Raw genomic sequence first — 43,745 nt, 5'->3', positions numbered from 1 at the left:
TGCCAATTTACAGCCGGCACATTTTTATAATTTTGTAAAGTATCCCAGGTAGTACCATAGGTTTGTGCAAAGCTGCTGCTGTCTTGTGTAGCACCACGCGTTCTCTCCCACTGCCAGGTTACAAAATCATAAGGACTTAATACATCCTGGAAGTTGCTTAACTTACGAATACCATAAGAGCCATTGTAAGTTACCTGTGTTTTGCCGGCACGGCCACCTTTAGTGGTAATTATAACTACACCATTGGCGCCTCTTGCCCCATAAATAGCTGTAGTAGATGCATCTTTTAAAACATCCACGGTGGCAATATCCTGTGGAGATATTACCGATAATGCATTTTCCACCTGTACGCCATCAACAATATAAAGTGGTGAATTGTCCTGTGTAATAGAACCGCCACCCCTTACCCTAACAATGACTTCTGCCCCCGGCGCACCTTCTGTAGAAGTTAACTGCACACCGGCCAACTTACCCTGCAGGGCTTCGGCAGCCGAAGACAATGGAAAATCTTTAAGCTCTTTTGCATTAACAGAAGATACCGAGCCGGTGAGGTCTTTCCTTTTGATAGTGGCGTAACCTACCACCACCACATCTTCCTGTGTAACGGCTTCTTTGGTTAACTGAACTGTAACGGGATCGTTTCCTGTAACTGTTACAATTTTTGAACCGTAACCAACTGATGAAACAACAAGATCAACTGATGCTGTACCTGAAATGGTAATGGAAAAATTTCCACCGGCATCAGTTTGTGTTCCCTTTTTTGCATTTTTTGCAATTACGTTAACACCTGTTAACGGTGCCCCGTTTTCGTCTGTTACTTTGCCCTTAATAGTTTTGTTTTGGGCAGATGCAATAAAAGGAAAAATAAAAAAAATAGTGATAAGAAATAATAACTTATTCATATAGCAGTGTTTAGTTTGTATAAATAAAGCAGTGTTTTTTAGAAGGGGGAAAATAAAAACACTGCAGCAATCAATACCCAATGTTAAAACTTTTTTTACAGCATCTAATTACTGCAGCATACTATTTTTACGCAAACGTTCCCGATAACGATGGCACATTATTTTATACCCCTAAAATGCCTTAACTTCATTTTAAAAAGTGGTATTTTTTGCCACTAAAAATTTAATAATGAAGTTTGAACCGGTTACAATAAAAGATATTGGAAAAGCATTAGGATTATCCACATCAACTGTTAGCAGGGCTTTACGGGGCAGTTATGAAATAAGTTCGGAAACAAAAAAATTGGTGCTGGAGTATGCCGAAAAAATAAATTACCGCCCCAACCCGATTGCATTAAGTTTAAAAGAAAGGCGCAATCATTCGCTTGGAATTATTGTTTGCGAAATTGCCAACAACTTTTTTTCGCAGGCTATTAATGGTATCGAATCTATTGCCTACAACCGGGGTTACCATGTTATCATTTCGCAAAGTCACGAATCTTTTGAAAGAGAATGTGTAATTGTTGATCACCTTGCCTCCAGGTCGGTTGATGGATTATTAGTTTCTGTATCCAGCGAAACACAGGATTATACTCACTTTAAACAATTGTACGAAAAAGGTTTGCCCATTGTTTTTTTCGACCGTGTGGCCAACGAAATAATTACCCATAAAGTAATTGCCGATAATTTTAAAGGTGCTTACGATGCTACAGAGCATTTAATTAAAAATGGTTTTAAAAGAATTGCACACATTACCAGCGCACCTTATTTATCAATTTCGGAAGAACGTTTAAATGGCTACAAAGAAGCGTTGCTGAAAAATAATATTGAGTACGATGAAAAATTAGTGCACTACTGTTATCATGGCGGTATGATTTATGACGAGGTGGAAGAAGCATTAAAAAAGATATTTAAATTAAAACAAAAAGCAGATGGATTGTTTACCGCCGGCGACAGAATAACCACCACCTGCATGCAGGCACTGCAAAAGTTAGATAAAAAAATTCCGGATGATATTGCAGTAATTGGTTTTACCAATACCAATTTAGGCGAACTGTTTAATCCGTCACTTTCTGTTGTAAGGCAACCTGCTTTTGAAATTGGCCAGGTGGCAACAGAATTATTAATAAGTATGATTGAAAGTAAAAGGCCTGTTACAGAATTTGAGTCGAAGGCTTTGCAAACAGAATTGATCATAAGAGATTCCTCTGCTGCAATTGCGAAAGCAAAAAGTAATTCGTAATTTAATTCATTGACCATTCACTATTGACCATTCGCCATTCACAACTCACCATTCACCATTCACTAATGAAACTGCAATTTATTTCTGTTGGCAAAGCACATGAGCCTTATGTAAAAGATGGTGTGGAAATGTTTACCAAACGCATCTGTCATTATTACACTGCCGAATGGCATATTATTGCTCCACCAAAAAACAATGCGGTATTAAGCGAAACAGATCTAAAGAAAAAAGAAGGCGAAGCCATTTTAAATCTTTTACAAAAAGATGATTATGCCGTTTTATTGGATGAAAGGGGCAAACAAATGAAAAGTGCAGAGCTGGCAAAGTTTATTGAGCAACGGGCAAATGAAAGTATAAAGAAAATGGTATTTTTAATTGGCGGCGCTTTTGGCGTAAGTGATGAGGTTATGAAAAGGGCTAATTATAAATGGAGTTTATCTAATTTAGTTTTTCCGCACCAGATAGTAAGGTTAATTTTGGCAGAGCAGGTGTACAGGGCATGTACAATAATTAAAAACGAAAAATATCATCATCAATAAAATAATTTAATCTCTCTTATTTATGGATCAACTTTCTTTATTCCCTGTTACATTCGCAATTCTTGCAATAACAGTAGGTGTTTCTTTACTGGGTTTTACTAATAACGATTTAAAGAATAAAGCTTTATTTTATCCGTATGGCATGGGTTCTGCCAATGAATATTACAGGTTTATAAGCCATGGGTTAATTCATGCTGACTACGTTCACCTGTTTTTTAACATGTTTACTTTTTATTCTTTTGGAAGATTTGCTGAATTAGAATTGTTTACAAAAACAGAGTTCGTTATTTTATATGTAACCTCACTGGTGGCATCATCTCTTTTCGACTTTTTTAAAAACAGAAGCAATACAAGTTATGCTGCATTGGGTGCATCCGGTGCTGTATCTGCGGTTTTATTTTCTACGCTAATCTTCGATCCATGGACGAAGGGAGTGGCTTTATTTGGAGTAATAGCTTTACCCAATATTGTTTTTGGTGCATTGTACTTATTTTATTGCGCTTACATGGCTAAACGTGGTGGCGATAATATTGGCCACAATGCACATTTATGGGGTAGTGTTTATGGATTTGTTTTTACTGCAGTGTTAAGACCAGAATTGTTTAAAGGTTTTATTGAGAAGTTGATGCATCCGCATTTTTAAAATTGTTGCTGCTTTGCAAAAACTCTTGGATGCAAAACTCTTGGAGGGTTGAGTTTAATATTTTGAAAAGTTTTAGAAAACCCTCCAAGAGTTAGGTGAGATTGAATTGATTTAAGAAAAACTTATTTGCAACACCTCTTTTGTTTTATCAGTAATCTTAAACCGGTCGTCAATACGCATACCAATTACCCACAATATTTTTTTATTATTTTCTATTACCCACACTTTTTCTTTTTGTGTAAGCGATAATTTTTGATCGATAAAAAAACGGCTGAGTTTTTTCTTTTTCTGCATACCAAGCGGATAAAAATAATCGCCTTGTTTCCATTTGCGGAGGAGTAAAGGAAATTTAATTTCAGCAGCATCTAACTGTGCTGTTTGGTTGTTAGTTGACAGTTGATAGTTAACAGGCCGTAATAATTTTTCAATTTGCAAACTCCCCATTTCGAAAGTTATTTGCTTATCCTTTTCTTCAAATAAAATATTTTGTGCTGCTGCAGTTTGGTTGGGAGAAATGATCAGCCATTTTCTGTTTTTAATGATGCGGTGAGAAGTTGATTGAATATATTTACCCGATTCGCTTTGTAAGAGTGTAATAACTTCTTCAGCTTGATGAGATGTAAAATTATAGTCCTTAATAATTTCATAAATAACAGTTACCAAAGGTTTTATTTTCTGCAATTTTAAAACCGGGATATGAATTTCATTTCCTTTTGTTTCCAGCAATTTACTTTTATGCAGTTCAATTGCCTGGTTGTATAATTGCTCTGCTTCACCAAACCTTGCAATATTTTTTAAAATATTTTCATCCGCTTCTGGAAAAACTTTTTTAACAGCGGGTATTAATTCATTACGGAAATAATTACGGGTAAAATCATTTTGCTCATTGGTATAATCTGTAACAAACTCCAGGTTATTTGCACTTGCGAAACCGCTCAATTCATTTTTATTTGCAAAAAGTAAAGGCCTTACAATTTTACTTTGTTTGGGTAAAATGCCATGCAATCCTTTTATGCCAGTTCCCCGGAAAAAATTCATCAGCACCGTTTCAATATTATCATCTGAATGATGGGCCGTTAAAATATACTTGCTACCGTTTTCAATTCTTATTTCTTCAAACCATTTGTACCGTAAGTTTCTTGCGGTTTCTTCAATCGATTTTTTTTCTTGTTTTGCAATTGTATTAATATCAAATTTTTCTACAAAAATTTGCACCTTATATTTTTCAGCCAAAATCCTTACAAATTTTTCGTCCCTCTCACTCTCTTCTCCTCTCAATTGAAAATTACAATGTGCAATTGCAAAATCATAGCCTGCCTGTTTGCATAGTTCACAAAGCACAATACTATCTACGCCGCCACTTACAGCAAGCAATAATTTATCTTTTGATTGAAAAAGATGTTGCTGTTTGATGTACGCTTTAAATTTTTCCAGTAAGTTCATGCCCCTGTCCCCTAAAGGGGAACTTAGTTTGTTAGTTTAAAATTATTTTGAAAAAATAATGCTCTCATACGCTTCGGTAAAAGTTGAATAAAGTTATTCTGTAAAAGAGTGCGACGCCACCGAAGTTGAAAAAAGATTTTATGCCCGGCCAAAAAAAAACCTCCCGCCCCGATTTATCGGGACTCCAAAGGAGAGGGAACTCGAATGTGCTGCATTAACTTTAATGTTAGCTCAATTTTTTAATGCAGAAACAATCTTAGTTCCCCTTCAGGTACAGGGGTTCTACTCCTCCAAATCCTCCTTCGCTCCCATCAACTCATTATACGAATGATTATCGCTCACTCTTTTGGCTTCCCACATACCACGTTCATACACTTTTATGGCTTTTTCAAACTCCCCGGCACGCTCTAACAATTTGCCCAAATGATAATAAGAGCCGATGTACGTAGGTTCTCTCAGCAAAATTTCGTTAAACAATTTACGGGCTTCCTCATCCTTATCCACCTTAATGTATTCCAGTGCCAGCGCATGTTGCAGAAAACTATCCTTATCGGATGTTTTCATGTATTCCAGCAATTTTTCTATCCTGCTCAATTTTTTATTTTTAATTTTTTACTTTTTAATTCGCTTCTCTTATCTTTGCTTTTAGTTGCATAAACAACCATTTATGAAAATATTAGTTTGCATTTCAAAAACGCCGGATACCACGGCAAAAATAGCCTTCACAGATAACAATACGAAATTTGCTGCCGACGGCGTGCAATGGATCATTAATCCATACGACGAATGGTACGCATTGGTAAGAGCTATCGAATTAAAAGAAGCCGATGCTTCCACCGCTATTCATTTAATAACAGTTGGTGGTGCCGATACCGAGCCCATCATTCGCAAAGCATTAGCATTGGGCGGCGATGAAGCCATTAGAGTTAATGCCGACAGTCATGATAGTTTTTATATAGCCAGCCAAATTGCCGAAGTGGCAAAGGCAGGTGCATACGATTTAATTTTTACCGGCAAAGAAACGATTGATTACAATGGATCTTCCATTGGCGGTATGGTGGCAGAATTATTAAACATTCCTTACGTATCGCATGCCGCTAAATTTGATTTGGTGGATGGCGCTGCAGTTATTGTTCGTGAAATTGAAGGCGGCGAAGAAACGAATAAAGTTGGGCTGCCCGTTGCCGTTAGCTGCCAGAAAGGAATGGCCGAACAGCGCATCCCTAACATGAAAGGTATTATGGGTGCAAGAAGTAAACCACTAAAAGTGCAGGAGGCTGTTGCGGTGGAGGCTTTGACTTCGATTGTATCTTTTGATCTGCCTCCGGCAAAAGCTGGTGTTAAATTAGTGAGTGCCGAAACGCCGGAAGAATTGGTAAGGTTGCTGCATGAGGAAGCGAAGGTAATATAAATGGATAATGGATTAATTGACAATGGATAATGTTGTAAATTCAAATCATTATTCATTTTTCAACCATTAATTATGAAAGAAAATATTTTAAAAGACAAAAGTTTTTTGTTTGCTGTAAGAATAGTTAATCTGTATAAATTTTTAAAGAAACAACATGGCGAATACATCATTTCGCAACAGCTAATAAGATGTGGCACATCGGTTGGGGCAATAGTTAGAGAAGCGGAACATGCAGAAAGCCTAAAAGATTTTATACATAAATTGAGTATTGGGCTAAAGGAAGCAAACGAATCTAAATACTGGCTGGACCTGCTTTTTGCAACTGAGTTTATAACAAAGAAAATGTTCGAATCTTTAAATATCGATTGTGAAGAATTATTAAAATTACTTACTGCAAGTGTAAAAACCAGTAAGCTAAAAATTAAATAAATTATTAATTATCCATTATTAAATTATCCATTACTATTATGTCAGTATTAGTTTTTCTTGACCAATCAGAAGGAATAATAAAAAAGTCTTCTCTTGAAGCAGCAAACTACGGGGCAAAAGTTGCTGAGCAATTAGGTGTAGCCGCAGAAGGAATAGTTTTGGGCAATGTTACCGATGATTTAGCGGCATTAGGCAAATACGGATTAAAAAAAGTGCACACTGTAAAAAATGACACTCTCGATCATTTGGATGCACAGGTTTTTACCAATGTACTGGTTCAGGCTATTGCAGCAAGCGGGGCAACCATAGTTGTGTTTAGCAATAACATGAACGGCAAAGCTATTGCACCAAGGTTAAGTGCAAAATTAAAAGCTGGCCTTGTTAGCGGTGCAATTGCATTGCCCGATACCAGCAATGGGTTTGTAGTAAAGAAAAGTGTTTTCAGTGGTAAAGCTTTTGCAAACATTGCCGTAAACACACCGGTAAAAATAATTGCATTAAACCCTAACTCTTATAATATTGTAACTGCAGATGGCACTGCAGAAGTTGCAGCATTTGCCGCAACTGTTGATGCACCAAAAATTACCGTTACTGCAACAAATAAAATTGTAGGTGAAGTACCATTAAGCGAAGCTGAATTGGTTATCAGCGGTGGCCGTGGTTTAAAAGGCCCGGAAAATTGGGGACTGGTTACCGATCTTGCAAAATTATTAGGTGCAGCCACTGCATGCAGCCGTGCCGTAGCAGATGTACACTGGCGGCCGCATCACGAGCATGTGGGCCAAACCGGTTTAGCCATTGCGCCTAATTTATATTTTGCCATTGGTATTAGTGGTGCCATACAACATTTGGCAGGTGTTAACAGAAGTAAAGTAATTGTAGTTATTAATAAAGATCCCGAAGCGCCATTTTTTAAAGCCGCCGATTATGGTATTGTGGGTGATGCGTTTGAAGTGATGCCGAAGATAATTGAGGCGGTGAGAAAGTTAAAAGGAGCATAATTAATGTTATTTATAATAAAAGCCTTTCAATTAGTTTTGAGAGGCTTTTGTTTTTATATTTGCTTTTATTAATAATCCATAATCAATTCCCTTTTAGGGGCTAGGGGCAATGAAAAAAATAGAACTCGAAATAGTAGCACTCTCTCACAGCATTACGCAAACACACTCTTATGCCGTGGTATTGGGAGAAGTAAATGGTTTGCGCCGCTTACCCATTGTAATTGGTGGTTTTGAAGCTCAGGCAATTGCTGTGGCGCTGGAACGCATGAGCCCCAGCCGTCCGCTTACACACGACCTGATGAAAAATTTTATGATGGCTTTTAATGTGGAACTCCACGAAGTAGTAATAAACGATTTGCAGGAAGGAATTTTTTACAGCAAACTGGTGTGCAGTTCTGCCAACGATACGGTGGAAATTGATTCCCGAACATCTGATGCATTGGCACTGGCCGTAAGGTTTGGTTGCCCTGTTTATACTTACGATACTATTTTAGACCAGGCTGGTATATTAATGGAAGATGATGGCAAAAAGAAAAAAGTACAATCGGTAACTACCGAAACTGGCGGCAGCGACGATTTAAAATCGATGACACTGGAAGAATTGAATGCCCTGCTTGCTGATGTACTGGATCATGAAGATTATATACGTGCCATTGCAATACGGGATGAGATTAAAACCAGGAAGGACAAGTAATGGATAATTTATTAATGAATAATTGATACTGTTATTTTAAATTCGACACAACCTGCGTTTTAAAAGTTTCAAAAAAATATTTAAATACATCAGGCCTTAAAATATTATCCATTTTAAATTATTCCATTATCAATTACCCCCAACATGCTCGTTTTCCCCAATACAAAAATAAATCTCGGTTTACAAATTCTTAATAAAAGAGAAGATGGTTTTCATAATATAGAAACTGTTTTTTATCCTATTGGTTTAAAAGATGCACTGGAAATTATTCCATCAACAAATTCTGCTACTGATATTGAATTTACTTTAGGTGGCTTACCAATAGATGGCATTAGCCATGATAACATTTGCCCAAAGGCGTATCAACTTTTAAAGAATGACTTTCCTGAATTGCCATCTATTAAAATGCATTTACAAAAAGCCATTCCTATGGGTGCAGGTATGGGTGGCGGCTCGTCAGATGGTGCTTTTACTTTAATGCTGCTGAATCAAAAATTCAAACTCCAGCTTACAAAGCCTCAACTTATTACATACGCTTTAAAACTGGGCAGCGACTGTCCTTTTTTTATTATCAACAAACCCTGTTATGCAACAGGGCGTGGCGAAATTTTAGAAGAAATAAAACTTGATTTATCAGCCTACAAAATTGTAGTGGTTAACCCAAACATTCAGGTACATACCGGGGGCGCTTTTAGTCAACTCAAACTTGTGCCGCATAAAAAAACTGTAAAAAAAATCATCCGTCAACCCATCAACACCTGGAAAGACGATCTGCAAAATGATTTTGAAGAAAACATAGTTACAAAGTATCCTAAACTAAAAACTATAAAAAAAGCTTTGTACAGCGAAGGTGCGATATATGCTTCGATGACGGGTAGCGGCAGTACTTTTTTTGGCATTTTTGAAAACACTATACCGCTAAAAAGATTTACAGATAAAAATTATTTTGTAAAAATATTGCCTTAGTCTAATTCACTCAGTAAAGAATCGATATCTAATGGAGCTGTGCCCATCCACAATTTTCCTTCAGTATTGGTGGGCCATTGGTCTTTTGGCCGGTCCCAGTATAATTCCACACCATTGCCATCTAAATCGTTTAAATAAATTGCTTCTGATACACCATGATCGGATGCTCCCGTTAATAGATATTCAGCGTCTGTTAATCTTTTAAAAATAGTCGCCAGGTCTTTTCGTGTGGGATAAACAATGGCCAGGTGATATAAACCTGCAGCTCTTACCGGCGCCGGCCCTGCATTTTTACTATGCCAGGTATTTAAACCAATATGATGATGATATCCGCCTGCCGAAATAAAAACTGCACTGTCGCCATAGCGCTGGGTAATTTCAAACCCAAGCAAATCTTTATAAAAACTTAAGGCCCTGTCCAGATCGGCCACTTTTAAATGCACATGCCCTATATGGGTTTGTGCAGGAATTGTATAGCTCATAAAATAGTTTTATCTTGCATCAAATTTACAACTATCAGTAATTTATATAAAATAGAATCTTTCCTGGGCAATAATCTCGATTTGCTCAATCATCGAAGTATATAAGCCCCTATCTCCGCCACTGGTGGAGGAATTATCTGCATTTATTTTTTTACAATTTTACAATTTTATTTTATGCATTCTACCATTGCTTTATCGGCAACAGCACAGCAGTATCTTGATTTAGAAGAAAAATATGGCGCACACAATTATCATCCCTTGCCAGTTGTACTAAACCGTGGCGAAGGTGTTTTTTTATACGATGTTGATGGCAAACGTTACTACGATTTTTTAAGCGGTTACTCCGCAGTTAACCAGGGCCATTGCCACCCAAAAATTATTGCATCGCTAATAGAACAGGCGCAAAAATTAACGTTAACCTCAAGGGCTTTTCACAGTAATTTATTGGGAGAATATGAAAAATATATTACTGCCTATTTTGGTTACGATAAAGTGTTGCCCATGAATACCGGTGTAGAGGCTGTTGAAACTGCAATTAAACTCAGCCGCAAATGGGCTTATCAAATAAAAGGCATTGAAGAAAACAAAGCAAAGATAATTGTATGCGAAGGCAATTTTCATGGCAGAACAACAGGCGTAATTTCTTTTAGTAACGATACTGCTGCTGTAAAAAACTTTGGCCCTTACATGCCCGGTTATGTGGCGATACCATTTAATGATACAGCCGCTTTGGAAAAATCTTTTCAGGATAAAAACGTTGCAGCTTTTTTATTTGAACCCATACAGGGCGAAGCTGGTGTGGTAGTACCTGATGAAGGTTATTATAAAAAGATAAGAACATTATGTACTGAGTACAATGTATTAATGGTGGCTGATGAAATTCAAAGCGGCCTTGCAAGAACAGGCCATATGCTGGCATGCGATTATGAAGATGTACGTGCCGACATTTTAATTTTAGGCAAAGCATTAAGCGGTGGTGTGTTACCGGTAAGTGCTGTATTATGTGATGATGAAATTATGATGACCATTAAACCCGGTGAACACGGCAGTACTTATGGCGGCAACCCTTTATCATGTAAAGTTGCCATTACTGCACTGCAGGTTTTAAAAGATGAAAAGCTTACAGAAAATGCAGCAGCAATGGGAGAATTATTAAGAAGTGAACTGCGTAAATTAAATTCTCCTTTTATTGAAACTGTTAGAGGCAGAGGATTATTAAATGCTATTGTTATTAAACATACCAATACAGAAGCAGCCTGGGATTTATGTTTAGCTTTAAAAGAAAACGGACTTTTGGCTAAACCAACTCATGGCGATAAAATTCGCTTTGCCCCGCCATTGGTTATTAATAAAGAACAAATTTTAGACTGTGTGGATATTATTGCCAAAAGTTTAAAAACGCTTGAAGTTTGACAGGGTTTTATTCTTATTTTTAGTTATCCGCTCATTAAATAATATGAAATGAAAAAAATATTTTTTTTCTTATTGACTTTATTTGCCCTTACAAAATTTACATACGCACAAAAAGATACTTTAACAGGTGAAGCTGCACAACAAATTTTAAGTGCGATAAAAATTGATACTGCAAGATTTTTAAACAGTGTTTCTGCTGACGCATGCAAATGCATTGATTCAATAGCACTAAATAATAAAACCAGTAAAGAAATTTCAGCAGATATTTTTACCTGCATAGATAAACAGGTTAGTGTGTATCAACTATTAATAAAACTTTATCAATCAATGTTAGGTGGAGATAAAAATAATAAGATCTCTTTAAACACTAATAAAAATTCTCAGGAATACCAGAAATACTATTTTGAAATTGAGAGATGGCTAACTGATAGCTGTGCCTCTTTAAAAAATGCAATTAATTCAGATAACGGGGAGTCTGAATTTTCAAAATCAAAAGATGAAAAGGCACTTAAGTTATATTACAAAGGCACCGATGCTTTAAATGGAGAAAATTTTAAAAGACGCATTGCCCTGGTTTGAAAAAGCAGTAAAGCAGGATGAAAAATTTTCTTTTGCCTGGGATAATATTGGTGTATGCAGAAGAAAGTTAGGCGATTTGGATGGTGCGTTGGAAGCTTATACAAAATCGTTACAGCTTGATCCAAAAGGAAAGTTGCCCTTGCAAAATATACCTGTGGTGTATGAATTTAAAAAAGATTATGATAAAGCGTTAGAAGCTTACAAAAATCTTTATAAAATTTATCCTGATGACCCGGAAGCATATTATGGCGCCGGAAGAATGTATGAACTTAAAGGTGATTTAGAAAAAGCGCTGGATAATATGTGTAAGGCTTACAATGCTTATGTTGAAATCAATTCGCCTTACCGTGTAGATGCAGAAAATAATATATCCATATATTTTAAAAAAATGAAAGAACAGGGTAAAGAAGAATTATTTTATAAAATACTTAAAGAAAATAAATTAAATCCTTCAACAAAATAATTGTTGCTCAAAAAAATTACATGGATACACACTTGCATCACGACCACAAAGAAACACATTTAAAAAGTTCTCAGGCTTTATCGGATATTGTAATTGGAATGAGCGATGGGCTTACTGTTCCTTTTGCTTTAGCTGCAGGTTTAAGTGGTGTTGTTACCAGCAGCGGTATAATAGTTATTGCCGGCATAGCTGAAATATGTGCAGGAAGCATTGCAATGGGTTTGGGTGGATACCTGGCTGGTAAAACTGAACAGGACCATTATAAAAGTGAAAAAAGAAGGGAATATGATGAAGTGGAAAATTTACGTTATCGTGAAATTGAAGAGACAAAAGAATTTTTTGCCAACATTGGTTTAAGTCCGCAATTACAACAACAGGCTACAGAAGAAATTTCCCAGGATAAAGACCGGTGGGTAGATTTTATGATGAAGTATGAATTGGGTTTAGAAAAACCAGATCCTAAAAGAGCAACAAAGAGTGCATTGAACATTGGCTTGTCTTATGTAGCCGGTGGCATCATCCCGTTAAGCCCTTATTTTTTTATTAGCGATTCATCCGAAGCTTTAAAAATATCTGCAGTAGCTACATTAGCCTGCCTTTTTGTTTTTGGATTTTTCAAAAGTAAGATCACCGGTGTGAATCCTTTGTGGGGTGCATTAAGGGTTACATTAATTGGTGCCATGGCTGCTGCTGCTGCATTTGGAGTAGCAAAGCTTTTTGAGCATTAATTATTGCGACATTGTTATTTTGTATTTGTAGTAAAAAGCAATAAATACTTTCCGTAATTCCACTGCGTACTTTTCTTATACTTTTGGCTATAAAAGACTTTTTCTAACCGCAAAATACTTTAAAGCGGTAAAATTTATTTCTTTAAAAATAATTTTTAAATACCTGCGTTCAAAATAAGACGATCAATGTTCTTAATTATTTAATACCGCTAATTTTTCACGTTTTAAATCAAATTAAAAACATTGTTATAAGCAGAAAAACAAAACTATATTTTTTTATATTGATAATATTAATATTTAAAAACAAAAAAAATTGGTATAGTTTTTGAAAAGATTAACATGAAATCCTTTTTAAAATATCCTATGAAAATTAATTTTTACATCAATGGTGCTTACAATTATTTTTTATTTGCACCTAACTTTTCAAATCAATTAATTTATACAGGTTACTTATAACACCAGTCATTGAAGTAAAATTCATTCTGGTTCTGTAATTAATTTTTTATAAATACCCATCTAATCTCCCCTTCCATCAGCAAAGCAACACAAATTTAAAATTGTGGAACCAATTTTATTTACAGGTTAATTATATCCCTGCGGATTTTTTTACCACGCATAAAATAAATTCTACAAACAGTTAGTATAAAGGACTACATTTTTAAATTTTTGATTTAACTAAGTTTGCATCAGACTTTTATTGAGCAATCAAAAAAAGTATTAACCAATATCTAATTAAAAACTAAAAAGAATCCAAATGAAAACTATCCAATCCCCTGTGAGGAGATTTGTGTTTACAACACTCTCCATTATAACTTTTTTTTGCTGTTTTGCAATTTCAGGTTTTGCTACCACTTACTATATCAGCCCGGCAGGTAATGACGTAACTGGTACAGGCACACTATTAAATCCATGGAGAACATTAAAAAAAGCTACCTCAACAGTAAATACAACCGGCGATATTATCCATGTAAATACAGGTGTTTATACCGAAACACAACAATGTTTTTTAGCAACAGGTGTAAGTATTGAAGGTGATGGGGTTACTTCTGTTTTAAGAAGTACTGTTAACACAATTTATACTGCATTACTGGAGGTAAGAAGTAACGAAGGCACAAATGGTAACCAGCATATAAGTAATGTAAAATTTGATGGCACTAACCTTACAACACATTGGGCTGTATGGATTGCTGGCAGAAGTAATGTTAGCATGTACAATTGCACTGTGGTGGACTTTAAAGACAGGGGTGTAATTTTTAGCGGAAGAAATGATGGAATTGCACTTCCGCCAGCTTCGGCCTATGCAACCGGTAATAAATTTTATAATAATATAGTTAACAATTGTGCTGATTATAACGGCTATGGCAGAGGCTGCCTTGAAATGGGTGGACAGGAAGGTTTACTGGTTTACAACAACACCATTACACAAAACAGCAGGCCAAGCGGTCAAAACGGATGGCCCATTAAATACACCAACGAAGGTTGGTTAAAGGGTGTAAAAATATATAACAACACCATTACAAAAATACCTTACGCAAATGATGGATGGAGTTTTGCACTGGAATTATTTAATGCACAGGGCATGGAAATTTATGGTAACACCATACAGGGAAGTTTGGATTTTAATTACCAGGGAAACAAAGGAATTTACCCCTGGGCAATTTATATACATGATAATATTATTAAACAACCGGCTATAAGTACATACCAGGAAGAAGGAATAATTTTTGAATACTCTACAGATGGATGTATAATTGAAAATAATATTTTTGAAAATTTAAACCAGCAGATTGTTACCTACCCCAGGGCAAATACGTTAATGAAAGATATAATAGTACGTAAAAATCTTTTTAAAAACTGTGGTAAAACCAACAGCAATGATGGATATTTGATTGGAGGATTTGGTGGGGCATTAGGGCCCAACTGGTCGATAGATAACTGGGAAGTATATAACAATACATTTGTCGCTGCAACTACAGGCAATGCAAACCCTGATTTTGCTATTAATATTTCTTATGGTGGCGCATTTGCCGTTAACGGTTTAAAAATAAAAAATAATATAATTCAGGGTGTTAGATTAAATGTAATGCTAACCAATGACCGGTCTAAATTTACAAATTGTCAATTTCAATTCAACGACTTTTATGGTAATGGAGATAATATTAATTTAGTTCCAACCTGGGCATCATCTGGTATTCCGTTTCCTGCAAGTACTACAGTATCTAATAATTTGACAACTAACCCAATGTTTGTAAATAACATTACATATTCCCTGCAGGTAACCTCACCACTAGTTGATGCAGGCACCAATGTAGGATTACCTTATATGGGAGCAGCTCCAGACAGGGGTTATGCTGAAGTAAGTACTGCCCTGCCGGTTAAACTTACTGCTATAAAAGTTACCGAAAACAAAGGAAAACATATTTTGCAATGGACAACATCAACAGAAATAAACAGCAGCCATTTTAATATTGAAAGAAGCAGTAACGGGCAGGATTATGAGGTTATTGGCAGCGTTGCAGCAACAGGTTTTAGCTCCAGCGAAGTAAATTATAATTTTACTGATGCTGCACCTTTAACAGGAATAAATTATTACAGACTTGCAATGATTGATAAAGACAACAGCAAAGAATATAGCGGTATTGTTTCAATTTTATCTAAAGCAGGCCAGGCATTGAATATTGTGGCTGCCCAATTATCTTCTGGTAAAAATAATGTTAAGCTTACCATTAACAGCACACAAAATCAAAAAGCAAATCTTGTTGTATTTGACCAATCTGGAAAAATAATTTTAAACGAACAAATTGTATTACAAAAAGGATTGAACATCATCAATAAAAACACATTGCCGATAGCAAAAGGTATTTATTATCTAAAGTTATTTACCAATGAAGTAACTGTTGTTAAAAATGTTTTTAGCACCGAGTAAGTAATTTAAAATAAAAATAAAAATCCCTCCTCAATATTAAGGAGGGATTTTTTATTGGTAGTACTACCGAAATATGAATATATCTTATTGAACTTTTAGCAAGGCCTTTTATAATCGCATTATATCATTTTTGTTTCTGAATTATTCATTCTAAAGTTATACTTCAAAAAAATTGTTTCAAAAAAATGTAATGTTTTACAAAGACAGTTAAACTAAAATACAAGGTTAACAACAGGATAAAAAATCATCTCCCGGTTTACTCTTATATAACTGAAATATAAAGAAATTAAATATAGAGCTTGCTGTGCATCCGCAATACTGTACAATATAACAGAACTATCTAACTGAGTAATTACACCTTACTTCTTAGAACTGTTTAAACACGTTAAACTGTTCATCCGAGCTTGCATTTAATCTTGCCGGCATTTACTGATAACAAAAAAAAATTTTACAAACCTGTTTTAATTCTCTTATACAATTAGTCATAAATTTTTAACACAATTTTATAGATGTGTGAAAGATGCAATACTTAAATGCAATTGTGTAATTTTTTTTGAATTACTGGATTCACGTTTGCAGTATTATCAAAGAAATTAAAAACATAAAACCAATATTCATGAAATACATTTTTGCAAGTGCCGTAGTATTATTTCTGTTTGTAAAAAACGTAAATGCAACAATTTTTTATATCAGCACAACAGGCAATGATATAACAGGTAATGGTACAATAAGCAACCCATGGAAAACGCTTTACAAAGCAACATCAACAGTTGTAACTGCAAACGATATTATACGTGTTAATGCAGGCGTTTATACCGAAACCATGCAATGCCTTTTAGCTCCCGGAGTTAGTATTGAAGGTGATGGTGTTGCATCAGTTCTTAAAAGTACTTTAACTGCAGATTTTATTCCGTTGTTGTCTGCAATATCACCAGAAGGCACAAACGGAAACCAGCATATCTCTAATTTAAAATTTGATGGACAAAATCTTTCCACCTTTTGGGGTATTAATATTGCCGGGAGAAGCAATGTTAGTATCCATGATATAACGATGGTGGACTTTAAAGACAGGGGTATATTATTTAATGGCAGAAATGATAATGTAGATGGCCCTCCTTCAATTTATGCAACGGGTAATACATTGTACAACAGTACCATTTTAAATAGTGCTGCATACAACACCCCAAACGGGATATATGGCAGAGGGGCAATAAATATTGGAGGACAGGACGGCATGCTGATTTACAATAATATTATTATTCAAAACCAACGCCCTAATGGTTTTAATGGATGGCCAATAAAATATCTTAACAATGGCTATTTAAAAGGTGTAAAAATTTATAATAATACCATAACAAAAATACCATCAACCAGTACTTTTGGAGGGCAAAATGGTTGGGATTTTGCCGTAGAATTATTTAATGTACAGGGATTAGAAATGTACAATAACACCATACAGGGAAGCCTCGATTTTAACTACCAGGATAACAGGGGCGTTTACCCTTATTCTATTTATATACATAATAATACCATTAGCCAGCCAGCCCTTAGTGCTTTTAGAGAAAGTGGGATTATTATTGAATTCAGTGTAGATGGGCTTATAGTTGAAAACAATGTTTTTAATAATATCAGCAGCGCCATAGCATTTTATCCAAGAGCTGGAACCGTTATTAAAGATGTAACAGTAAAGAAAAATTTATTTAGCAACATTGGGCAAATAAATAATTCTGAAGGTTATATGATTGGAGGTTTTAATGGTGCAGTAGGAAGCTGGGCTATAAATAATTTTGAAGTTTATAATAATACTTTTATTTCGGCAACAGGTAATGCAGCGCCATTTTTTGCTGTTAACTTAACTTCTTCTGTTTCTTTTACAGTAAACGCATTTAAGTTTAAAAATAATATAATTCAGGGATTGAGGAATAATGCAATAGTGAGCAATGACCTTTCTAAATTTACAAATTCCCAAATTCAGTATAACGATTTGTTTGGGAACGGTGACAATGTTAATATTTTTTATTACCAGGCATCAGCAACTTCACTTAACAGTACAAATACGGTATCTAATAATTTAGCTGTTAACCCCTTATTTATGGGTGGGGGCAATTATAATTTGCAATCATCTTCTCCATTAATTAATGCAGGTGTTAATGTTGGTTTACCTTTTTCCGGTTCAGCACCTGATATTGGTTACGCCGAAGCTAATATTGCTTTGCCTGTTAAAATAATTAATTTTAGTGTTGAAGAAAAGAATGAAAAAAATATTTTGCAATGGACAACAGCAACAGAATCAAACAGCAGCCATTTTAATATTGAAAGAAGCAGTAACGGGCAGGATTATGAAGTAATTGGAAGAGTTAACGCAACAGGTTTTAGCTCCAGTAATTTGAACTATAATTTTACTGATGCTGCACCTTTAACGGGAATTAATTATTACAGGCTGGCCATGATTGATAAAGATAACAGTAAAGAATACAGCAGCACAGTTTCTATTTTATCTAAATCAAATCAATCATTAAGTATTTTAGCCGCCCAATTATCTACTGGCAAAAAAGATATTACACTTAAAATCGCCAGCACACAAAATCAAAAAGCTACTCTTATTATATTTGATCAGGGTGGAAGAATTATTTTAAATGAAGCGATTAACTTACAAAAAGGCGTGAACACAATTAATAAAATTACTCCAACTATATCGAAAGGTATTTATTATTTAAAATTATTTACCAGCGATGCAACAGCAGTTAAAAATATTTTCACTACCGAATAAACGATTTTGCAAATAAAAAACTCCTTCTAAATTTTAGAAGGAGTTTTTGTGTTATCATTTTATTACGTACTTACATTATGCTTGTTGTTATTTGAAATATTAGCAATAGTCCAGTCAATCTTTTTTTCAAACGGGTGTTTACGAACCGGGCAGTTTTGCTTTAGACAAATATTACAACTGTAATCAAGGCAGCCATCGGAGTGCACAAAAAGCTCCACAGCTTCTCCATATTCATCTTTAACTAACGATGATAAAGCATCAATTTCTTTATGTGCTTCATGCACATTTAAATACCAGGGTATAGTAAGATGACAGTCTAAATGTATAGTTGCTCCATATTTTATTATACGAAGATTATGCAGATCAATCCAGTTTTCTTTTCGATGGGTATTTAATGTTACCACTAATTTTTTTAATAAAGCTTCATCGGCTTCATCCATTATCCCGGCAATTGAGCTTCTTATAATTTTATACCCTGTAAAAATAATTATTAATGCAAAAAGTATTCCCACGGCACTGTCCATCCACGATATTTTTGTAAATAATATCAGCAATAACCCAGCAATTATACCCAATGTACTCCAGGTATCCGATTGCAAATGTTTACCACTTGCAATTAATGCCAGCGAATTATTTTTAGTTCCGGTTTTAATACAAACCGCTCCGGCAATATAATTGATGAGTGCAGTAATTGCAACCAGCATAATTCCATAATCTAATTTTTGTATGGTATGCGGATTAAGTAAATTAATTACCGCTTCATAAATAATTATAAACCCAGCTACCGTAATTAAAGTTCCTTCAACAGCAGCAGAAATAAATTCCGCCTTACCATGCCCGTAAGGATGATCGTAGTCTTTTGGTTTTGCCGAAACATAAAGGCTGTACACTCCTATCAATCCTGCAATTACATTTACTATACTTTCTAACGCATCCGTTAAAATAGCTACAGAATTAGTGAGGTACCAGGCAATAATTTTTATTACAAACAAAAGAATGGCAATTGCCGTAATAATTTTTTGAAGCCGGAGATTTTGATGTGTTGTTTGCAATAGCTTTACTTGAAGACATAAAGATACAAAAGCATCTACACTTGATTGCCAGCAACTGCTATTAAAAATTGAATTACTCTATAAAGCCTGAAAAATAAATTGATGTCAACAAATTTCTTTAATTGCTATATAGATAACTTAAATAATTTTACTGCCGTCTTTTTAAAATCTTATGCCAATTAAAATACCGGATCTAACACCACCAAAAGGCCCATCTAATTTCACGTTAGCGCCATTAGCGTTTACAGTTACAGTTTTTGTAGTAAGTGGAATTTCAAAATCTTCCAGCTCCATTCTTAAATCATTTTGTTCATCAGCAGTAAGTGGCTGAGAAGATTTGCCGGTAAAATCTCCTTTGCCATTTCCGTAATGCGGACCAAGTATCCACCAATCGAGGCTGATATGTTTACCCAAATGCCATTGCGCCCCAAGCATTAATCCAAAACTATTGCCTTTTAATTCACCCGCCATAGAAATGGTATTTTTAACCATAGCTGTATTTTCGTAAGTAAATTTTAAACCGCTTCCTTTGTAAGTGGCATTACGGTAAAAAGGTGCTAAATAAAATCCACGTCCGAAACCTTTTTTGCCCACATAAAACCTAAACTCCGGTGTAATGGCTGTGTTGCCTAAATTAAAATTTGCCAGTTGCTCTTTTGCTTCTTCATCATCGCCAACAATTTTTTCAATAGTGCTTTGTAATGGTAATTTACCATTGGGCATTGTTCTAAAACCCAAAGCAAAAGAAAACTTACGGTTTAATATTCTCTCGTATTGAAAAGAATAATTTTTTAAAATAATTGAAGTAAGATTTACCTTAAAAAGATTCATGGAATGCTTTTCACTTTCGTCATTATCTTTTCCTGGTTTATCGTATTGAGCAAAAGCAGAAGTAGATAGCAATAAAATACTGAGAGCAAAAAGAATTTTACTTTTCATGATTTAGGTTTAGGTTTTAGGTTTAATTAGTGTTAATGCTTATTAAGATAGGTTATTAAGTACATTACTCAAAAATGAGCTTAATTTTGAAAACTTAGAAAGGTGATTTCACCTATTTAAAAAAAATAAAAGGCGGTAAATGGTTTTATGAACTCTACACTACAAAATCCGCTTCTTTAAAATCGAAATAGCAGATCCCTTCGCCATAAAAACTGAATTTGGGTTTACATCCTGCAAAAAAGAAAATTCCTTCCCATACAAAGCTGTAAAATCACAATCGATTAAATAATTTTTTATGGCATAAACTTTCCAGGCGGGATGGTGCACTGCATATTCAAAAGTAGTTTGTGCATTATATTTAGCGTATCCCCAGTAATGCTCTGCAATAAATTCTTCTTCGCTGCCTGGCTGCATAGGTAAGGCCTCAGTTGTTGTAGTGGCTTCTAATTTATTCCATTTATTCTTAAACTTCCAGTGGTAACCCAAATGTATTTCATTTTCGTTTTGGCTATAAAAATGTTTCATCGGCATAGTACAATACTTTTCATTGTACAAACTATTGGCAATAATACTTATAGCAGGCTTGGGTACAATTTCTTTTATAAACACAGCTCCACGTTTCCATTCGCCATTATCATTATACCGCACATAAAACCTCAAATTTACTTCTTCAAAATTTTTATGAAACGGAATACTAATTCCCAGTAGTTTTGTTTTTTCAAACATAAAACCAATTAAACTTACATAGCAATTACCTTTATAAAAATCGAGTTCGGTTTTATTGGGCAGGTATGGTTTTAAAATAGCTGGGTCAATAACATAATTGGCCATTATTAAATTATTCCATTCGGCAGTAAGAAAAGTTGCATGCATATTTTATAAACAGATTAGGGAAGTAATAGTTCAATCTGTTTTCTTTTTATTCACTTCTTTAAATATCAACCGCAAATTTTGATCGTAAGTAAAATAGTTATACAGCCAGTTACAAAAAACAAAAAAGCGATTCTTTACACCCAGTATAAGCATCAGGTGCAGACCCATCCAAATCATCCAGGCTAAAAAACCACTGAAGTGCAATTTAGGTTTTGGCATATCTACTACAGCTAAGTTTCTGCCCACTGTTGCCATACTGCCTTTATCGTTGTAAACAAATTCTTCCATTGCTTTTTTGCTGCTCTTCATTTCAATACTGCGTAAATTATTTGCAATTGTATCCGCCATTTGCATAGCTACAGGCGCCACCTGTGGGTGACCGTTAGGCCATGCAGGTTCTTCCATATACGCCACATCGCCTATTGCAAAAATATTATCATTGCCGTATGTTTTGCATTGCCTGTCAATTTTTATACGGTTGCCTTTAGCAATTAAATGTTTATCAACCCCTTCAGGAATATTACCTTTTATCCCAGCTGCCCAAATCACTAATTTGGTATCAATAGTTTTTCCATCCTGTAATGTAATTTTTTCACCATCATAATCTTTTAGCAGGCTGTTGGTTAAAACTGTTACACCTAATTTCTCTAAATACTTCCTGGAATCAACACTGCTTTTTTCGCTCATTGTTGCTAGTGTTTTATTGCCACCTTCCAGCAAAAAGATTTTCATCTTTGTAAAATCCAGTTCGGGATAATCTTTTGGCAGCACATATTTTTTCATATCGGCAATGGCGCCACTCAACTCCACGCCTGTTGGCCCGCCACCGACAATAACAATATTCATTAACTGTTCAATAAGTTTTTGATCATTGGTATTTATGGCTGTTTCGAAATTCTGCAATAATTTATAACGTAGCTGTAATGCTTCCAATGTACTTTTCATAGGTAAAGCATGATCCATTAAATTTTTATTGCCAAAAAAATTTGTATCGGCACCGGTTGCTATTACTAAAGCATCATAATTAAATTCGCCAATATTGGTAACCACTTTATTTTCAGTAGCAATAATCTGCTGCACTTCGGCCATTCTAAAGCGCACATTTTTGCTGTAGTGAAAAACTTTTCGCAACGGGAAAGAAATATTGCTGGCATCCAGCCCTGCAGTAGCTACCTGGTAAAACAATGGCTGAAACTGGTGAAAATTAAATTTATCTATCAATGTAATTTCAAAACCGGGTTTGTTGCTGAGGTTACGAGCCAGCCTTAATCCCCCAAAACCACCGCCAATTATAATGAGTTTCATTTTGTATGTTTTATAGCACAAAGATATGTTATTTTCAATAATTTTTGAAAATATAAATATTTCATTATTGTAAAACGGTGTAATTTAATTATCCGTGTAAATGGCGTCACAGAAAGTCAAGTTCTGTCAATATGCTGAATGCAAAGTTCCCGTTCAGGAGCGCATGGGTTTCTTAATACAACACCCTAACCTTTACAGTACCCTTTACCTTACGCAATAACTCCACCGCATTTTTGCTTAAGCCTTTATCAACATCCAAAACAACATATCCAATAGCCTCGTTAGTTTTTAAATACTGGCCTAAAATGTTTATTTTATGTTTACTCAGTTGCGTATTTATTTCTGATAAAACCCCCGGCACATTATTATGAATATGTAAAATACGGTGTGTACCTTCTTGTGGTGGTAAGCTAAGTGCAGGCACGGTATGAGAACCGTAAGTAATTCCCTTCTCTAAATAATTAAATAATTTATTGCTCACATCATCGCCAATATTCTGTTGCGCTTCCTGTGTGCTGCCACCAATATGCGGAGTAAGCAACACATTGCTTAAGCCTTGCAGTGGTGTAGTAAATTTGTCGCCATTTTTTTCAGGTTCCCATGGGTAAACATCAATGGCAGCGCCACCAATATGCCCTTCTTTTATAAATTTAGCCAGCGCATCCAAATCAACCACTTCTCCCCTTGCGTAGTTTATTAATATGCTGCCTTTTTTAAAATATTTTAAATTGTTTTTGTTGATTAAATTTTTGGTACTCTCCAGCTCGGGTACATGCAGTGTAATAATATCGGCAGTACTTACCAATTCTTTTAAAGATTTTCTGTCTTCTGCATTACCCAATGGTAATTTAGTTTCCACATCATAAAAAATTACTTTCATCCCCAGCCCTTCTGCCAATACACTTAACTGGCTGCCTATATTTCCATACCCAATAATGCCTAAAGTTTTTCCACGCAATTCGTAACTGCCGCTGGCATCTTTATTCCAAATACCTTCGTGGGCAGCTTTATTTTTATCTACAATTTTTCTTATCAGCATTATCGATGCACCAATTACTAATTCTGCCACACTCCTGGTATTGCTGTAAGGTGCATTAAAAACTGCCACCCCTTTTTTAGTAGCTTCTTTTAAATTTACCTGGTTGGTGCCAATGCAAAAGCAGCCAATAGCCTGTAATTTTTCGGCAGCATCTAAAACTTTTTTAGTTATCTGGGTTTTACTTCTAATGCCCAGCAAATGCACATTTTTTACTGCCGCAATTAATTCTTCCTCTGATAAGGCGCCATTTATTTTTTTAACAGTGGCATAACCAGCAGCATTAAAATATTTTACCGCCACATCACTGATATTTTCTAAAAAAAGGATATTAATTTTTTCTTTCGGATAACTTGTTAATTTTTTTTCTGCCATGATATTACTACGTAATTTGTGCAAATATATCTTATCTAAGTCTTAATACTTTTATGATACCAACTTTTTATCGCTTGTGTGGCATTCTTGCTTCACACGGCACACCCCGATTATTTCGGAACTCTTGTATTTTTTCAGCTTTGGTCAACAGACCAGGCTTTAAAATAAAACTCCGGTCGTTTATTTATACCTCAGTAGTAATAATTGCAGCTACCTGCATTATTTCCTGTCAGTCCACTTCAAAAAAAAATGTTTCAACTGCTCAAAATGAGGCCATTACTAATGTAATAGAATTACCAAAACCATTGCCACTTGCAAAAGCAGAATTCGAGCGGCTGAATAAGGCCTGCCAGCATTGGTACGACTCTGCATTATTGCTAAGAGGTTTTAATGGCGGCATTATAGTTGCAAAAAATGGCAATATAGTTTTTGAAAAATATAACGGCACAGGCCATTTACCCGGCAACGATTATATTACAGACAGTACCCCATTACAAATTGCATCGGTAAGCAAAACATTTACAGCCATGGCTGTTTTAAAATTGTGGCAAGATGGTAAATTAAATATTGATGATGAGCTGAGCAAATACCTTACAACATTTAATTACCCCGGCGTTACCATACGCACATTATTAAACCACCGCAGCGGATTGCCCAATTATTTATACTTTATGGAAAAGTTGGGCTGGAACGAAAAACAAACTGCCACCAATGAAGATGTGCTTAATTATTTAACAGAGAAAAAAGCAATCATTGAAAATATTGGCCCACCTAATAAACATTTTTCTTACTGCAATACCAATTACGCATTGCTGGCGCTGTTAATAGAAAAGGTTAGCGGCAAAAAATTTGGCGAATTTTTACAGCAAACATTTTTCACTCCGTTGCAAATGAAAAACAGTTTTGTGTACACCGGTACCGATTCGGTAAAAGTAAATTTAAGTTACGACTGGAGAGGAAGATTAATACCCTTAAATTATTTAGATGCGGTGTATGGCGATAAAAATATTTATACCACACCGCAGGATCTGTTAATTTGGGACAGGGCGCTCAGCAGCAATAAAATATTTACTGCCGAAACTTTACTGCAGGCCTACACGCCTTATAGTAACGAAAAGCCCGGTATAAAAAATTATGGCCTTGGCTGGCGAATGAATATTTACCCCGATGGAAAGAAAATGATTTTTCACAATGGCTGGTGGCATGGCAGCAATGCCACTTTTATAAGATTACTAAAAGAGAACGCCACTATAATTGTAATAGGCAATAAATTTACCCGTAACATTTATCATGCAAAAATTTTATGCAATCTTTTTGGAGATTATTATACCTCCGAAGATGATGAAGAAAATGATAACACCAAACCAACCGACAGTTTAACTGCCTTAAATAATATTAATGTTGTGGCACAACCCAGGCTTTCTAAAAAAGATACTAAACTGCAGCAAATATTTAAAGATAAAAATAAAGTAAAAACGCAGTAACAATTGCAGATTTCGGATTGCTGATTTTAGATTTTTTTAAGTTTTATAACAGATTTAGTGTTTAGAAAGCCCCAAACTTTAACTAAAAATTTCAAATTCCAAATTTATCCATTTGCAGGTTTTTGCACACATTGTTAATAATATTGAAGATTTTTTGCGGTTTTTTGCAATATTTTTCTTTACTTTAGTATTGTAATTATCAAAACTAATGCTAAAAAAAGAAAGACAGGCGTACATTGTACACCAGGTTAATCTACATAATAAAGTACTTTCGGCAAGTTTAAGTACAGAAATAGATGTATCGGAAGATACCATCCGCAGGGATTTACAGGAACTATCCGAAGAAGGCAAATTAATTAAAGTACATGGCGGTGCTTTATCGCATGCGTTTAACGACATCACTTATTCTCCCAAAAAAGTTTATGCCCAGGATAATAAAAAGATAATTGCCGATAAAGCAGTTAAACTTATAAAAAATGGCATGTTTGTTTTAACCGGCGGCGGCACTACAATTATTGAATTAGCCCGTTCTCTCCCTGTTTCTTTATCGGCCACTTTTATTTCGGGCAGCATTCCGGCCATTGTTGAATATATGCATCATCCCAACATTGAAGTAATTGTTATTGGAGATAAACTGTCAAAAAATTCTAAAATAACATTGGGTGCAGATGCACTTACCCGTATAAAAAGTCTTAAGCCCGACCTTTGTTTTCTGGGTATTAACTCTATTGATTTGCAGCATGGCATTACCGATAACGATTGGGATGTGGTACATTTAAAACAGGCTATGATTACGGCATCACAAAAAACCGTTTGCCTTACTATATCCGAAAAAATAAACACCATACAACCCATACATGTTTGCGATTTAGAAAAGATAGATATTTTAATAACAGAATTACCGCACGACCATCCTATGCTGCAGCCTTATAAAGATGCTGGCATTACAGTGCTGTAAGTATTGATTTTTTATATTCCCCAATATCCTCCAAAGAACCTGTTCACCAGTTCTGATTTTTAATTTAAAACTTTATACATACACCAACTAAACTAAAAAATATGAGAAAACTTGCAAACAGAATTATTGCAATGCTGTTTTTCCTTGTTCCATTATTTGCTACTGCACAAATAACGGGTGTTATTATCGGCGATGATGATAATGCTCCTCTTAGAGATGTTACGGTTACAGTAAAAGGAACCAAAACTGCCACCAAAACAAACCAGGCAGGCTTTTACAGTATTGCCGCACAAAAAGGCCAGGTACTTGTATTTACTTTTGTAGATTATGCCCGTCAGGAAATTACAGTAGGCGATGACACAAAAATTAATCTGCGCCTTGTACTTGCCCAAAAGCAATTAGGCGAAGTGGTAGTTACTGCTTACGGTATTACTAAAAGTAAAAGAGAGTTAGGTTATACAGCCCAGGAAGTAAAAGGGGAAGTTATAGCCGAAACACAAAGAGACAATTGGCTTAATGCACTCGCAGGCAGAGTAGCTGGTGCTACCATAACACCCACTGCTGGTTCGCCGGGTGCCTCAACTTCAATAGTATTGCGTGGAGCAGTATCTATTGGCAGCAGTAACTCTCCGCTTTTTGTTGTAGATGGTGTGCCTTACGATAACCAAACTATGAATGGCGAAAACCTTGCTGGCGCAGGAGGTGTTGTTTTTAATAACCGTAATTCTGATTATGGTAACAGGGCAATGGATTTAAACTCGGAAGATATTGAAAGTGTTACCATTCTTAAAGGACCCGAAGCTACAGCGTTGTATGGTTCAGATGGAGCCTCTGGCGCTGTGGTAGTTGTAACTAAAAAAGGAAAATCGGGTAAAGCAAGTATGCGGTACAGCAATGCTTTTCGTGCTGAAAAATTGTATATGTTTCCTGAAATACAAACTACTTATGGCAGAGGTGCAGTTGGTGTAACAGATAACAATGCAACGGTAAATCCTTTTGCAATTGGTTCAATTTATGGTTATTTTGGGCCTAAATATTCGCCCAATACACCCTTATACGATAATGTAAAAAACTTTTTTCAAACCGGTTTTTCGCAAAGGCATGCAGTAGATGTTGATGGCGGTAATGAAATTTCTACATACCGTTTTTCTGGTAGTTATTTTAAACAAAAAGGTGTTGTTCCAAACGATGCTTACGAAAAACTTACTTTCGGAGTAACAGGAACTGCAAAAGTTTCTTCTAAATTAAGTATTACCACTGCTATAAATTATTCAAACTCCACAACAGATAAATCTTCAAGAGGTGCAGGTGGTTATTTATTAAATCTGCTTAATTTTCCCAGCGATATTGACATGAGGGACTACCAAAACGCTAATGGTACAAGAAAATTATACAGAACCACCTCTACAACACTTGGAGCAGAATTTGATAACCCATTATGGGATGTAAATAAAAACAGGGGGCAGGATAAAACCGACCGTTTAAATACCGTACTTACCATAAGTGTAAACCCATATAAATGGTTGAATTTAACAAATATTGCAGGCTTAGATGTGTACAGCCAAACAGGTGATTTTGTTTTTAATCCTAACAGCCGCCTTGCTTTTAGCAGCAATGGAGTATATGCTGTGTATGAACAAAATACAAAAAACTTCAACAATGTTTTTAGAGGAACCATAAAGAAAAAAATGGGTAAATTTTCCAATACTTTAATTGGAGGATTTACAAACTTTGATAACACTACAAAAATTGAGGCACAAAAAGGGGAACGTTTTTTTGAGCAAAATTTTAAATCTTTAAACAATACAGATCCGCTTACACTTTTTGCAAAAACTACTTTAATAAGAAAAAGGATAGTAAGATTTTTTGCTAATTACAATTTATCTTTTGATAATTTATTATATGCGTCTTTGTCAGGTTCAAGAGAAGGTACCAGTACCTTTTTAAGTGATGCGGTGGTAAAAGATCCATTTTATAATTATGGCTCTGCATCATTAAGTTTTATTTTTGGCGACCTTAAAGTGTTTGATAAATACGATTGGTTTAGTTATGGTAAAGCAAGGATAAGTTATGGTACTACAGGTAAAGGACCTGCCAATCCATATATTATTGATCCGCAATTTGGCCAGGCTACCACTACCGGAGGTGGTTATGCTTTTACAGTAACAGGAAGTAATGTAGGCTTAGGGCCTGAGTTTACAAAAACTTTGGAATACGGAGCTGAACTTAAATTTTTAAAAAACAGGTTAGCTGTAGATTTTACTTTTTATAACCTGCAAAGCAGCAATCAAATCATTTCTAACCGGGCAAGCTATGGCACCGGTGCAATTTTGAAATATTTTAACGGTGGATTAGTAGAAAACAAAGGGTTTGAAGCAATAATAACCGCAAATGTTTTAAAGAAGAAAAAACTTAATTGGGATGTAACCATAAACTTCGACAGAAACCGTGGCAAGGTAATAAGTTTACCACAAGGTTTATCTACCTACTACGATGCTGACACATGGGTATTTGGAAATGTAAGAAGCCAAGTTTTTCCAGGATCATCGGTAGGTGCATTGGCAGCAACGCCATTAGGGAGAAATAGTGCCGGCCAATTGTTGATTAATGCTACTTCAGGATTGCCAGCGGTAAATGGTGCAGCTGATTTTGTACCTGTTGGAGACAGGCAATCAAAATATAAAATTGGTTTGATCAATTCCTTTTCTTATCAAAATTTCTCTTTCAGCTTCAACCTCGATTTTAGAAAAGGTGGAGATGTATTTAATGGTAATGAATACTATTTATATGTTAGCGGTTTAAGCAAACGTACATTAGACAGGGAAACTCCTATTGTAATTAATGGTGTACTAAATGATGGATTACAAAATACTACCAACCCAACAAGAAATACAATAACGGTTAACCCCTATTACAGAGCCGATTATTATGGAGCAGGAAATACTACAGAGGCTGATTTTATAGAATCAGTAGATTGGGTTAGATTAAGAGATGCAACTTTAAGTTATACTTTACCAAAATCTTTATTAAAAAGACAAAAAGTAATAAGCAATGCTTCTGTATTTGTAACAGGTACCGATTTATTTATTATTACCAATTACACTGGGGCCGACCCAAGTGTAAATGCAAACACTGCATTTTCCAGGGGCTATGGCGGTTCCGGAATTGATTACGGTTCAGTATCTACACCAAGAGGATTAAATTTTGGTTTTAAAGTTCAATTTTAAAAAATATTAAAAGAATTATTATGAAAAAATATAGTTTTATCACACTTGTACTTACAGCACTGGTGCTATTAATTACAGTTAGTGGTTGTAAAAAATATTTAGATGTAAACAGGGACGAGGATACTCCTCAAAACCCTGATGCATCTTCAGTATTTCCTGCAATGCTTGGGGCAATTCCTCGTGGCTTACAGTTTGATGCCCGCTTTGCCAGTAAATATATACAGAACTGGGGAGCTAATACTACAGCAAATGCAGGCGTTTTCGATTTCATGAGCTATACAGGTGGTAGTGATAATAATGGAGATATATGGAGACAATGTTATTTTGGTTTAGGAAAAAACCTTGATTACATTATTGAAAATGGTACTTCTAAAGGCCAATGGGATTATGTAGGAGCAGCCCAGGTACTTAAGGGTATGATGTTTCAATATGCCACAGATTATCATGGAGAAATTATTTTTAAAGAAGCATTTTTAGAAAACAAAGCATTTTTTAAATATGATGACCAGGAAACAATTTATAAAGGTATAGATTCTATCCTTAGACTTGGTATCAGCAATCTTAGCAGAACAGATAACGAAGTAACAACTGTACGCCTAATAAAAGGTGATTATGTTTATGATGGCAGCAATGCCAAGTGGATAAAATTTGCCTGGGGGCTTATGGCACGTAATGCACACCGCATTACCAATAAACCAAGTTACAATGCCGATTCTGTAATTGCTTTTTGTAACAGATCATTCACTACACCTACGGAAGATTTCTTAATACCATTTGACGCTGCAAAAAATGACGATGCAAATTTTTTAGGAACATTCAGAAATAATTTGGCTTTATACCGTCAGTCAGATTTTGTTGTTCGGCTTTTAGATGGTACAGTACTTGCCGGCGTAACTCCGTCACCTGCTAATGCTTTTACCCGTGATCCCAGAATGAGGCATTTGCTAACCTGTTCGGAAGATACTGCAAATGGCAATGGAGGTTTTAGGGGTGTTGGTCCGGGAACAGGAGATGCATTTGCAGCTTTAACCGGCGTTTACGTCGTAGGTTCTGCCAACTGGTTAAATGCCAGAAAAAGAGTGCCGGCACCATGGGCTGACAGTGTTTATGCTAATCCATCTGCATCAGTATTTAACCCTTTATACAAACACTATTTGTTTGCAGACAGGGTAGTAATGCCTGTTATGACTGCCAGCGAAATACAATTTATAAAAGCAGAAGCTGCCCTTAGAAAAGGAGATGCTGCTACTGCTTTAACTGCTTATAACAGCGGTATAAATTTCCATTTCGATTTTATAAACAGAAGCACCATGCCAAGAGGCAATGTTGTTTTATTTACCGGCAATCCTATAACAGCTAATGAAAGATCTACTTACATGGGCAGTGCAAACGTAAAAACTACAGCTGCATCATTAACACTTACCGATATTATGCTTCAAAAATATATAGCATTATGGGGTTGGGGCTTTTTTGAAACTTTTGTAGATATGAGGCGCTATCACTGGACAGATGTTGACCCTGTAACAAATGTGCAGGTGTATAAAACTTTTGTATTGCCTGTAGTAGCTGCCGAAAATTTTGGTAAACCAGTTTACAGGGTAAGGCCAAGGTTTAACAGCGAATATGTATGGAACAGGGATGAACTTTTACGAATAGGTGCACTTAACGGAGATTACCATACTTATGAATGCTGGTTTAGTAAACCATAATTGTAACCCAAAAAATTAAAAATTTATGAAACATAAAATATCAATTGCTGTTTTTCTTTTGTTTACAATTGCATTGGTAAGCTGCAAGAAAAATACTTATAAAGTAGTAGAACGTACAAGCAATGACGGAGCTGCACAGGTAAAACTTGGCTATTTTTCAGCTTATACTGTTACGCCAAATACTATATTGTACATTAATGATGTGGCGGTAAGTAATACACTTACTGCGCCAATTAGTTTTCCGGGAGGTGGTTTAAATATGGGTGGCCTTAGTAATGGCGACTATTTGTTTGTTACACCCGGTACTGTAAAAATTCAGGGATACAGGCCTGTACCCGGCACTGGAAATATTATGACAAAGTTGTTTGAATTTAGCCAGGCATTTAATGCAAACACTAACTACACTTTTTACATAACCGATACTGCTGCCAACACCTCCGGCTTTAGTATTGAAGATGGTAAAGTAAAACCAGACAGCGGTTTTGCCCGTTTTAAATTTGTAAATGCAATGCCAACCGGTGCTGTAGATTTATACAAGGGTACTAATAATACAACGGCTACTTTGTTTCAGGCTAACATTGCATACAAAGGAGTTTCGGCAAATTTTGATTTACCCGTACCGGTGGTAGATTCTTTTTTTATAAGGCCAGCAGGAGATGCAGCTACTACTGCACCAATGGCAAGAAGGGCTTTTGCATTAACCAACCAGAGAATTTATACCATGCTTGCAAGAGGTTATAAAGGAAGTACACTTGCTACGCTTGCGCCAAATTTATCTGTAATTATAAACCAATAAAAAATTGTTTATGACTAAAAATATTAGAAATATACTATTACCTGTACTGCTTTTGTTGAGTATAGTTTTTGTACGATGTACCGAAAAAGATACTGTAAAACCTCCTGCTGAATTTATAGATGCAAAATTAGCTGCCGATGCAGAACTTAGTCTTTTTAAAGCAGCTATTACACAGGCTAAATTAGAGACATTTACAAAAGGCCCCGGACCATTTACCATTCTTGCCCCAAGTAATGCGGCACTAAATGCGGCAGGTATAACAACAGCGTCATTGCCAACAATAGATTCGCTATCGCTTACTGCTTTTTTGTTGAATCATTTTCAAAATTTAAAGCGTACAAGTTTTGAGTTTCCTGTTGGTCCCAATGCACCAATGGCTTCTATGGCGGGGTTTAATAATTTTTCATCTAAGAATATTGTACTAAATAAAACTTATGTTAATGGAGCCACTGTTACCACTGCAGATATTACCTGTGGCAATGGTGTTATTCATAAAATAGACAAGGCTCTTCTTTTACCAATAATACCAATAAGAACAATTTTGAAAAGCAACCCTAATTTTTCTTTAATGGATTCTGCAATATCAAAAGCAGGACTAAGTACAAATTTTGCACCGGCAGCAAACTCCGCCACAACAATTTTTGCTATTAACAATGCCAGTATGATTGCGGCAGGCTATACCAGTTTTACTGCAATTGGAGCTTTAACTCCTGCACAGGTTACCACACTATCCAATATATTAAAATACCATATTGTGCAGTCACGTAATTTTTCCGTAGCAATGAAGAACGGTACTTTAAAAACATTTTTAGGTACAAACATAACTGTTGCTGTAGGCACTGCTGTTACTGTAAAAGGCATTTCCAATACTACCGCTTTAACGCTTGTAACTCCTGATGTTTATGCAAGCAATGGAATTATTCATGAAATTAGCGGCATGTTAATGCCCTAACAAATATTTCTTAATAAAAAAAGCGTTGCATTTTGTAACGCTTTTTTTATTTTATATTTGATAAACCTTTATTGAAAATGACAAAATATATCCTCTGTTTCTTATTGATACTTTCTCAATATTTTTCTCAATCTCAAACTGTACCGGAAAAAATTGTTGCTGCACTGGATTCATTTTCTTTTATACAACCTCAGGAAAAAGTGTATGTGCAAACTGACAGGAATACTTATTTAGCCGGAGAACCTATCTGGTTTAAAGCCCATGCTACTCTAAATGAAAAACCAACGGTGTTAAGTAAAATTTTATACATAGAATTGGTTGGCGAAGATGGGAAATTAGCAGATAAAAAAATGCTTAAATTAGTTAATGGCAATACTCATGGCGGTATTGATACTAAGCCCTCCTACCCAAGTGGCAATTATTTGTTAAGGGGATATACTTTATGGATGCTGAATTTTCCGGAATTTATTTTTGAAAAAAAAATATCCATTATCAATTCTGATAATGCCAAAAGCCAGGCAAAAAAAAATGCAGCTAAAGAAGATATATCAATAGCATTTTATCCTGAAGGTGGTAATCTCATCAGTGGTATTAAAAGCACCGTTGCATTTAAAGCAGCAGATCAATTTAATAATCCTGTAACAATAAAAGGAAATATTGTAAATAACAAAAATGAAAAAGTAGTACCAATTGAAACCATGCATAATGGTATGGGTAAGTTTGAATTTACTCCCAAAGAAGGAGAAATTTACAAAGCCGAAATAACTGCATCTAATGGAAAACAAAAAACTGTTTTACTGCCTGCAGTAAATCCGGAAGGTGTGGTGCTTACAGTTGATAATTCCAGTTTAAGTAAAACTTTTGTATTGGTATCAAAAAGTGAAAAGAACAGTAACTTATATAACAATCTTATACTGGTAGCACAAATAAATTACCAGGTAGCTTACATGGGTAAATTAAATATTGATGAAGGACTTGATGCAGCTGCTATTAATAAGAAAAACTTACCACCAGGTATTATGCAAATAACCGTTCTTTCGGAAGATGGTAAACCACTTGCAGAAAGAATTGTTTTTGTTGCCAATAATGACAGCAATAAAAATGTAATTAATAACTTAACCGTTAATGCTCAAAGACGGCAGAAGAATAGTATTTCAATAGATGTAGCACAATACAAAAATATAAATGCCGCTGTTGCAATAACCAATGCAACTGCCGGCAACAGTATTGCAACTGAAAATATTCTTTCTTCTTTTTTATTATCATCCGATATAAAAGGAAAAATACACAACCCCGTACAATATTTTAGTGACAAAGCGCCAGCTACACTTAATAATTTGGATTTAGTAATGCTTACCAACGGATGGCGCAGGTTTAAGCTGGAAGATATAATGGCAAATAAATTTCCAATGCTTAATTACCCGGTTGAAACCGGCATGACTATAAGCGGCAAAGTGCTGGAAAGTAATGGAAAATCTGTTTTAAAAGCAGGCAAAATAAATTTAATTATTAATGGAGAAGATTCAACCAAAATAATTTCTCAGGCTAATACTAACAGCGCTTCGGTATTTGTGATAGATAATATTGATTATAAAAAAGAAGCCACCGTTTTTTATCAGGGAGCCAATTTAAATAATAAAGAAGCTATTGTTGCTGTAAAATTTGCCCCGGCATTTTTTGATACACTTAAAATGCCTGCAGCAGGCATCAATGATATTTTCTTTTCTAACGAAGCTGTTAGTGCATCAGATTATTACAACCAGATTATTTTAAAAAAACAACAGCAGGACAGCAACAAAGTAAAAACATTAGGTGAGGTTGTTGTAAAAGCAAAAAAAACTTCAGTAGTCGATTCTTTAAATATGCAATATGCCAGTGATATTTTTTATGAAAGCGATCAAACTATACCAGTAGATACCGAAGTAAACAATGGAGATATCTGGCAATTTTTAAGAAGAATGGTACCCGGCATAAGTGTAATAAGAGCTGATACCGGCACACAGGTAAATTTTACCCGCTATCAGGGCATGGATTATTTTTCTGAAAATGCCGGAGGTGGCGTGCAATTTTTTTTAAACGAAATTCCAGTGACTGCAGATGTTGTAGAATCGCTTTATGCAGAAGATATTGGCCTGGTAAAAGTTTATAAAGGAAATTCAGCAATAACATTAGGTGCATCCAGGGGTGCAATTGCATTATACACAGTAAAAGGGAAATCTACGAGGGACTGGCGAAAAAAAGGGTTTGATTTTTTTAAAAAACTAGGGTACTCTTCGTCAAGAGAATTTAACCCTATTGACTATGCAGTAATAAAACCAGAGAGCGAATTTTCAGACCTTCGTACAACAATTTACTGGAACCCCTCCATCAGCATTAAGGATGGTAAAGCCACCATCGAATTTTATAACGATGATGTATGCAAAAAATTTAAAGTAGTAATAGAAGGCATTGATGCTAACGGTAAATTATTGTATGCAGAAAAAGAGATAGAGTAAACTATATGTCTTGTAGTTATCTTATTGCCTTCTCTCCTTTTTTTAAACCATTGTACGCTATTAACGAAAGCGGCAGCCCAATCATAAAAACAAGAATACCTATTGCCTTAAGGGCTTTAGAAAATTTAATGTCGCTTAAAGGAGTATGCGGCACATTACTTAAAGGAACAACAATTAAAGTAGTTACCAGCCACATAAACAATCCGTAAACAACGGCAGTAACTATGCGGCTTTTAGATAACAAACTTGTTTTGCTATACAACCAAAAGAAAAAGAAGGTAAATGAAAAAGCTATGATATAATGAAAAAGTAAGCCCAGCAATGCAATACCTGTACCACCTGCAAAAGCATCTTTACCAATAATACCACTGGCAATATAATTAAGTACAACAACCGGATTTTTATCAGTAGCAATATAAAAATCTGTACATGCAGCAATTATATCTAATGTACCAACAAGTAAGCCACTTAATAAAATTATTTTAAGAGGTATTTTTTTAATCGTATCCATAAAAAAAATTATGCGGTTAAAATATTTTATCCAAAAAATAAATACGCCAAAATAATGGCTGTTATTATTCCAACTAAATCGGCCAATAACATGGCGCCAATGGAGTAACGGGTATTTTTTATATTTACACTACCAAAGTAAACTGCTACCACATAAAAAGTAGTATCTGATGCCCCCTGAAAAATTCCGGACAATTTACTTGCAAAAGAATCGGGACCAAAAGTTGTCATGGTACTCACCATCATCCCCCTTGCTGCTCCGCCACTTAAGGGCCTGATTAATGCCGTAGGCAACGCATCTACAAAACGGGTATCTGAACCAAACATTGCAAAAAATTGTTTCATTCCGTTTATTGCAGCATCAAAAGTACCACTGGTGCGTAACATACTAACGGCTACAAGTATACCCAATAAGTATGGTATAATTCTGATGGCGGTATCAAATCCACTTTTTGCTCCATCAACAAAAACAGAAAACAGATCAATCTTTTTATAAAGGCCTCCTAAAATAATCAGGAGAAAAACCAGTAATATCAAACCATTACTTAATTGTCCTGAAAAAAGTTGTATGCCCACAGAATTTAACCTGGTAACATATAAAACCAATAAAACAATAAATGCAGAAATACTAAATACCCAAAGCAAAATAACAGGTTGAAATAAATTAATTTTTTGTTTTATTGAAACAATGATCATTGCTGTCATGGTACCTACAAAAGTTACTATCATGCAGGGTATAAAAACATCAGTAGGGTCAGATGCATTTTGTGCAGCCCGTACTGCAATTACACTAACCGGTATTAAATTTAAACCTGCGGCATGTAAACATAAAAACATGATCTGCGAATTGGAAGCCACATCTTTATTGGTATTTAATTCCTGCAGGCTATCCATTGCTTTTAATCCAAAAGGTGTGGCTGCATTATCCAGCCCAAGAAGGTTAGCAGAAAAATTCAATATCATATGGCCCATAGAAGGGTGTCCTTTTGGAATTTCGGGAAAAAGTTTTGAAAAGAATGGCCCTACAATACGTGATAATAACCGGATACCGCCAGCTTTTTCAGCAATATTCATAAACCCGATAAACAATGCTAAAATGCCTATCAATTTTAAACAAATCTCTACAGCTACCCAGCAAGTTTCAATAATACCATCAACTGCTTTTTGCCTTCTCCCTAAAATATAATCGTACGATACGGCTCTTACTGAAGAAAAACTTTTTTGCAGTTTTACTACGGTATCAGCCTGCACATTTTCTGCTACTACATATTTTGTATCCTTGTCAATGGCAGTTTGCACCACATACCCATAACTTTTCATCTCCTTTGCTAATCCGGCAACCTTTGCGCTATCTCCCAGGGCAACAAATTTAAATTCATCTTTACTGGTACCTGTAACCATACGGCCAAAAATATCATCCCTGCTGTTGTTGAAAAAAAAGTGATAGCCTGCAACAAAAATTGCAATTATTATAAAAGCACTCCATATTCTGCTTAAAGCCATAGGTTGATTTTAGATTTATGATTTTGTGGATTGCTTGCTGTCAATCAGCTATGAAAATAGTATTTTATTACCAATTAAATATCTAAAGCTAAACCTTACCTTTGCGTCCGATTTTATAAAGGTTACAATTGCAATATTAAGTAACACATTAATAAAATCGGCAATCGCAAATCTAAAATCATAAATCGAACATGGCATTACAGGCAGGCATCGTGGGTTTACCCAATGTAGGAAAATCTACTTTATTCAACGCAGTTAGCAACAGCGCCAAAGCGCAGGCAAGCAATTACCGCTTTTGTACTATTGAACCCAATACCGGTTTGGTAAATGTGCCAGATCCACGTTTAGATAAACTGGCGGAGCTGGTAGTACCCGACAGGATTGTGCCCACACAAATTGAAATTGTAGATATTGCCGGCCTTGTACGTGGCGCCAGCAAAGGCGAAGGATTGGGCAATAAATTTTTAGCCAACATTCGTGAAGTGGATGCTATCATTCATGTAATTCGTTGTTTTGAAGATGAAAATATTTTACGTGACGAAGGACCGATTAATCCTGTAAGCGATAAAGAAATTATTGAAACCGAATTGCAGTTGAAAGATTTGGAAAGTGTAGAAAAGAAAATGCAGCGTACAGAAAAATTAGCCAAGACAGATGCAAAGATGAAAGCCGAACTGGACATTTTAATTAAATGTAAAGCACACCTGGACAGCGGAAAAAATATTATTACTCTTGGTTTAAGTAAAGAAGATAAAGTGGCTATTGCCGATTTATTTTTATTAACTGATAAACACATTTTATATGTAGCTAATGTTGATGAGGCCAGCATGCATACCGGTAATAAATTTTCTGCTGCATTAATTGAAGCGGTAAAAAATGAAGGCAACGAAGTTATTATAATGACCAATGCCATAGAAGCACAAATTGCAGAGTTTGAAAATGCAGACGATAAAGCCATGTTTATGGAAGAATATAAAATGGTGGAGCCTGCGCTGGACCGCTTAATTCATTCTACTTATAAATTATTAAACCTCTCTACTTATTTTACAGCAGGTGTGCAGGAAGTAAGGGCATGGACGATACATCATGGCTGGAAAGCGCCACAGGCCGCCAGTGTAATACATACTGATTTTGAAAAAGGATTTATTAAAGCTGAAGTAATTGCTTACGATGATTTTATTAATTACAAAAGCGAAGCTGCCTGCCGTGAGAACGGAAAGTTAAGGATTGAAGGCAAAGAATACATCGTTAAAGATGGTGATGTAATGCATTTCAGGTTTAATGTGTAGTGATTAAATACCAGAACGTGTTTATTAAAAAATATTTAAGATTCGCTTTTTGTCAATGTTTCGACAAGCTCAACATGACAAAAAGCTGTCTGTCTGAGCTTGTCGAAGACGGCTTCTAAAAGAGCTTTTATTTTTCAAATACTTCGTAGCCCCAGGGTTGCATTTCAAAAGATTTTACTGCAGTAAAATCTTTTTCTTCTTTATTAAATACATTTTTATACTTTCCTGCAAGATTTGTATCGTTAGTATTGAAGCTGATTTTTTCTTTGCTAAAATTTATCAGCACCAGCACTTCGCTGTTGCCATTTTTTCTTATAAAAGCTAAAATATTTTTATCGGCAGTTGTGCTGAGCAAATGCGTAGTTACTGCAGCATCACCTGCTCTTAAAGCTGCATTATTTTTTTTGAGCGATAACAGCGTTTTATAAAAATCATGCAACTCGTATTTGCCATTCCATTCAATAGGATCTTTGTCAAAAAACTTTAAACGTTTCATGTTAGGCAATTCCTGTCCGCTGTAAATCATTGGCATGCCATTCCAGGTAAAACTAAATACCGCCAGGGCTTTGGCCATATCGCCATACTTTTCATATTCAGATCCGTTCCAGCTGTTCTCATCGTGGTTGGTGGTAAACCAAAGTGGAATACCAGTTGCGCCACAAACAGTATTGTATTGCTGCAAAACAGAATCCAAAATATTTTTATCCTGATTTTTTTTATAAAAATCTTCTGTCTTATGCATCCATGCCCAGGTATAGCAGGCATCAAATGCTTTAAAATAATCGGCATGTTCTACAGGGTCGCTTTCGGCTAACCAGAAAAGTGTTTTTGTTTTTTCCAATGCCGTTCTTGCTTCCAGCCAAAAATCAAGCTCTACCCAAAAAGCCAAATCACATCTGTAGCCGTCAATATCACATTCGGTGATCCAATACTTCATAGCATCAATCATAGCTTTGCGCAAATCAGGATTTTTAAAATCCAGTTCAATAATATCATCCATACCACTGGCAATTTTAAAATCGTTGGTGGCAATGTCTTTTTCAAAATATTCCGGATGCGTTTTTGTCCACACATGATCCCAACCGGTATGGTTAGCCACCCAATCAATAATTACTTTAAAACCCATGGCGTGAGCTTCCTTTACTAAATTTTTAAAATCCTGTAAATTGCCAAATTCGGGATTAATCGCAGTGTAATCGCTGCAGGCATAATAACTGCCCATCGTTCCTTTCATCTTTTTTTGTGCAATTGGGGTTATGGGCATAAACCACAAAGTCTCCACCCCCATTTCTTTTAACCTTGGTAATTCTTTTGCAAAAGCGTTAAAGGTTCCTTCTTTAGTGTATTGGCGAACATTTACTTCGTAAACATTGGTGTTGTTTATCCAGCCAGCTTTTTTATATTCGGTAGTTGTCATTGTATTTTTTTCTTTGTTTGAATTTGTATTTACCTGATTATTACATGCTGCAATTATTAAAAGCGCAATAAATACCGGAATTATCTTTTTCATTGTGCAGGCAAATTTATTTTATCAAATGTAAGAAGGGAATTTCGAATAATTACAAATGCCCGAAAACAGTTGCAACATTGTACCTTTGCAACTGTTATTTTTTAACATGAAACAATTTAATGTTCCCATCATTTATCGCAGCCCATTAATTGCTGCCATAAAAAATAAGCGCAAGCAGCAGGATAAAATGAAAAAAGATTTTACCCCTGCCCTGCTTGATTTTGGTGGGGTGCAAATTTATCTTGCCCGCCATTTTGGTTTTTGTTATGGTGTAGAAAATGCCATTGATATTGCTTTCAGGACCATTGAAGAAAACCCAGGCAAGCGTATTTTTTTATTAAGCGAAATGATCCACAATCCGCAGGTAAATGCAGATTTATTACAAAGAGGGGCACAATTTTTACAGGATACTTACGGCAAACAAATAATTCCGTACGAATCACTTACCAAAGATGATGTGGTAATTATTCCTGCATTTGGCACAACACTAGCTATTGAAGAAAAATTAAATGCTATTGGTATTCCCACAAAAAAATATAATACCACCTGCCCCTTTGTAGAAAAAGTTTGGAACCGCAGCGAACAGATCGCTAAAAAAAATTACACTGTTGTAGTGCATGGTAAACCTACGCATGAAGAAACAAGGGCCACTTTTTCTCATGCTGCACATCATACCCCAACAGTAGTAGTAAACAATATGCTGGAAGCAATTGTATTAAGTGAATATATTACCGGCGAAAAAGAAGCAGATAATTTTTATACCGAATTTGAAGGAAGATATTCTAAAGGGTTTGATGCTGCAAAAGATCTGCAACGTATTGGTGTGGTTAACCAAACCACCATGCTGGCCAGCGATACACAAGCCATATCAGATTTTTTAAAAGAAGTAATGATTAAAAAATATGGTTTAACTCCTGAAAGCACTGAAGAACGTTTTGCAGATACCAGGGATACTTTATGTTATGCTACCAACGATAATCAGAGTGCGGTGTATGGCTTGTTAGAAACGCCTGCAGACTTAGCGATTGTAGTGGGTGGCTACAACAGCAGTAATACTTCTCACTTAGTAGAACTTTGCGAAGAAAAATTGCCCACTTATTTTATCAGCAGTGAAGAAAAAATAATTTCATCTGCTGCAATACAGCATTTTAATTTTCATACCAAAGAAGAATTAACCACCAATAATTTTTTACCCAAAAAAGAACCCGTAAAAATATTAATTACAAGTGGTGCCAGCTGCCCCGATGCAATGGTAGAAGCCGTGATTGAAAAGTTGGTTTCTTTTTTTAAAGTAAATATTTCTGTTGAGGACTTAACGCTTTCCTTCCATGACGCCGGGTAATATTTTCAGATATGCTGCCTGGTTAATTGTAAAGCAATATCTAACTGTTCAAACTCCGTTAGATTAGTATTATCAATTTCAACAGCATCAGCTGCTTTGCGTAACGGGCTTACTTCCCGGTGAGAGTCAATATAATCTCTAGTTTCAAGATTATTTTTTACTTCTTCGATAGTAGTGTTGGGATTTTTTTCGAACATTTCCCTGAACCTTCTTTCTACCCTAACAGCAATATCGGCAGTCATAAATATTTTTAATTCTGCATACGGAAAAACGGTTGTGCCAATATCTCTGCCATCCATTACCACAGCTTTTTTCTCTCCCATTTTCTGCTGTTGTGCAACAGCGTAAGTCCTTACTTCTTTTATTGCAGCCACATCACTTACTTTTTCGGCAATTACCAAATCCCTTATTACATACTCCACGTTTTCTCCATTTAAAATAATTTCGCTCTGCTGCGATTTTTCGTTGAACTCAAATTCAATACTAATATTTTTTAATGCTTCTGCTACCTCTTTCGTGTCCGTCCAGTCGATATGGTTTCTTAAAAAATATAATGTAATTGCCCGGTACATGGCACCGCTGTCGATATAAACATAGCCTAATACTTTTGCCAATTGTTTTGCCAATGTACTTTTGCCGCAGGATGACCAGCCATCTATTGTAACAATAATTTTTTTGTTTGCCATAATACTGCAAAAATGCTTTAAAAATCTGCCAATTCAAAATTCCGTGTATAAAAAAAGCCATCGTTTTACAGATGGCTTAAAATTATTATTATTAAAAATTATGCTTCGGATTGCTTTTCCTTTTTTATTTCTTCTTCTTTTAAAGTAAACTTTATTTTTTCAGTTTCTTTATCCAAAGTTGCAATTAAAGTATCGCCGCTTTTTACATGCATATTTAATATTTCTTCTGCTAAAGGATCTTCTAAATATTTTTGTATAGCCCTGTGCAAAGGCCTGGCTCCAAACTGTGCATCATAACCTTTATCAGCAATAAACTCTTTTGCTTCCGTGGATAATTCCATAGAAAACCCGAGATTGGTCAAGCGTTTCATTACACCTTTCATCAAAATATCAATGATCTCAAAAATATTTTCTTTGGTTAATGAATTAAACACCACCACATCATCAATCCTGTTTAAAAATTCAGGACTGAAAGTACGCTTCAAAGCTTTTTCAATTACCGCTTTATTATTTTCATCTGCATTGTCCATACGGGTTGCTGTTGCAAAACCAACACCATCACCAAAATCTTTTAACTGCCTTGCACCAATATTAGATGTCATTACAATCAGCGTATTTTTAAAATCAACTTTACGTCCCATGCCGTCAGTTAACTGACCATCATCCAGAACCTGCAATAAAATATTATAAATATCCGGATGTGCTTTTTCAATTTCATCTAAAAGAATAACACAATAGGGTTTACGCCTTACCCTTTCTGTTAGTTGCCCGCCTTCTTCATAACCAACATAACCCGGAGGTGCACCAATTAAACGGCTTACCGTAAATTTTTCCATGTACTCACTCATGTCAATCCTAATTAAAGAATCTTCGCTGTCGAACATATGTTTTGCCAAAGCCCTGGCCAATTCCGTTTTACCTACACCGGTAGGGCCAAGAAAAATAAATGTACCAATTGGCTTTTTAGGATCTTTTAAACCCACCCTGTTGCGCTGTATTGCTTTTACAACTTTTGAAATAGCATCCTGCTGAC

The 43,745-nt window shown here is 35.5% G+C and carries 37 protein-coding genes; 23 read left to right on the top strand and 14 right to left on the bottom strand.

Annotation, left to right across the window (positions count from 1 at the left end; all coding sequences use genetic code 11):
• A partial coding sequence (locus tag ACY651_RS15545) for a TonB-dependent receptor plug domain-containing protein (protein WP_462254382.1) occupies window positions 1–902 on the bottom strand: 902 nt, incomplete at its 3' end.
• 229 nt (window positions 903–1,131) lie between these two features.
• On the opposite strand from ACY651_RS15545, the gene ACY651_RS15540 reads away from it, so the two are divergent.
• The 3 genes from ACY651_RS15540 to ACY651_RS15530 all read left to right on the top strand — a co-directional run bounded on the left by ACY651_RS15540 (window position 1,132) and on the right by ACY651_RS15530 (window position 3,366).
• Window positions 1,132–2,184, top strand: a complete 1,053-nt coding sequence (locus ACY651_RS15540) for a LacI family DNA-binding transcriptional regulator (protein WP_462254380.1) — start codon at window positions 1,132–1,134, stop codon at window positions 2,182–2,184.
• Window positions 2,185–2,249: 65 nt separating this feature from the next.
• Window positions 2,250–2,723 (top strand): 23S rRNA (pseudouridine(1915)-N(3))-methyltransferase RlmH, encoded by a 474-nt coding sequence (locus ACY651_RS15535; protein WP_462254378.1) that lies wholly within the window; start codon window positions 2,250–2,252, stop codon window positions 2,721–2,723.
• A 22-nt stretch (window positions 2,724–2,745) separates the two neighbouring features.
• On the top strand, window positions 2,746–3,366 hold the full coding sequence (locus ACY651_RS15530) for a rhomboid family intramembrane serine protease (protein ID WP_462254376.1): 621 nt from the start codon (window positions 2,746–2,748) through the stop codon (window positions 3,364–3,366).
• A 111-nt stretch (window positions 3,367–3,477) separates the two neighbouring features.
• Here the strand turns inward: ACY651_RS15530 and tilS are convergent, their stop codons facing one another.
• A complete protein-coding gene (gene tilS, locus ACY651_RS15525) occupies window positions 3,478–4,809 on the bottom strand; it encodes a tRNA lysidine(34) synthetase TilS (RefSeq protein ID WP_462254374.1) in 1,332 nt (443 codons plus the stop codon).
• Between the two features lie 282 nt (window positions 4,810–5,091).
• Window positions 5,092–5,403: a tetratricopeptide repeat protein gene (locus ACY651_RS15520; protein ID WP_462254372.1), complete on the bottom strand. Its 312-nt coding sequence runs from the start codon at window positions 5,401–5,403 to the stop codon at window positions 5,092–5,094.
• 73 nt (window positions 5,404–5,476) lie between these two features.
• Between ACY651_RS15520 and ACY651_RS15515 the strand changes: the two genes are divergently transcribed.
• The 5 genes from ACY651_RS15515 to ispE all read left to right on the top strand — a co-directional run bounded on the left by ACY651_RS15515 (window position 5,477) and on the right by ispE (window position 9,310).
• Window positions 5,477–6,220: an electron transfer flavoprotein subunit beta/FixA family protein gene (locus tag ACY651_RS15515; RefSeq protein WP_462254370.1), complete on the top strand. Its 744-nt coding sequence runs from the start codon at window positions 5,477–5,479 to the stop codon at window positions 6,218–6,220.
• A gap of 72 nt (window positions 6,221–6,292) precedes the next feature.
• Entirely contained in the window at window positions 6,293–6,649 is a 357-nt protein-coding gene (locus ACY651_RS15510) for a four helix bundle protein (protein ID WP_462254368.1), read from the top strand.
• A 38-nt stretch (window positions 6,650–6,687) separates the two neighbouring features.
• Window positions 6,688–7,650 carry an electron transfer flavoprotein subunit alpha/FixB family protein gene (locus ACY651_RS15505; protein ID WP_462254366.1) on the top strand — a complete coding sequence of 321 codons (963 nt, stop codon included), beginning with the start codon at window positions 6,688–6,690 and terminating at the stop codon, window positions 7,648–7,650.
• Between the two features lie 109 nt (window positions 7,651–7,759).
• Window positions 7,760–8,344 carry a bifunctional nuclease family protein gene (locus ACY651_RS15500; protein WP_462220171.1) on the top strand — a complete coding sequence of 195 codons (585 nt, stop codon included), beginning with the start codon at window positions 7,760–7,762 and terminating at the stop codon, window positions 8,342–8,344.
• A gap of 144 nt (window positions 8,345–8,488) precedes the next feature.
• On the top strand, window positions 8,489–9,310 hold the full coding sequence (ispE, locus tag ACY651_RS15495; RefSeq protein WP_462254364.1) for a 4-(cytidine 5'-diphospho)-2-C-methyl-D-erythritol kinase: 822 nt from the start codon (window positions 8,489–8,491) through the stop codon (window positions 9,308–9,310).
• Here ispE and ACY651_RS15490 read toward each other — a convergent pair.
• Complete coding sequence (locus tag ACY651_RS15490; protein WP_462254362.1) at window positions 9,307–9,792, bottom strand: VOC family protein; 486 nt, start codon at window positions 9,790–9,792, stop codon at window positions 9,307–9,309. The two genes, ispE and ACY651_RS15490, sit on opposite strands and share 4 nt — an antisense overlap.
• Window positions 9,793–9,966: 174 nt before the next feature.
• On the opposite strand from ACY651_RS15490, the gene rocD reads away from it, so the two are divergent.
• From rocD to ACY651_RS15460, 6 genes are all read left to right on the top strand, one after another.
• On the top strand, window positions 9,967–11,205 hold the full coding sequence (gene rocD, locus ACY651_RS15485) for an ornithine--oxo-acid transaminase (RefSeq protein WP_462254360.1): 1,239 nt from the start codon (window positions 9,967–9,969) through the stop codon (window positions 11,203–11,205).
• 48 nt (window positions 11,206–11,253) lie between these two features.
• Entirely contained in the window at window positions 11,254–11,784 is a 531-nt protein-coding gene (locus ACY651_RS15480; RefSeq protein WP_462254358.1) for a hypothetical protein, read from the top strand.
• Window positions 11,747–12,247, top strand: a complete 501-nt coding sequence (locus ACY651_RS15475; protein ID WP_462254356.1) for a tetratricopeptide repeat protein — start codon at window positions 11,747–11,749, stop codon at window positions 12,245–12,247. The genes ACY651_RS15480 and ACY651_RS15475 overlap by 38 nt, the downstream gene beginning before the upstream one ends.
• A 20-nt stretch (window positions 12,248–12,267) precedes the next feature.
• The gene (locus ACY651_RS15470) at window positions 12,268–12,975 is read left to right on the top strand and encodes a VIT1/CCC1 transporter family protein (RefSeq protein ID WP_462254354.1); all 708 of its coding nucleotides are present in this window, start codon (window positions 12,268–12,270) and stop codon (window positions 12,973–12,975) included.
• Window positions 12,976–13,729: 754 nt separating this feature from the next.
• Window positions 13,730–15,901 carry a right-handed parallel beta-helix repeat-containing protein gene (locus ACY651_RS15465; RefSeq protein ID WP_462254352.1) on the top strand — a complete coding sequence of 724 codons (2,172 nt, stop codon included), beginning with the start codon at window positions 13,730–13,732 and terminating at the stop codon, window positions 15,899–15,901.
• A 616-nt stretch (window positions 15,902–16,517) separates the two neighbouring features.
• Entirely contained in the window at window positions 16,518–18,671 is a 2,154-nt protein-coding gene (locus tag ACY651_RS15460) for a hypothetical protein (RefSeq protein ID WP_462254350.1), read from the top strand.
• Window positions 18,672–18,733: 62 nt separating this feature from the next.
• On the opposite strand, the gene ACY651_RS15455 is transcribed toward ACY651_RS15460, so the two are convergent.
• The 5 genes from ACY651_RS15455 to serA all read right to left on the bottom strand — a co-directional run bounded on the left by ACY651_RS15455 (window position 18,734) and on the right by serA (window position 24,251).
• Window positions 18,734–19,723 carry a cation diffusion facilitator family transporter gene (locus tag ACY651_RS15455; protein ID WP_462254348.1) on the bottom strand — a complete coding sequence of 330 codons (990 nt, stop codon included), beginning with the start codon at window positions 19,721–19,723 and terminating at the stop codon, window positions 18,734–18,736.
• A 162-nt stretch (window positions 19,724–19,885) separates the two neighbouring features.
• On the bottom strand, window positions 19,886–20,662 hold the full coding sequence (locus ACY651_RS15450) for a hypothetical protein (protein ID WP_462254346.1): 777 nt from the start codon (window positions 20,660–20,662) through the stop codon (window positions 19,886–19,888).
• A gap of 159 nt (window positions 20,663–20,821) precedes the next feature.
• Entirely contained in the window at window positions 20,822–21,535 is a 714-nt protein-coding gene (locus tag ACY651_RS15445; protein ID WP_462254344.1) for a YqjF family protein, read from the bottom strand.
• A gap of 30 nt (window positions 21,536–21,565) precedes the next feature.
• Window positions 21,566–22,840: an NAD(P)/FAD-dependent oxidoreductase gene (locus tag ACY651_RS15440; protein ID WP_462254342.1), complete on the bottom strand. Its 1,275-nt coding sequence runs from the start codon at window positions 22,838–22,840 to the stop codon at window positions 21,566–21,568.
• A 172-nt stretch (window positions 22,841–23,012) separates the two neighbouring features.
• Window positions 23,013–24,251 (bottom strand): phosphoglycerate dehydrogenase, encoded by a 1,239-nt coding sequence (gene serA, locus ACY651_RS15435; protein ID WP_462254340.1) that lies wholly within the window; start codon window positions 24,249–24,251, stop codon window positions 23,013–23,015.
• Between the two features lie 140 nt (window positions 24,252–24,391).
• On the opposite strand from serA, the gene ACY651_RS15430 reads away from it, so the two are divergent.
• The 7 genes from ACY651_RS15430 to ACY651_RS15400 all read left to right on the top strand — a co-directional run bounded on the left by ACY651_RS15430 (window position 24,392) and on the right by ACY651_RS15400 (window position 35,872).
• Entirely contained in the window at window positions 24,392–25,735 is a 1,344-nt protein-coding gene (locus tag ACY651_RS15430; protein ID WP_462254338.1) for a serine hydrolase domain-containing protein, read from the top strand.
• Window positions 25,736–25,943: 208 nt separating this feature from the next.
• Entirely contained in the window at window positions 25,944–26,693 is a 750-nt protein-coding gene (locus tag ACY651_RS15425) for a DeoR/GlpR family DNA-binding transcription regulator (protein ID WP_462222046.1), read from the top strand.
• Between the two features lie 101 nt (window positions 26,694–26,794).
• On the top strand, window positions 26,795–29,920 hold the full coding sequence (locus ACY651_RS15420; RefSeq protein WP_462254336.1) for a SusC/RagA family TonB-linked outer membrane protein: 3,126 nt from the start codon (window positions 26,795–26,797) through the stop codon (window positions 29,918–29,920).
• Window positions 29,921–29,940: 20 nt separating this feature from the next.
• Window positions 29,941–31,629: a SusD/RagB family nutrient-binding outer membrane lipoprotein gene (locus tag ACY651_RS15415; RefSeq protein WP_462254334.1), complete on the top strand. Its 1,689-nt coding sequence runs from the start codon at window positions 29,941–29,943 to the stop codon at window positions 31,627–31,629.
• 25 nt (window positions 31,630–31,654) lie between these two features.
• Entirely contained in the window at window positions 31,655–32,425 is a 771-nt protein-coding gene (locus ACY651_RS15410) for a hypothetical protein (protein WP_462254332.1), read from the top strand.
• Window positions 32,426–32,435: 10 nt separating this feature from the next.
• Window positions 32,436–33,377, top strand: coding sequence for a fasciclin domain-containing protein (locus ACY651_RS15405; protein ID WP_462254330.1), 942 nt, complete (start codon window positions 32,436–32,438; stop codon window positions 33,375–33,377).
• Window positions 33,378–33,454: 77 nt separating this feature from the next.
• On the top strand, window positions 33,455–35,872 hold the full coding sequence (locus ACY651_RS15400) for a hypothetical protein (protein ID WP_462254328.1): 2,418 nt from the start codon (window positions 33,455–33,457) through the stop codon (window positions 35,870–35,872).
• Between the two features lie 16 nt (window positions 35,873–35,888).
• On the opposite strand, the gene ACY651_RS15395 is transcribed toward ACY651_RS15400, so the two are convergent.
• Entirely contained in the window at window positions 35,889–36,383 is a 495-nt protein-coding gene (locus ACY651_RS15395) for a hypothetical protein (RefSeq protein ID WP_462254326.1), read from the bottom strand.
• Window positions 36,384–36,409: 26 nt separating this feature from the next.
• On the bottom strand, window positions 36,410–37,885 hold the full coding sequence (locus ACY651_RS15390) for a nucleoside recognition domain-containing protein (RefSeq protein WP_462254324.1): 1,476 nt from the start codon (window positions 37,883–37,885) through the stop codon (window positions 36,410–36,412).
• A gap of 191 nt (window positions 37,886–38,076) precedes the next feature.
• Here ACY651_RS15390 and ychF point away from each other — a divergent pair, with 191 nt between their 5' ends.
• Window positions 38,077–39,174 carry a redox-regulated ATPase YchF gene (gene ychF, locus ACY651_RS15385; RefSeq protein WP_462221678.1) on the top strand — a complete coding sequence of 366 codons (1,098 nt, stop codon included), beginning with the start codon at window positions 38,077–38,079 and terminating at the stop codon, window positions 39,172–39,174.
• Between the two features lie 127 nt (window positions 39,175–39,301).
• On the opposite strand, the gene ACY651_RS15380 is transcribed toward ychF, so the two are convergent.
• Entirely contained in the window at window positions 39,302–40,684 is a 1,383-nt protein-coding gene (locus tag ACY651_RS15380; RefSeq protein WP_462254322.1) for an alpha-amylase family glycosyl hydrolase, read from the bottom strand.
• Window positions 40,685–40,790: 106 nt separating this feature from the next.
• On the opposite strand from ACY651_RS15380, the gene ACY651_RS15375 reads away from it, so the two are divergent.
• Window positions 40,791–42,026 (top strand): 4-hydroxy-3-methylbut-2-enyl diphosphate reductase, encoded by a 1,236-nt coding sequence (locus tag ACY651_RS15375; protein WP_462254320.1) that lies wholly within the window; start codon window positions 40,791–40,793, stop codon window positions 42,024–42,026.
• 5 nt (window positions 42,027–42,031) lie between these two features.
• On the opposite strand, the gene cmk is transcribed toward ACY651_RS15375, so the two are convergent.
• Together cmk and ACY651_RS15365 are read right to left on the bottom strand one after the other, a co-directional pair.
• Complete coding sequence (gene cmk, locus ACY651_RS15370) at window positions 42,032–42,712, bottom strand: (d)CMP kinase (RefSeq protein WP_462254318.1); 681 nt, start codon at window positions 42,710–42,712, stop codon at window positions 42,032–42,034.
• A 98-nt stretch (window positions 42,713–42,810) separates the two neighbouring features.
• Window positions 42,811–43,745 (bottom strand): AAA family ATPase (locus ACY651_RS15365; protein WP_462254316.1); only part of this gene is annotated, 935 nt, incomplete at its 5' end.

Source organism: Ferruginibacter sp. (assembly GCF_031391665.1).
Taxonomy (GTDB): Bacteria; Bacteroidota; Bacteroidia; order Chitinophagales; family Chitinophagaceae; genus Ferruginibacter.
Note: the sequence above shows the minus strand (reverse complement) of the source record. Positions and strands in the feature narration are given on the sequence as shown.

Bases quoted from the DNA above. Each gene is read 5' to 3' on its own strand.
- ACY651_RS15540 (WP_462254380.1), top strand. From the start codon at position 1,132: ATGAAGTTTGAACCGGTTACAATAAAAGATATTGGAAAAGCATTAGGA.
- ACY651_RS15535 (WP_462254378.1), top strand. From the start codon at position 2,250: ATGAAACTGCAATTTATTTCTGTTGGCAAAGCACATGAGCCTTATGTA.
- ACY651_RS15530 (WP_462254376.1), top strand. From the start codon at position 2,746: ATGGATCAACTTTCTTTATTCCCTGTTACATTCGCAATTCTTGCAATA.
- tilS (WP_462254374.1), bottom strand. From the start codon at position 4,809: ATGAACTTACTGGAAAAATTTAAAGCGTACATCAAACAGCAACATCTT.
- ACY651_RS15515 (WP_462254370.1), top strand. From the start codon at position 5,477: ATGAAAATATTAGTTTGCATTTCAAAAACGCCGGATACCACGGCAAAA.
- ACY651_RS15510 (WP_462254368.1), top strand. From the start codon at position 6,293: ATGAAAGAAAATATTTTAAAAGACAAAAGTTTTTTGTTTGCTGTAAGA.
- ACY651_RS15505 (WP_462254366.1), top strand. From the start codon at position 6,688: ATGTCAGTATTAGTTTTTCTTGACCAATCAGAAGGAATAATAAAAAAG.
- ACY651_RS15500 (WP_462220171.1), top strand. From the start codon at position 7,760: ATGAAAAAAATAGAACTCGAAATAGTAGCACTCTCTCACAGCATTACG.
- ispE (WP_462254364.1), top strand. From the start codon at position 8,489: ATGCTCGTTTTCCCCAATACAAAAATAAATCTCGGTTTACAAATTCTT.
- ACY651_RS15490 (WP_462254362.1), bottom strand. From the start codon at position 9,792: ATGAGCTATACAATTCCTGCACAAACCCATATAGGGCATGTGCATTTA.
- rocD (WP_462254360.1), top strand. From the start codon at position 9,967: ATGCATTCTACCATTGCTTTATCGGCAACAGCACAGCAGTATCTTGAT.
- ACY651_RS15480 (WP_462254358.1), top strand. From the start codon at position 11,254: ATGAAAAAAATATTTTTTTTCTTATTGACTTTATTTGCCCTTACAAAA.
- ACY651_RS15475 (WP_462254356.1), top strand. From the start codon at position 11,747: ATGGAGAAAATTTTAAAAGACGCATTGCCCTGGTTTGAAAAAGCAGTA.
- ACY651_RS15470 (WP_462254354.1), top strand. From the start codon at position 12,268: ATGGATACACACTTGCATCACGACCACAAAGAAACACATTTAAAAAGT.
- ACY651_RS15465 (WP_462254352.1), top strand. From the start codon at position 13,730: ATGAAAACTATCCAATCCCCTGTGAGGAGATTTGTGTTTACAACACTC.
- ACY651_RS15460 (WP_462254350.1), top strand. From the start codon at position 16,518: ATGAAATACATTTTTGCAAGTGCCGTAGTATTATTTCTGTTTGTAAAA.
- ACY651_RS15450 (WP_462254346.1), bottom strand. From the start codon at position 20,662: ATGAAAAGTAAAATTCTTTTTGCTCTCAGTATTTTATTGCTATCTACT.
- ACY651_RS15445 (WP_462254344.1), bottom strand. From the start codon at position 21,535: ATGCATGCAACTTTTCTTACTGCCGAATGGAATAATTTAATAATGGCC.
- ACY651_RS15440 (WP_462254342.1), bottom strand. From the start codon at position 22,840: ATGAAACTCATTATAATTGGCGGTGGTTTTGGGGGATTAAGGCTGGCT.
- serA (WP_462254340.1), bottom strand. From the start codon at position 24,251: ATGGCAGAAAAAAAATTAACAAGTTATCCGAAAGAAAAAATTAATATC.
- ACY651_RS15425 (WP_462222046.1), top strand. From the start codon at position 25,944: ATGCTAAAAAAAGAAAGACAGGCGTACATTGTACACCAGGTTAATCTA.
- ACY651_RS15420 (WP_462254336.1), top strand. From the start codon at position 26,795: ATGAGAAAACTTGCAAACAGAATTATTGCAATGCTGTTTTTCCTTGTT.
- ACY651_RS15415 (WP_462254334.1), top strand. From the start codon at position 29,941: ATGAAAAAATATAGTTTTATCACACTTGTACTTACAGCACTGGTGCTA.
- ACY651_RS15410 (WP_462254332.1), top strand. From the start codon at position 31,655: ATGAAACATAAAATATCAATTGCTGTTTTTCTTTTGTTTACAATTGCA.
- ACY651_RS15405 (WP_462254330.1), top strand. From the start codon at position 32,436: ATGACTAAAAATATTAGAAATATACTATTACCTGTACTGCTTTTGTTG.
- ACY651_RS15400 (WP_462254328.1), top strand. From the start codon at position 33,455: ATGACAAAATATATCCTCTGTTTCTTATTGATACTTTCTCAATATTTT.
- ACY651_RS15395 (WP_462254326.1), bottom strand. From the start codon at position 36,383: ATGGATACGATTAAAAAAATACCTCTTAAAATAATTTTATTAAGTGGC.
- ACY651_RS15390 (WP_462254324.1), bottom strand. From the start codon at position 37,885: ATGGCTTTAAGCAGAATATGGAGTGCTTTTATAATAATTGCAATTTTT.
- ychF (WP_462221678.1), top strand. From the start codon at position 38,077: ATGGCATTACAGGCAGGCATCGTGGGTTTACCCAATGTAGGAAAATCT.
- ACY651_RS15380 (WP_462254322.1), bottom strand. From the start codon at position 40,684: ATGAAAAAGATAATTCCGGTATTTATTGCGCTTTTAATAATTGCAGCA.
- ACY651_RS15375 (WP_462254320.1), top strand. From the start codon at position 40,791: ATGAAACAATTTAATGTTCCCATCATTTATCGCAGCCCATTAATTGCT.
- cmk (WP_462254318.1), bottom strand. From the start codon at position 42,712: ATGGCAAACAAAAAAATTATTGTTACAATAGATGGCTGGTCATCCTGC.